At 70.3% G+C, this 57,236-nt stretch carries 54 protein-coding genes (2 of these 54 cut by a window edge); 34 read left to right on the top strand and 20 right to left on the bottom strand.

All coding sequences use genetic code 11. The annotated features are described in order from the left end of the window. The 15 genes from J2W45_RS04955 to J2W45_RS04885 form a co-directional block, all read left to right on the top strand. Positions 1-383: the 3' portion of a hypothetical protein gene (locus J2W45_RS04955; protein WP_310129500.1), read on the top strand. The gene continues 292 nt to the left of window position 1, outside the view; only the last 383 of its 675 coding nucleotides appear in the window; its start codon lies beyond the left edge, outside the window; its stop codon occupies positions 381-383. Continuing rightward, positions 373-1,425 (top strand): AAA family ATPase, encoded by a 1,053-nt coding sequence (locus J2W45_RS04950; protein WP_396427063.1) that lies wholly within the window; start codon positions 373-375, stop codon positions 1,423-1,425. Before J2W45_RS04955 ends, J2W45_RS04950 begins: the two co-directional genes overlap by 11 nt. Positions 1,426-1,447: 22 nt before the next feature. Then, the gene (locus tag J2W45_RS04945) at positions 1,448-2,812 is read left to right on the top strand and encodes a DUF58 domain-containing protein (RefSeq protein ID WP_310129497.1); all 1,365 of its coding nucleotides are present in this window, start codon (positions 1,448-1,450) and stop codon (positions 2,810-2,812) included. Then, positions 2,809-3,336, top strand: a complete 528-nt coding sequence (locus tag J2W45_RS04940) for a hypothetical protein (RefSeq protein WP_310129495.1) — start codon at positions 2,809-2,811, stop codon at positions 3,334-3,336. Before J2W45_RS04945 ends, J2W45_RS04940 begins: the two co-directional genes overlap by 4 nt. A gap of 223 nt (positions 3,337-3,559) precedes the next feature. Continuing rightward, a complete protein-coding gene (gene uvrA, locus J2W45_RS04935) occupies positions 3,560-6,430 on the top strand; it encodes an excinuclease ABC subunit UvrA (protein ID WP_310129493.1) in 2,871 nt (956 codons plus the stop codon). Between the two features lie 4 nt (positions 6,431-6,434). After that, positions 6,435-8,474 carry an excinuclease ABC subunit UvrC gene (uvrC, locus tag J2W45_RS04930; protein WP_310129492.1) on the top strand — a complete coding sequence of 680 codons (2,040 nt, stop codon included), beginning with the start codon at positions 6,435-6,437 and terminating at the stop codon, positions 8,472-8,474. Between the two features lie 37 nt (positions 8,475-8,511). Beyond that, positions 8,512-9,405: an RNase adapter RapZ gene (gene rapZ, locus J2W45_RS04925; protein ID WP_310129490.1), complete on the top strand. Its 894-nt coding sequence runs from the start codon at positions 8,512-8,514 to the stop codon at positions 9,403-9,405. A gap of 55 nt (positions 9,406-9,460) precedes the next feature. Then, positions 9,461-10,441, top strand: coding sequence for a DNA-binding protein WhiA (gene whiA / locus J2W45_RS04920; protein ID WP_310129487.1), 981 nt, complete (start codon positions 9,461-9,463; stop codon positions 10,439-10,441). A 104-nt stretch (positions 10,442-10,545) separates the two neighbouring features. Continuing rightward, complete coding sequence (locus J2W45_RS04915) at positions 10,546-11,172, top strand: superoxide dismutase (protein WP_121261116.1); 627 nt, start codon at positions 10,546-10,548, stop codon at positions 11,170-11,172. Positions 11,173-11,275: 103 nt separating this feature from the next. Then, entirely contained in the window at positions 11,276-12,280 is a 1,005-nt protein-coding gene (gap, locus tag J2W45_RS04910; RefSeq protein ID WP_309859882.1) for a type I glyceraldehyde-3-phosphate dehydrogenase, read from the top strand. 15 nt (positions 12,281-12,295) lie between these two features. Further along, the gene (locus J2W45_RS04905) at positions 12,296-13,513 is read left to right on the top strand and encodes a phosphoglycerate kinase (protein ID WP_310129483.1); all 1,218 of its coding nucleotides are present in this window, start codon (positions 12,296-12,298) and stop codon (positions 13,511-13,513) included. Next, positions 13,501-14,304, top strand: a complete 804-nt coding sequence (gene tpiA / locus J2W45_RS04900; protein WP_396427062.1) for a triose-phosphate isomerase — start codon at positions 13,501-13,503, stop codon at positions 14,302-14,304. The genes J2W45_RS04905 and tpiA overlap by 13 nt, the downstream gene beginning before the upstream one ends. 71 nt (positions 14,305-14,375) lie before the next feature. Beyond that, a complete protein-coding gene (gene secG, locus J2W45_RS04895; RefSeq protein WP_018191139.1) occupies positions 14,376-14,621 on the top strand; it encodes a preprotein translocase subunit SecG in 246 nt (81 codons plus the stop codon). Between the two features lie 26 nt (positions 14,622-14,647). Continuing rightward, the gene (locus tag J2W45_RS04890) at positions 14,648-15,013 is read left to right on the top strand and encodes an RNA polymerase-binding protein RbpA (RefSeq protein ID WP_310129478.1); all 366 of its coding nucleotides are present in this window, start codon (positions 14,648-14,650) and stop codon (positions 15,011-15,013) included. A 172-nt stretch (positions 15,014-15,185) separates the two neighbouring features. Then, positions 15,186-15,623, top strand: a complete 438-nt coding sequence (locus J2W45_RS04885) for a hypothetical protein (protein ID WP_310129476.1) — start codon at positions 15,186-15,188, stop codon at positions 15,621-15,623. A 102-nt stretch (positions 15,624-15,725) separates the two neighbouring features. Here J2W45_RS04885 and pgl read toward each other — a convergent pair whose 3' ends face one another. Genes pgl through tkt form a run of 6 tightly spaced genes read right to left on the bottom strand, consistent with a single transcriptional unit; the run spans position 15,726 to position 23,881 of the window. Beyond that, positions 15,726-16,496, bottom strand: coding sequence for a 6-phosphogluconolactonase (gene pgl / locus J2W45_RS04880; RefSeq protein ID WP_310129475.1), 771 nt, complete (start codon positions 16,494-16,496; stop codon positions 15,726-15,728). Beyond that, positions 16,493-17,458: a glucose-6-phosphate dehydrogenase assembly protein OpcA gene (locus J2W45_RS04875; RefSeq protein ID WP_310129474.1), complete on the bottom strand. Its 966-nt coding sequence runs from the start codon at positions 17,456-17,458 to the stop codon at positions 16,493-16,495. Before J2W45_RS04875 ends, pgl begins: the two co-directional genes overlap by 4 nt. Next, positions 17,455-18,996, bottom strand: coding sequence for a glucose-6-phosphate dehydrogenase (gene zwf, locus J2W45_RS04870; protein WP_310129472.1), 1,542 nt, complete (start codon positions 18,994-18,996; stop codon positions 17,455-17,457). The genes J2W45_RS04875 and zwf overlap by 4 nt, the downstream gene beginning before the upstream one ends. Before the next feature lie 24 nt (positions 18,997-19,020). After that, entirely contained in the window at positions 19,021-20,631 is a 1,611-nt protein-coding gene (locus J2W45_RS04865) for a glucose-6-phosphate isomerase (RefSeq protein ID WP_310129469.1), read from the bottom strand. Continuing rightward, positions 20,628-21,758, bottom strand: a complete 1,131-nt coding sequence (gene tal / locus J2W45_RS04860; RefSeq protein ID WP_310129468.1) for a transaldolase — start codon at positions 21,756-21,758, stop codon at positions 20,628-20,630. The genes J2W45_RS04865 and tal overlap by 4 nt, the downstream gene beginning before the upstream one ends. A 29-nt stretch (positions 21,759-21,787) precedes the next feature. Continuing rightward, a complete protein-coding gene (tkt, locus tag J2W45_RS04855; RefSeq protein WP_310129466.1) occupies positions 21,788-23,881 on the bottom strand; it encodes a transketolase in 2,094 nt (697 codons plus the stop codon). Positions 23,882-24,190: 309 nt separating this feature from the next. Here tkt and J2W45_RS04850 point away from each other — a divergent pair, with 309 nt between their 5' ends. After that, positions 24,191-25,111: a heme o synthase gene (locus J2W45_RS04850; protein ID WP_310129464.1), complete on the top strand. Its 921-nt coding sequence runs from the start codon at positions 24,191-24,193 to the stop codon at positions 25,109-25,111. A 54-nt stretch (positions 25,112-25,165) separates the two neighbouring features. Beyond that, positions 25,166-25,726, top strand: a complete 561-nt coding sequence (locus J2W45_RS04845; RefSeq protein ID WP_310129463.1) for a GNAT family N-acetyltransferase — start codon at positions 25,166-25,168, stop codon at positions 25,724-25,726. Here J2W45_RS04845 and J2W45_RS04840 read toward each other — a convergent pair. Then, a complete protein-coding gene (locus J2W45_RS04840) occupies positions 25,700-26,641 on the bottom strand; it encodes a COX15/CtaA family protein (RefSeq protein ID WP_310129461.1) in 942 nt (313 codons plus the stop codon). The genes J2W45_RS04845 and J2W45_RS04840 overlap by 27 nt on opposite strands. 328 nt (positions 26,642-26,969) lie before the next feature. Between J2W45_RS04840 and sufB the strand changes: the two genes are divergently transcribed. The 6 genes from sufB to abc-f all read left to right on the top strand — a co-directional run bounded on the left by sufB (position 26,970) and on the right by abc-f (position 32,784). Beyond that, positions 26,970-28,388 (top strand): Fe-S cluster assembly protein SufB, encoded by a 1,419-nt coding sequence (gene sufB / locus J2W45_RS04835; RefSeq protein ID WP_310129460.1) that lies wholly within the window; start codon positions 26,970-26,972, stop codon positions 28,386-28,388. Then, positions 28,385-29,605 carry a Fe-S cluster assembly protein SufD gene (sufD, locus tag J2W45_RS04830; protein ID WP_310129459.1) on the top strand — a complete coding sequence of 407 codons (1,221 nt, stop codon included), beginning with the start codon at positions 28,385-28,387 and terminating at the stop codon, positions 29,603-29,605. Before sufB ends, sufD begins: the two co-directional genes overlap by 4 nt. Then, on the top strand, positions 29,605-29,934 hold the full coding sequence (locus J2W45_RS04825) for a non-heme iron oxygenase ferredoxin subunit (RefSeq protein WP_310129457.1): 330 nt from the start codon (positions 29,605-29,607) through the stop codon (positions 29,932-29,934). Before sufD ends, J2W45_RS04825 begins: the two co-directional genes overlap by 1 nt. A gap of 2 nt (positions 29,935-29,936) precedes the next feature. Next, positions 29,937-30,731: a Fe-S cluster assembly ATPase SufC gene (gene sufC, locus J2W45_RS04820; RefSeq protein WP_310129455.1), complete on the top strand. Its 795-nt coding sequence runs from the start codon at positions 29,937-29,939 to the stop codon at positions 30,729-30,731. A 23-nt stretch (positions 30,732-30,754) separates the two neighbouring features. Beyond that, positions 30,755-31,084, top strand: a complete 330-nt coding sequence (locus J2W45_RS04815; protein ID WP_301208424.1) for a metal-sulfur cluster assembly factor — start codon at positions 30,755-30,757, stop codon at positions 31,082-31,084. A gap of 101 nt (positions 31,085-31,185) precedes the next feature. After that, entirely contained in the window at positions 31,186-32,784 is a 1,599-nt protein-coding gene (gene abc-f / locus J2W45_RS04810) for a ribosomal protection-like ABC-F family protein (RefSeq protein ID WP_310129453.1), read from the top strand. A 98-nt stretch (positions 32,785-32,882) separates the two neighbouring features. Here abc-f and J2W45_RS04805 read toward each other — a convergent pair whose 3' ends face one another. The 3 genes from J2W45_RS04805 to J2W45_RS04795 are packed head-to-tail and all read right to left on the bottom strand — an operon-like array spanning position 32,883 to position 34,275. Beyond that, the gene (locus tag J2W45_RS04805; protein ID WP_310129451.1) at positions 32,883-33,746 is read right to left on the bottom strand and encodes an SURF1 family cytochrome oxidase biogenesis protein; all 864 of its coding nucleotides are present in this window, start codon (positions 33,744-33,746) and stop codon (positions 32,883-32,885) included. Further along, positions 33,743-33,967, bottom strand: coding sequence for a hypothetical protein (locus tag J2W45_RS04800; RefSeq protein WP_310129450.1), 225 nt, complete (start codon positions 33,965-33,967; stop codon positions 33,743-33,745). The genes J2W45_RS04805 and J2W45_RS04800 overlap by 4 nt, the downstream gene beginning before the upstream one ends. After that, positions 33,964-34,275, bottom strand: coding sequence for a DUF3099 domain-containing protein (locus tag J2W45_RS04795; RefSeq protein WP_310129449.1), 312 nt, complete (start codon positions 34,273-34,275; stop codon positions 33,964-33,966). The genes J2W45_RS04800 and J2W45_RS04795 overlap by 4 nt, the downstream gene beginning before the upstream one ends. Positions 34,276-34,365: 90 nt before the next feature. On the opposite strand from J2W45_RS04795, the gene fabG reads away from it, so the two are divergent. Continuing rightward, positions 34,366-35,076, top strand: coding sequence for a 3-oxoacyl-ACP reductase FabG (fabG, locus tag J2W45_RS04790; RefSeq protein ID WP_310129447.1), 711 nt, complete (start codon positions 34,366-34,368; stop codon positions 35,074-35,076). Between the two features lie 28 nt (positions 35,077-35,104). On the opposite strand, the gene serB is transcribed toward fabG, so the two are convergent. Together serB and J2W45_RS04780 are read right to left on the bottom strand one after the other, a co-directional pair. Then, a complete protein-coding gene (gene serB / locus J2W45_RS04785) occupies positions 35,105-35,785 on the bottom strand; it encodes a phosphoserine phosphatase SerB (protein WP_310129444.1) in 681 nt (226 codons plus the stop codon). Then, positions 35,782-37,026, bottom strand: a complete 1,245-nt coding sequence (locus J2W45_RS04780; RefSeq protein WP_310129443.1) for a glucose-1-phosphate adenylyltransferase — start codon at positions 37,024-37,026, stop codon at positions 35,782-35,784. The genes serB and J2W45_RS04780 overlap by 4 nt, the downstream gene beginning before the upstream one ends. Positions 37,027-37,073: 47 nt before the next feature. Here J2W45_RS04780 and glgA point away from each other — a divergent pair, with 47 nt between their 5' ends. From glgA to J2W45_RS04765, 3 genes are all read left to right on the top strand, one after another. Next, positions 37,074-38,264, top strand: a complete 1,191-nt coding sequence (glgA, locus tag J2W45_RS04775) for a glycogen synthase (protein WP_310129442.1) — start codon at positions 37,074-37,076, stop codon at positions 38,262-38,264. A gap of 30 nt (positions 38,265-38,294) precedes the next feature. Further along, positions 38,295-39,095, top strand: coding sequence for an ABC transporter ATP-binding protein (locus J2W45_RS04770; RefSeq protein WP_310129440.1), 801 nt, complete (start codon positions 38,295-38,297; stop codon positions 39,093-39,095). Between the two features lie 153 nt (positions 39,096-39,248). After that, positions 39,249-39,500 carry a type B 50S ribosomal protein L31 gene (locus tag J2W45_RS04765; protein ID WP_115696813.1) on the top strand — a complete coding sequence of 84 codons (252 nt, stop codon included), beginning with the start codon at positions 39,249-39,251 and terminating at the stop codon, positions 39,498-39,500. A 587-nt stretch (positions 39,501-40,087) separates the two neighbouring features. Here J2W45_RS04765 and J2W45_RS04760 read toward each other — a convergent pair. The 3 genes from J2W45_RS04760 to treS form a co-directional block, all read right to left on the bottom strand. Beyond that, complete coding sequence (locus tag J2W45_RS04760) at positions 40,088-40,408, bottom strand: DUF4190 domain-containing protein (protein WP_310129439.1); 321 nt, start codon at positions 40,406-40,408, stop codon at positions 40,088-40,090. 81 nt (positions 40,409-40,489) lie between these two features. Further along, entirely contained in the window at positions 40,490-41,176 is a 687-nt protein-coding gene (locus J2W45_RS04755) for a 3'-5' exonuclease (RefSeq protein WP_310129438.1), read from the bottom strand. A gap of 151 nt (positions 41,177-41,327) precedes the next feature. Then, complete coding sequence (gene treS / locus J2W45_RS04750) at positions 41,328-43,037, bottom strand: maltose alpha-D-glucosyltransferase (RefSeq protein WP_310129437.1); 1,710 nt, start codon at positions 43,035-43,037, stop codon at positions 41,328-41,330. A 149-nt stretch (positions 43,038-43,186) separates the two neighbouring features. On the opposite strand from treS, the gene J2W45_RS04745 reads away from it, so the two are divergent. Both J2W45_RS04745 and J2W45_RS04740 read left to right on the top strand, forming a co-directional pair. After that, positions 43,187-44,113, top strand: a complete 927-nt coding sequence (locus tag J2W45_RS04745; RefSeq protein WP_310129436.1) for an alpha/beta fold hydrolase — start codon at positions 43,187-43,189, stop codon at positions 44,111-44,113. Next, positions 44,110-45,210: a glycosyltransferase family 4 protein gene (locus tag J2W45_RS04740; protein ID WP_310129434.1), complete on the top strand. Its 1,101-nt coding sequence runs from the start codon at positions 44,110-44,112 to the stop codon at positions 45,208-45,210. Before J2W45_RS04745 ends, J2W45_RS04740 begins: the two co-directional genes overlap by 4 nt. 43 nt (positions 45,211-45,253) lie before the next feature. Here the strand turns inward: J2W45_RS04740 and J2W45_RS04735 are convergent, their stop codons facing one another. Continuing rightward, positions 45,254-45,853: a histidine phosphatase family protein gene (locus tag J2W45_RS04735; protein WP_310129432.1), complete on the bottom strand. Its 600-nt coding sequence runs from the start codon at positions 45,851-45,853 to the stop codon at positions 45,254-45,256. A 91-nt stretch (positions 45,854-45,944) separates the two neighbouring features. Then, positions 45,945-46,790 (bottom strand): Sir2 family NAD-dependent protein deacetylase, encoded by an 846-nt coding sequence (locus J2W45_RS04730; RefSeq protein ID WP_396427061.1) that lies wholly within the window; start codon positions 46,788-46,790, stop codon positions 45,945-45,947. A gap of 119 nt (positions 46,791-46,909) precedes the next feature. Here J2W45_RS04730 and J2W45_RS04725 point away from each other — a divergent pair, with 119 nt between their 5' ends. Beyond that, positions 46,910-47,734: a TrmH family RNA methyltransferase gene (locus J2W45_RS04725; protein ID WP_310129430.1), complete on the top strand. Its 825-nt coding sequence runs from the start codon at positions 46,910-46,912 to the stop codon at positions 47,732-47,734. 19 nt (positions 47,735-47,753) lie between these two features. Next, entirely contained in the window at positions 47,754-49,010 is a 1,257-nt protein-coding gene (locus J2W45_RS04720; RefSeq protein ID WP_310129428.1) for a D-alanyl-D-alanine carboxypeptidase family protein, read from the top strand. Between the two features lie 33 nt (positions 49,011-49,043). Here the strand turns inward: J2W45_RS04720 and J2W45_RS04715 are convergent, their stop codons facing one another. Next, the gene (locus J2W45_RS04715; protein WP_310129426.1) at positions 49,044-49,832 is read right to left on the bottom strand and encodes an SGNH/GDSL hydrolase family protein; all 789 of its coding nucleotides are present in this window, start codon (positions 49,830-49,832) and stop codon (positions 49,044-49,046) included. 190 nt (positions 49,833-50,022) lie between these two features. Between J2W45_RS04715 and J2W45_RS04710 the strand changes: the two genes are divergently transcribed. The 3 genes from J2W45_RS04710 (at position 50,023) to J2W45_RS04700 (ending at position 53,523) form a co-directional block, all read left to right on the top strand. After that, the gene (locus tag J2W45_RS04710) at positions 50,023-51,798 is read left to right on the top strand and encodes a DEAD/DEAH box helicase (RefSeq protein WP_310134916.1); all 1,776 of its coding nucleotides are present in this window, start codon (positions 50,023-50,025) and stop codon (positions 51,796-51,798) included. 102 nt (positions 51,799-51,900) lie between these two features. After that, entirely contained in the window at positions 51,901-52,641 is a 741-nt protein-coding gene (locus tag J2W45_RS04705; protein WP_310129424.1) for a VIT1/CCC1 transporter family protein, read from the top strand. Positions 52,642-52,686: 45 nt separating this feature from the next. Next, a complete protein-coding gene (locus J2W45_RS04700; RefSeq protein ID WP_310129422.1) occupies positions 52,687-53,523 on the top strand; it encodes an AMP nucleosidase in 837 nt (278 codons plus the stop codon). 143 nt (positions 53,524-53,666) lie between these two features. Here the strand turns inward: J2W45_RS04700 and J2W45_RS04695 are convergent, their stop codons facing one another. Continuing rightward, positions 53,667-57,053 carry an error-prone DNA polymerase gene (locus tag J2W45_RS04695; protein WP_310129420.1) on the bottom strand — a complete coding sequence of 1,129 codons (3,387 nt, stop codon included), beginning with the start codon at positions 57,051-57,053 and terminating at the stop codon, positions 53,667-53,669. Further along, on the bottom strand, positions 57,053-57,236 hold the 3' portion of the coding sequence (locus tag J2W45_RS04690; RefSeq protein ID WP_310129418.1) for a DNA polymerase Y family protein. 1,394 nt of this gene lie beyond the right edge of the window; only the last 184 of its 1,578 coding nucleotides appear in the window; its start codon lies beyond the right edge, outside the window; it ends in the stop codon at positions 57,053-57,055. The genes J2W45_RS04695 and J2W45_RS04690 overlap by 1 nt, the downstream gene beginning before the upstream one ends.

Raw genomic sequence — 57,236 nt, 5'->3', positions numbered from 1 at the left:
GTGGTGGCCGCGCATCACCGGAGGGAGTGCGCCGGGTGCGCTCCGTCGCCGAGCGTGCGCTGTCCCTCCAGGGCCTCGACCTCGAGGACCGCACCGCCGACGAGCGGCTCGAGGGCCTGCTCGGCGCCGACGGCCTCCGGCTGCTGCGACGGGGGACCGGGGTCGCACCGCCGCGCACCGCCGAGGTCGCAGCGGTGCTCGCTCGCCTGGAGGCGCTGGCCGCCTCCGTCGACCCGCAGATCGCCGCCCCGCCGATCGCCGCCCCGCCGATCGCCGCCCCGCCGTCCGCCGCCCCGCCGTCCGCCGCCCCGCCGAACGCCCGACCCCGCGGCGCCTCCACGACACCCGCACCCACCCACAAGGAGCCGCACCGTGCCCGCTGACCCGAGCATCCCCGCCCCGAACTCCACCCCACCCGCCGACGCGGCCCCGGTCGCCGCTCTCCCCGTCCCCGAGGTCGCCCGGCTCGGCTCCGAGGTGCTCGACCGCGTGTCCACGGTGGTCGTCGGGATGCGCGACCCGCTCCGGATCGCCTTCGCGACCATCCTCGCCGGCGGGCACGTGCTCTTCGAGGACGTTCCCGGTCTCGGCAAGACGCTCGCCGCCCGCAGCATCGCCGCGGCCGTCGGCCTCGACTTCCGCCGGCTGCAGTGCACGCCCGACCTGCTGCCGTCCGACATCACCGGCTCGTTCGTGTACGTGCCGCGGACCTCTGAGTTCGAGTTCCGCCCGGGTCCCGTCTTCACGGGCCTCTTCCTCGCGGACGAGATCAACCGCACGTCGCCGAAGACGCAGTCCGCGCTGCTGGAGGCGATGGCGGAGGGCCAGGTCTCGGTGGAGGGCCGAAGCTTCCCGCTCCCCACGCCCTTCCACGTGGTGGCCACGGCCAACCCGATCGAGTCGGAGGGCACGTACGCATTGCCAGAGGCGCAGCTCGACCGCTTCATGGTCCGGCTGAGCGTCGGCTACCCGGATGAGGCGGGGGAGTCGCGCGTCCTGCTGGCCCGGGTGGCCCGGCGCCATGAGGTGGCGACGGTGGAGCCCGTGATCGACGCCGCCACGCTGTCCGCGATGCAGGCCGGGGTGGAGGCGGTGGATGTCGACCCGGACATCGCCGACTACTGCGTCCGGCTGGCCGCCGCGACCCGCCGCCACCGCTCGGTGGAGGTCGGCGCGTCCCCCCGCGGCTCGCAGGGCCTCCTCCTCGTCGCCCGCGCCCTGGCCGTGCTCGACGGCCGGGACTTCGTGCTCCCCGACGATGTGAAGGCCGTTGCCGTGCCCGTCCTCGCGCACCGGCTCACGCTGACGGTCCAGGCGTGGACCAGCGGCGTGGGCGCGGAGCAGGTGGTCATCGAGGTCGTCAACAGCGTGGCCGGACCGCCGGCGGTGGGCGCCGCGCAGCGCGCGGAGGCGGCGCGCGGATGACCGGCACCGGGGAGCCGCGCCGATGACCGACCGCGGCCCGACGCGTGGCGTCACTCGGACGACGACCGGATGGACGCTGAGCCCCGCCCTCGCCGGAGCCGTGATCGTCGGCGTGCTGGCCGTCGTGGCCTCGTTCGTCATGTCCCGGGTGGAGCCCGCGCTGGTGGGCGCCCCGCTGCTGCTGACCGCCGCTCTCGGCTGGGACCGGCGCCCGTCGCCGTCCGCGAAGGGGCGACCGGGCGAGGTGACCGTGAGCGCGGACATCACGGTCGACGAAACGGCCGTGGCCGGTGACCCCGGCCCCGCCGCCCCCGCCGCCGCCCCGCCGCAGGCGACCCTCCGCATCCACACGGACGCCACCCAGCGCCCCGACGCCCTGCAGCTCCGCCTCGCACTGGGCGGGAGCGCGCCGGTGGATGCGATCCTCACCCCGTCCGGCGCCGCCGACGCGTCGGGCACGGTGCCGCTCGTGCACTCCGGCCCGCAGCGGCTGGGCGCCGTTGGCGTCCGCGCGATCGGCCCCGACGCCGCGTGGGTGAGCGACCCGGGGGAGGAGGCGGCGGTCGAGCGGGTGATCCGCCCGCGGCGCGCGCCCGTCCGGACGTTGCCGCTGCCCGCCCGACTGCTCGGCCTCACCGGGCAGCACATCTCGACCCGGCCCGGGGACGGCGGCGAGTTCCGCGACATCGACCTGTTCCATCCGGGTGACCGGCTGCGCCGCATCGACTGGCGCGCCACCGCGCGCGCCGGCCGCGACGGCGAGTTGTATGTGCGCCGCACGACCGCGACCTCCGACGCCGCCGTCCACCTCGTGGTGGACGCCCGCGACGACCTGACGGGCGTGGTCGCGGACTGGTCGCGCGCCTATCCACGGCCCGCCGTCTCGTCACTCGACCTGGCGCGCGAGGCCGCGTCGTCGCTGGCGGCGGCGTACGCGGCGGCCGGTGACCGCGTCGGCTTCGACGACCTGGGGGAGTACGGGCGTGTGCTGCCGCCGCGCGCCGGCGCGCGCCACCGGGAGCGCGTGCTGCGCGCCATCGACCTCACCCGGGCGACCGGCACGGCGTTCCAGCGCGTCCGTTCGCCCCGTCTGTCGCCGGGCGCGCTGGTGTACGTCCTTGGGACGTTCCTCGACGACCAGCCCGCGACGCTGGCCCTCACCTGGCGCGCGGCCGGGCACCGGGTGATCGCGGTGGATGTGCTCCCGGCGCGCGATCCGGGCGACCTGGCCCCGCGCGACGTGCTGGCGCTGCGGACCATCGAGCTCGAGCGCCGGCTGCGGCTCGACCAGCTGCAGGGCGGAGGCGTCGAACTGCTGCGCTGGCAGGACCCGGCGGCGCGCGAGGCGGCCCTCCGCGCGCTGACCGCGGGACGGAGACGCCGATGAGCGCGGCGCGCGACCACGACGCCCTCTCGGGCACCGTCCCCGGCTGGTCGCTGCGCGCGCTCTTCGCGGCGATCGGGCTGGTGCTCGTCTTCGTCGGGGTTCCGGACGGCCCGTGGACCGCCATCGCCGCCCTCCTGATCGGCGTCGCGGTATGGCGGCCGCGCTGGCTGACGGCGTGGGTGGTCATCGGGGTGCTGATGCTGTCCGCCCTGGTGGAGCCCGGGACGTTCACCCCGCGGCTGCTCGGGCTCATCGCGGGCGTGCACGCGCTGCACCTCGTCGCCGCCTGGATGCTCGTCGTCCCGGCCGCCGCCCGGCTGCAGCCCGCCGTGCTGCTGCCGTCGCTGAGACGGTTCGTCCTCGTCCAGCTCCCGGTGCAGGCGGCGGCCGTGCTGCTCCTGCTGCCGGGCGCCCGAGCGTCCGTCCCCGCTCTGGCGATCCTCTCCGGGATCGCGCTGGCCGGGCTGGTCGGGATGTTCGTCCCGCCGCTGCTCCGGCGGCCGCGGAGGACGGACCAGCGATGAATGTCGGAGGTCGCGCTTAGACTCCGGCGTGCGGGAGAGCCGCATCCCGGGCAGGATAGAATCGAACAGACGTTCGACGGCTCGGGCGTGGTGCGCGGTGGGCGAACAGCCCCCGGAATCCCAGCATGGATGGCGGAGAATAGAGCGAGTGAGCAGCGGGCGAGTGAACAGCGAACGAGTCGGGGACGACCGCACCAGGGGCGAGGTGGGATCGATTAGCAGAGTGACGACGGGCTCGCACCTCAGCGTGCGCGGAGCACGGGTGCACAACCTCCACAACGTCGACCTGGAGATCCCGCGCGACTCCATGGTCGTCTTCACCGGCCTCTCGGGGTCGGGCAAGTCGTCGCTGGCGTTCGACACGATCTTCGCGGAGGGGCAGCGCCGCTACGTGGAGTCGCTGTCCGCCTACGCGCGGCAGTTCCTCGGCCAGGTCGACCGGCCGGACGTCGACTTCATCGAGGGCCTGAGCCCTGCGGTGTCGATCGACCAGAAGTCGACGAACCGCAACCCCCGTTCGACGGTCGGGACGATCACCGAGATCTACGACTACATGCGTCTGCTCTGGGCGCGCATCGGCGTACCGCACTGCCCGATCTGCGGTGAGCGCATCCAGCGCCAGACCGTGCAGCAGATCGCGGACCAGCTCATGGAGCTCGAGCCCGGCACGCGCTACATGGTCGTCAGCCCCGTCGTGTCGCAGAAGAAGGGCGAGTTCGTCGACCTCTTCAAGGAGCTCGCCGCGAGCGGCTACTCGCGTGCGCTGGTCGACGGCGAGCAGATCCAGCTCTCCGACCCGCCGACGCTGAAAAAGCAGTACAAGCACGACATCTCGGTCGTGGTCGACCGCCTCGTGGCCGGCCCCGACATCCTGGGCCGCCTCACCGACTCGCTCGAGACCGCGCTCCGCCTCACCGACGGTCTCGTGCAGGTCAACTACGTCGACCGCGAGGGCTCGGCCGCGTGGCAGAACTTCAGCGAGAAGCTGTCGTGCCCGAACGGCCACCCGATCCAGCTCACCGAGATCGAGCCGCGGACGTTCTCCTTCAACGCGCCGTTCGGCGCCTGCCCGGAGTGCTCCGGTCTCGGAACCCGCATGTCGGTCGATGACGAGCTGCTGCTCGGCGACGACGAGCTCAGCATCGCCGAGGGCGTCATCGTCCCGTGGACCACGCAGGGCAAGGGCCTCTTCAACTACTACGAGAAGCTGCTCGACGGTCTCGCCCGCGACCTCAAGTTCTCGCTCAAGACGCCGTGGAAGAAGCTCCCGGAGAATGTCCGCGACGCGGTGCTGCACGGCGACAACTTCGAGGTCAAGGTGCGGTGGAAGAACCGCTACGGCCGCGAGATGTCGTACACCTCGGGCTTCGAGGGCGTCGTGCCCTACATCGAGCGCCAGTACCTGCAGGCCGAGACCGACACGCAGCGCGCCCGCTGGGCCGAGTACCTGCGCGAGGTTCCGTGCCCCGTGTGCGGCGGCAAGCGACTCAAGCCCGAGGTGCTCGCGGTCCTCGTGCACGGCAAGAGCATCGCGGACGCGTCCCTGCTCAGCCTGAGCGACGCGCGCGCGTTCATGGAGAAGCTGCACCTGACCGAGCGCGAGCAGAAGATCGGCGCGCAGGTGCTGCGCGAGATCAAGATCCGCCTCGACTTCCTCATCCAGGTGGGCCTGAGCTACCTCGACCTGGCGCGCGCGGCGGGCACCCTCTCCGGTGGAGAGGCCCAGCGCATCCGCCTGGCGACGCAGATCGGTTCCGGCCTGACGGGGGTGCTCTACGTGCTCGACGAGCCGAGCATCGGCCTGCACCAGCGCGACAACCGACGCCTCATCGACACGCTGGTCGCCCTGCGCGACCTGGGCAACACCCTGATCGTGGTCGAGCACGACGAGGACACCATCCGGACCGCCGACTGGATCGTCGACATCGGCCCGGGCGCCGGCGTCAACGGCGGCCACGTCGTCCACTCCGGCTCGTACGACGACCTGCTCAAGAACACCGAATCGCTCACCGGCGACTACCTCGCCGGCCGCCGCGAGATCGCGATCCCGGCGAAGCGCCGCAAGATCGACAAGAAGCGGGTGATCCGGGTCGTGGATGCGGAGGCCAACAACCTGAAGAAGGTTACGGTCGACTTCCCGCTCGGCGCGTTCGTGGCGGTCACCGGCGTTTCGGGATCCGGCAAGTCCTCGCTGGTCAACGACATCCTGTACCGGGTGATGGCCAACAAGCTCAACGGCGCCCGTAAGGTGCCGGGCAAGCACCGCTCGGTGACCGGCCTCGAGAACCTCGACAAGGTCGTGCACGTCGACCAGGCGCCGATCGGCCGCACCCCGCGATCCAACCCGGCGACCTACACGGGCGTCTTCGACCGCATCCGGACGCTGTTCGCCGAGACGCCGGAGGCGAAGACCCGCGGCTACCTGCCCGGCCGGTTCAGCTTCAACGTCAAGGGCGGCCGCTGCGAGGCCTGCTCAGGCGACGGCACGATCAAGATCGAGATGAACTTCCTGCCCGATGTCTACGTCGCGTGCGAGGTGTGCGGGGGAGCGCGGTACAACCGCGACACGCTCTCCGTGCACTACAAGGGCAAGAACATCGCCGAGGTGCTCGACATGCCGATCAGCGAGGCGGCCGAGTTCTTCAAGCCGATCTCGGCCATCCACCGCTACCTGCAGACGCTCGTCGACGTCGGGCTCGGCTACGTCCGCCTCGGGCAGAGTGCGACCACGCTGTCGGGCGGCGAGGCGCAGCGTGTCAAGCTCGCGACCGAGCTGCAGCGCCGCTCCAACGGCCGCAGCGTGTACGTGCTCGACGAGCCGACCACGGGTCTGCACTTCGAGGACGTGCGGAAGCTCCTGCTGGTGCTGAACGGCCTGCTCGACAAGGGCAACACCGTCATCGTCATCGAGCACAACCTCGACGTGATCAAGTCGGCCGACTGGATCATCGACATGGGTCCCGAGGGCGGCGCGGGCGGCGGAGAGGTCATCGCGACCGGCACCCCGGAGCAGGTGGCCGAGGCGCCGGGCAGCCACACGGGCTTCTTCCTCAAGGAGATCCTGCAGGGCGAGTCGGCCCGGGGCGCCGCGTAGCACCGTGGCCGACACCGTCAGCTACCGGCCGAAGGCCGGCGAGATCCCGACCCAGCCGGGGGTGTACCGGTTCCGCGACAAGAACCGGCGCGTGCTCTACGTGGGCAAGGCGAAGAACCTGCGCGCGCGGCTGAGCAACTACTTCCAGCCGCTCCGCAGCCTCCACGAGCGCACGCGCCGCATGGTCACCACGGCGTCCAGCGTCGAGTGGACGGTCGTCGGCACCGAGTACGAGGCGCTCCAGCTCGAGTACACGTGGATCAAGGAGTTCAACCCGCCCTTCAACGTCAAGTTCCGCGACGACAAGACGTACCCGTACCTCGCCGTCACCCTCGGCGACCGTGTCCCGCGCGTGATGATCACCCGCAACCGCAACATCAAGGATGCGCGCTACTTCGGGCCGTACACGAAGGTCTGGGCCATCCGCGAGACGGTCGACCTGATGCTCAAGGCGTTCCCGATGCGCAGCTGCTCGGACGGCGTGTACCGCCGCGCCGAGCTGACGGGCCGGCCGTGCCTGCTCGGCGACATCGGCAAGTGCGCCGCGCCGTGCGTCGGCCGCATCACGCCGGAGGACCACAAGTCCCTCGCCATCGACTTCGCCTCCTTCATGGCGGGCAACGACAGCGGATACCTGCGCGACCTGACGGACAAGATGAAGCAGGCCGCCAGCACGATGGATTACGAGGCCGCCGCCCGGCACCGTGACGCCATCCAGGCGCTGGAGGGCGTGCTCGGCAAGAGCGCGGTCGTGCTCACCGAGAGCGTGGACGCGGACGTGTTCGGCATCGCCCACGACGAGCTGGCCGCGGCGGTCACCCAGTTCATCGTCCGCGGCGGCCGCGTGCGCGGTGTCCGCAGCTGGGTGGTCGACAAGGAGCTCGACGTCGGCCTGGGCGAGCTGGTCGAGACGGTCGTGCAGAACGCCTACGACGGGCCGGACGCGCCGCCGCGCGAGATCCTCGTCCCGGAGCTGCCGGAGGACACGGCCGAGCTGGAGCAGTGGCTCACCCAGCGCCGCCGCGAGACGCCCGATCCGTCGGCGCCCCGCGGCCGGCTGACCGGCCGCGTCGAGCTGCGCACCGCGCAGCGCGGCGAGAAGGCGGCCCTCGCGCAGACGGTCGAGATGAACGCGAAGAACGCGCTCGTGCTCTACAAGACCCGGCGCAGCTCCGACTTCGTCGCCCGCTCGCAAGCGCTCAACGACATCCAGGACGCCCTCGGCATGGCCGACGCCCCGCTCCGGATGGAGTGCTACGACGTCTCCCATCTCAGCGGCACGAACATCGTCGCCTCGATGGTGGTGTTCGAGGACGGGCTGCCGCGGAAGGACCAGTACCGGCGTTTCAGCATCCCCGAGTCGACCGACGACACCGAGTCGATCTACCAGGTGATCTCGCGCCGTCTGGCCTACCTCAAGGAGACGCCGGCACCTGCGGACCCGGCTGCCGACGCGCTCGACGAGGAGACCGCGCTCGACGCCGAGGGCGCGGCCGGTGCCGACGAGGTGGTGGATGCCGCCGAGCGCCGTCGCCGCAAGTTCTCGTATCCGCCGAACCTGCTGATCGTCGACGGTGGCCAGCCGCAGGTCGCGGCGGCCAAGCGCGCGCTCGACGAGTCGGGCGTGACGGGCATCCAGCTGGCCGGCATCGCGAAGCGGCTGGAGGAGATCTGGCTGCCCGACTCCGACTTCCCGGTCATCCTGCCGCGCAACAGCGACGCCCTGTTCCTCATCCAGCGCCTCCGCGACGAGGCGCACCGCTTCGCGATCACCTACCAGCGGGCGCGCCGCAAGCGCGACATCGGGACGGTGCTGGGGGAGATCCCCGGGCTCGGCCCGTCGCGGGTGAAGGAGCTGCTGAAGCACTTCGGCTCGGTCGCCCAGCTCCGGAAGGCGACGCCCGAGCAGATCGCGGAGGTGCGCGGCGTGGGCCCACGGCTCGCCGCGGCCGTCTACGAGCGGCTGACGGATACGGCGCGCAGCGACGACCAGGCGGCGGAGGCGCAGCCGGAAGGCGGGCGGGAGGCCGGCGTCAGTCGCTAGGCTGGGTGCACACAGGAGCAGCGGAGGAGACCGGTCGATGGCCACCGACGGCGACACAGTCGCAAGCGCCGAGCAGCAGGAAGTGCTCATCGTCACCGGGATGTCGGGCGCCGGGCGCTCGACCGTCGCGAACGCCCTGGAGGACCTCGACTGGTACGTCGTCGACAACCTCCCGCCACAGATGCTGCGCCCGCTGATCGAACTCGCCAACCGTGCGGAGTCGGGGCTTCCGCGCATCGCGGCGGTGGTCGACGTGCGCGGCCGCAACTTCTTCGTCGACCTGCGCGAGATGATCCAGAGCCTGCGCGAGGGCACCAAGGTGCGCGTCCTGTTCCTCGAGGCGTCCGACGCCGTGCTGGTGCGCCGCTTCGAGCAGGTGCGCCGCCCGCATCCGCTGCAGGGTGACGGCACGATCCTCGACGGCATCTCGGCCGAGCGGACGCGGCTCCGCGAGATCCGCGAGGCGAGCGACATCATCGTCGACACCTCCGACCTCAACATCCACCAGCTGGCGACGAACATCACGGACACCTTCGCCGCGGAGGACGCTGCCGGCGTGCAGGTGACCGTGATGAGCTTCGGGTTCAAGTACGGTCTGCCCGCCGACGCGGACCTCGTCGCCGACGCCCGGTTCCTCCCGAACCCGTTCTGGAACGCCGAACTGCGGCCGCACACCGGCCTCGAGGAGGTCGTCCGCGACTACGTCCTCACCCGCGACGGGGCCGAGGAGTTCATCTCCGGCTACGTCTCGGCGCTGCGCCCGATCATGGCGGGCTACCAGCGTGAGAACAAACGGCACGCGATGATCGCGATAGGCTGCACTGGCGGAAAACACCGGTCCGTCGCGATTGCGGAAGAGCTCGCGGCACGGTTGCGCAGTTTCCCCGGTCTCGCGGTGAACACCAAACACCGAGACCTCGGCCGTGAATGATCCCGGCCCATCCATCCACGGCACCACCCCCGCCTTGAGACAGTAAGGAATCCGATTGGCTCTCACCTCCGACGTCAAGGACGAGCTCACGAAGGTCGAGGTCAGCAAGACCACGGTCCGCGCTGCAGAACTGGCCACCATCCTCCGGTTCTCGGGCGGACTGCACCTGATCGGCGGGCGCATCGCGGTGGAGAGCGAGCTGGACACGCCCGAACTCGCCCGCCGGGTGCGCAAAGACCTCGCGGAGCTCTACGGGGTCCGCAGCGAGGTGTCCGTGATCTCCGCGTCCGGGGTGCGCCGCACCAGCCAGTACCTGGTGCGCGTGCTCGACGGCGGCGAGACGCTCGCCCGCCAGACGGGCCTGCTGGATGCGCGCCGCCGGCCGATCCGCGGCCTCCCGAACCGCCTGACCACGGGCTCCCGCGACGAGCTCGCCGCCGTCTGGCGCGGCGCGTTCCTCGCGAACGGCTCGCTGACCGATCCCGGCCGCTCCGCCGCGCTCGAGGTGACCTGCCCGGGCAACGAGGCCGCGATGGCGCTCGTCGGCGCCGCCGGCCGCCTCGGCATCGCCGCGAAGGCCCGCGAGGTGCGCGGCGTGCACCGCGTGGTCATCCGCGACGGCGAGGCCATCAGCGCGATGCTCGTCGCCATGGGCGCCGCGCAGACGGTCGCGAACTGGGAGGAGCTGCGGCAGCGCCGCGAGGTCCGCGCCAACGCGAACCGGCTCGTGAACTTCGACGATGCCAACCTGCGCCGGTCCGCGCAGGCCGCCGTCGCCGCCTGCGCCCGCGTCGAGCGCGCGCTCGAGATCCTCGGCCCGGAGGTGCCCGAGCACCTGCGCTACGCGGGCGAGCTGCGCCTCGCACATCGCGACGCCAGCCTCGACGAGCTCGGCCACCACGCCGACCCGCCGATGACCAAGGATGCGGTCGCCGGCCGCATCCGCCGCCTGCTGGCCATGGCCGACAAGCGGGCGAGCGACCTGGGCATCCCCGGCACCGAAGCGAGCCTCCCGGCCGATCTCGACGAGGTGTAACTTCGGGAGGGGACTTGGGGCCGCAGGAAGCATCCGCGGGCCGCTCGGGTTGCTGTAAACGACTCGACGAGTCGCTCGAATCACAACAACAGTGGAGATGAGTAATGGCTGACTACACGCTGCCGGACCTTCCGTACGACTACTCGGCCCTCGAGCCGAACATCAGCGGCCGGATCATGGAGCTGCACCACGACAAGCACCACAAGACCTACGTGGACGGCGCCAACACCGCGCTGGCGAAGCTCGCGGAGGCCCGCGACGCCGACGACCTGACCTACGTCAACAAGCTCGAGAAGGACCTGGCGTTCAACCTCGCCGGCCACGTCAACCACACCGTGTTCTGGAACAACCTCTCCCCGGACGGCGGCGACAAGCCGGTCGGCGAGCTGGCGGCCGCGATCGACGAGTTCTTCGGCTCGTTCGACAAGTTCCGCGCCCACTTCACGGCGTCGGCGCTCGGCATCCAGGGCTCCGGATGGTCGATCCTCGCCTGGGACTCGCTGGGCCAGAAGCTCATCATCGAGCAGCTGTACGACCACCAGGGCAACCTCGCCGCGGCCACCGTCCCGCTGCTCATGCTCGACATGTGGGAGCACGCCTTCTACCTCGACTACGTCAACGTGAAGGCCGACTACGTCAAGGCGTTCTGGAACATCACCAACTGGTCCGACGTCAACGACCGCTTCCTCCGGGCGCGCGAGAAGACCGCGGGTCTGCTGCTACTGTCGTAATCAGGCCGGCGTCCCGGGAGGATGCCTCCCGGGACGCCGTCGTCCGCAACAACCACCCACCACAGTGCGCCGTGCGGCGCCCATCGAGTAACTGGAGACATCTGTGTCCGTAAAGATCGGAATCAACGGGTTCGGTCGCATTGGTCGGAACTACCTGCGCGCGGCCCTCGCCAAGGGCAGCGACCTCGAGGTCGTCGCTGTGAACGACCTCACCGACAACAAGACGCTGGCGCACCTGCTGAAGTACGACTCCATCACGGGCCGGCTGGACGCCACCGTGGAGCTCGACGGCGACAACATCGTCGTCAACGGCAACCCGATCAAGGTCCTCGCGGAGCGCGACCCCGCCAACCTCGGCTGGGGCGACCTGGGCGTCGACATCGTGATCGAGTCGACCGGCCGCTTCACCAAGGCCGACGACGCGCGGAAGCACATCGAGGCCGGCGCCAAGAAGGTCATCATCTCGGCCCCCGCCACCGGCGAGGACGCCACCTTCGTCATGGGCGTGAACGAGCACCTGTACGACCCGGCGTCGCACAACATCATCTCCAACGCCTCCTGCACCACGAACTGCCTCGCGCCGCTCGCCAAGGTCTTCAACGACGAGTTCGGCATCGAGCGCGGACTCATGACCACGGTCCACGCGTACACCGCCGACCAGAACCTGCAGGACGGCCCGCACTCCGACCTGCGCCGCGCCCGCGCCGCCGCGATCAACATCGTCCCGACCTCCACCGGCGCCGCGAAGGCCATCGGCCTGGTGCTCCCGGAGCTGAAGGGCAAGCTCGACGGCTTCGCGCTCCGCGTCCCGGTCCCCACCGGCTCCATCACCGACCTCACCGTCACGGCCTCGCGCCCGGTCACGGTCGACGAGGTGAAGGCCGCCTACAAGAAGGCCGCCGAGGGTCCGCTCAAGGGCATCCTGAAGTACACCGAGGACGAGATCGTCTCCAGCGACATCGTCTCCGACCCGCACTCCTCGATCTTCGACTCGGGTCTGCTGCGCGTCATCGGCGACCAGGTCAAGCTGTCGAGCTGGTACGACAACGAGTGGGGCTACTCCAACCGTCTCGTCGACCTCACCGAGTACGTGGCCGAGCGCCTCTAAGCACAGGGAACCGACGTGACGCTCCGCACACTCGACGCACTCGGTTCGCTCGCCGGCAAGCGCGTCATCGTCCGCTGTGATCTGAACGTGCCTCTCGAGGGCACGAAGATCACGGACGATGGCCGTGTGCGAGCGTCGATTCCCACCCTCAACGCCCTGATCAACCAGGGCGCGAAGGTGATCGTCATCTCCCACCTGGGCCGCCCCGATGGCGCGCCCGACGCGAAGTACAGCCTGGCGCCGGTGGCCCAGCGGCTCTCCGAGCTGCTGGGTCAGCCGGTGACCTTCGCCCAGGACACGGTCGGCGGCGGCGCGCAGACGGCCGTCGACGGGCTGAAGGACGGCGACGTCGCCCTGCTCGAGAACCTCCGGTTCAACCCGGGGGAGACCGCGAAGGACGAGGGCGAGCGCCGTGCCTTCGCCGAGAAGCTGGCCGCTTTCGGCGACGCCTTCGTCTCGGACGGTTTCGGTGTCGTGCACCGCAAGCAGGCGAGCGTCTACGAGCTCGCCCAGCTGCTGCCGAGCGCCGCCGGGACGCTGATCCAGGCCGAGCTCGAGGTGCTCGACCGGCTGACCGAGAACCCGGAGCGTCCGTACGCGGTCGTGCTCGGCGGCTCGAAGGTCTCCGACAAGCTCGGCGTCATCGGCCACCTGCTGCCGAAGGTGAACTCGCTGCTCATCGGCGGCGGGATGCTGTTCACCTTCCTCGCGGCCAAGGGCCTCAAGGTCGGCTCCAGCCTCCTCGAAGCCGACCAGATCGACACCGTGAAGGGCTACCTGGCGAAGGCCGAGGAGCTCGGCGTCGAGCTGGCGCTCCCGCGCGACGTCGTCGTGGCCTCGAAGTTCGGCGCCGACGCGGAGCACGTGGTGCGCCCGGTCGACGCGATCGAGGACACCGACTGGGGCGAGAAGGGCCTCGGGCTCGACATCGGCCCGGAGACGGCGGAGCTGTTCTCCGAGTACGTGCGCGGTGCCAAGACGGTGTTCTGGAACGGCCCGATGGGCGTGTTCGAGCTCGCGCCGTTCGCAGCGGGTACCAAGGCGGTCGCCCAGGCGCTCACCGAGGTCGACGGCCTGAGCGTCGTCGGCGGCGGCGACTCGGCCGCGGCCGTGCGTGCGCTCGGCTTCCGCGACGACCAGTTCGGTCACATCTCGACGGGCGGAGGCGCGAGCCTCGAGTTCCTCGAGGGCAAGCGACTCCCCGGACTGGAGGTCCTCGGATGGCAGCAGTGAGCCCCACGGTGCGGCGCGTCCCGCTCATCGCCGGCAACTGGAAGATGAACCTGGACCACCTCCAGGCGATCGCCTTCGTGCAGAAGCTGGCGTGGACGCTGAAGGACGCGAACCACGACTTCTCCGCGGTGGAGGTGGCGGTCTTCCCGCCGTTCACCGACCTGCGCAGCGTGCAGACGCTGATCTCTGCGGACAAGCTGCCGCTCGCCTTCGGCGGGCAGGACGTCTCGGAGCACGAGTCCGGCGCGTACACCGGCGAGATCTCGGCCGCCTTCCTCGAGGCGCTCGAGACGCGCTACGTGATCATCGGCCACTCCGAGCGGCGCACGCTGCACGGCGAGACCGACGAGCAGGTGGCCGGCAAGGTGGCGGCGGCAGTGAAGCACAACATCGCGCCGATCATCTGCGTGGGCGAGACGGCGGAGGACCTCGAGGTGCACGGCGCGAGCGCCGTCCCCGTGGCCCAGCTCCGTGCCGCGCTCGCCCGGGTGGACTCCGCGGCCGACATCGTCGTGGCGTACGAGCCGGTCTGGGCCATCGGCTCCGGCCAGGCCGCCACGCCCGAGCAGGCGGAGCAGGTCGCCGCGGCGCTGCGCGGCGTGATCGCCGAGGTGCTCGGCCACGACGTCGCGGCCAAGACGCGCATCCTGTACGGCGGATCCGTGAAGTCCGGCAACATCGCGGGCTTCATGCGCGAGCCGAACGTCGACGGCGCACTCGTGGGCGGCGCCAGCCTCGACGTGAACGAGTTCGCGGCCATCGTCCGGTATCAGAAGCACGTCGGTCTCTGATTGGCGCCGCAGGTTATACTGAACGTTGGCTTTCCCCGGGCCCGGCCCGGTCGCTTCCCGAAAGGTTCCCCGTGCTCATTCTCCAGGTCGTCCTGCAGGTGCTGCTGGGCATCACCAGCCTGCTGCTGACGCTGCTCATCCTCCTGCACAAGGGTCGCGGTGGCGGTCTGTCCGACATGTTCGGCGGCGGCGTCACGTCCAACCTCGGTGCGTCCGGCGTCGCCGAGCGCAACCTCAACAGGATCACCGTCATCCTCGGGCTCATCTGGATCACCTGCATCGTCGTGCTGGGCCTGATCACCAAGTTCAGCGCGTAAGCGCGTCACTGTAGAAGGAGAACAGCATGGCTTCCGGAGGCAGTGCAATCCGCGGCTCGCGCGTCGGCGCGGGTCCCATGGGCGAGCAGGACCGCGGTTTCCACGCGGACCGCATCGCCGTGTCCTACTGGGATGCGCTCGGCAACGAGACCGTCCGGTACTTCGCGGCGAACCTGCCCGAAGAGGAGATCCCCGACGTCATCGACTCGCCGTCGACCGGTCTGCCGGCCGGGCGCGACAAGGAGAACCCGCCGTCGGTGGCGAAGACCGAGCCGTACAAGACGCACCTCGCGTACGTGAAGGAGCGCCGCAGCGAGGAGGAGGCCGAGCAGCTGCTCGAAGACGCCCTCAACCAGCTGCGCGCCCGACGGGGTCGCCCCACCAGCAACTGAGCGTTCGCGCCGGAAGGCCGTCCACCGCGAGGTGGGCGGCCTTCGTCGTTGCCCCCGCCCCCGTCTGCACGATTTGTGCCAAATCGTGGTTATCGCGCCGCCATAACCACGATTTGGCACAAATCTCCGAGCGCGGGGGCGGCTACACTGCGAGTCAAGCAGGAGGTGGGGGATGCGCGGAGCACGGGACGACCGGGCGGACACGCCGCGCGCCCTCGGCCACGAGGTCGGCCGGCTGAGCCTGCTGGCGCTGCTGGAGGAGGCCGTCACAGCCGCCGAGAGGGCCGACGTGCTCCTCGCCCGATGCGACGACATCGACGTGACGACGGCGGCGGATGCGCGGCTCGCCCTACGGCTGCGCGTCGCGTTCGCCGATCTGCAGCGCTGGGCGGACGACCTCGAGCTCGACGGCAGGGAGGCCGAGCTCCGGGACGAGGCGGCCCGGCTCTGTGCGTTCTACCTGCACCTGCTGACGCACGCGTTCGACCGGCGCATCGCCTCGGCCGGCCACGACCGCCGCACCATCCGCAGCCGCGGACCGCTGACCGGCGCGCCCTGCGCGCGGCTCGCGCTCCTGCGAGACCGCCTGCGCTCCCTCAGCGCCGACTGACCAACCCCGGATACGCGACTGCGGCCGCCCGTCACGTCTGCTGCGCGGCGCGCAGGCGCAGACGTGACGAACGACCGCAGTCAGTCCCCACAGGGGACGGGGTCAGTAGCTCGGCGCGATGAGGTTCTCGGGCACGTCGACCGCCGCTTCCTTGTCCACGAAGAACACGGTGCGCTTGCGGCCCTTGGCGCCCGCGACCGGCACCTCGGTGTAGCTGGCGCCGGCGAGGGCGAGGCCGAGGGCGCTCGCCTTGTCGCTGCCCGCCAGCACGAGCCAGATGCGGTCGGAGGAGTTGATCACCGGGCGGGTGAGGCTGAGCCGCTCGGGCGGAGGCTTCGGCGAGTTGCGCTCGGCGATCACCGACAGCTTCTCCTCGCGGATGCCCGCGCGGTCCGGGAACAGCGACGCGATGTGGCCGTCCGGGCCGACGCCGAGGAACGTGATGTCGAACTTCGGCACCGGCCAGCCCTCGGCTCCGAACGCCTCGAGCTCGGCCGCGTACACGCGGGCGGCCTCGTCGATGTCCGGGATCTCGTCCGACGACGGGAAGGGGTGCACGTTCTCCGGCGGCACCGCGATGTGGTCCAGCAGGGCCTCGCGGGCCTGGCGCTCGTTCCGGTCGGGGCTGTCCCGCGGCACGAACCGCTCGTCACCCCACCAGAAGTGCACCTTCGACCAGTCGATGGTGTCGCGGGCGGGGGAGGCGTTGACCGCCTCCAGCACCGCGATGCCCATCGTGCCGCCGGTCAGCGCGATGTTCGCGCGGCCGAGGTCGTCGAGGATGTCGATCGTCTTGGTGAGGAAACGCGCGGCCACCGATGCGGTCAGCGCCTCCTTGTCCGGGTGGACGAGCACCCGCCGTTCGTTCGTCATGCCCTGGCGCCTGCTCCTTCGTCGGAGGTCTCCAGCAGTGCGAGACCCTTCGTGATCACCTCGCCGTAGAGGTCGTCCGGGTCCAGCCTACGCAGTTCCTCAGCCAGGCAGTCACGCAGACTGCGGCGTGGCAGGGAGAGGTCGTGCGACGGCTGGCCCGGCTGCGACAGGCGGGCGACGTTCGGGATCTCGCGTTCCAGCTCGATGACGCCGCTGGCGCGCTCCATCTTGACGCCGTGGATGCCGCCGGAGCCGATCGCGCGCGACGCGAGGTCGTACTGCACCGGCACCTGCAGCTGCAGGCGCAGCCACGCGGCGAGCAGGAGGGTCGACGGGGAGTCGGCCGCGCCGGCCACATCCACGCCCGTAATGGGCTCGTACGGCGGCTGGTCGAGCACCGCGGCGAGCTGGGCGCGCCACAGCGTGAGCCGGGTCCACGCGAAGTCCGTGTCGCCCGGGGCGTAGGTCTCGCCGAGGTGGAACAGGAACTCCTGCGGGTTCGGCTGCGCCGACGCGTCGGTGATCCGCCGGGTCGCGATGCGGCCGAGCGGCGAGGTGGAGGCCTTCTCCGGCGCGATGCCGGGCCACCAGACCACGACGGGCGCGTCGGGGAGCAGCAGGCCGGTGACCAGCCCCTCCTCGTCGCTCGCCGTCTCGCCGTAGGCGCGCAGCACGATGACCTCGCTGGCGCCCGCGTCTCCGCCGACGCGGATCTGCGCGTCGAGGCGCGCGTCGCTCGCCTTGTGGTCGCGGTGCTCCTCGGTCGACACCACGATGACGCGCATCGGGTGCTCGCGGGAGGCGTCGTTGGCGGCCTCGATGGCCTCCTCCTCCTGCCCGAGGTGGGTGGCGATGATCAGGGTCAGCACGCGCCCGAGGGCGACGGCGCCGCCCTCCTCACGGATCTTGACCAGCGCCTTCGAGATGTTGCTGACGCTCGTCGCGGGAAGATCGACGATCATGGACGCCTCCAAACGCGGCCGTCACGGGCGAGGAGCTCGTCGGCCGACTTCGGGCCCCAGGTTCCGGGGCGGTACTGCTCGGGCTGGCCCTGCGTGGCCCAGAAGTCCTCGATCGGGTCGAGGATCTTCCAGGACAGCTCGACCTCCTCGTGCCGGGGGAACAGCGGCGGGTCGCCGAGCAGCACATCCAGGATGAGCCGCTCGTACGCCTCGGGGCTGGCCTCGGTGAAGGCGTGGCCGTAGCCGAAGTCCATGCTGACGTCGCGCACCTGCATGCCGGCGCCGGGGACCTTCGAGCCGAAGCGGATGGTCACACCCTCGTCGGGCTGCACGCGGATGACGAGCGCGTTCTGGCCGAGCGCGCTGGTCTGCGACTCCGCGAAGAGCTGCTGCGGGGCGCGCTTGAACACGACCGCGATCTCGGTGACGCGACGGCCCAGGCGCTTGCCCGCACGCAGGTAGAACGGCACGCCGGCCCAGCGGCGGGTCCCGATCTCCAGCTTGATGGCCGCGTAGGTCTCCGTGGTGGAGTGGGGGTTCATCCCGTCCTCCTCCAGGAAGCCGACGACCTTCTCGCCGCCCTGCCAGCCGCTGCCGTACTGGCCGCGGGCGGTCGAGGTCGCCAGGTCCTTCGGCAGCCGCACGGCGGCGAGCACCTTCTCCTTCTCGGCGCGAAGGTCCGCGGCGTTGAACGAGATGGGCTCCTCCATCGCGGTGAGCGCGAGGAGCTGCAGGAGGTGGTTCTGGATGACGTCGCGCGCCGCACCGATGCCGTCGTAGTACCCGGCCCGGCCGCCCACGCCGATGTCCTCGGCCATGGTGATCTGCACGTGGTCGACGTAGTTGGCGTTCCAGATCGGCTCGTACAGCTCGTTCGCGAAGCGCAGCGCCAGGATGTTCTGGACCGTCTCCTTGCCGAGGTAGTGGTCGATGCGGAACACCGAGTCCGGCGGGAACACCGTCTCGACGACCGCGTTCAGCTCGCGCGCCGACTGCAGGTCGTGCCCGAACGGCTTCTCGATCACGACCCGCCGCCAGCCCTCTCCGGACTGGTCGGCGAGCCCCGAGCGCTTCAGCTGCTCGGTGACGATCGGGAAGGCCTTCGGCGGGATGGACAGGTAGAACGCGTGGTTGCCCATGGTGCCGCGCTCCACGTCCAGCTGCTCGACGGTCTCCTTGAGGCGCTGGAACGCCTCGTCGTCGTCGAACTCTCCCGGGACGAACCGGATGCCCTGCGCCAGCTGCTGCCACACGTCGTCGTCGAACGGCGTGCGTGCGTACTGCTTGACCGCGTCGTAGACGACCTTCTCGAAGTCCTGGTCCTCCCAGTCGCGCCGGGCGAAGCCGACGAGGGAGAACCCGGGCGGCAGCAGGCCGCGGTTCGCGAGGTCGTACACCGCGGGCATCAGCTTCTTGCGGGACAGGTCGCCCGTCACGCCGAAGATGATGAGGCTGCTGGGCCCCGCGATGCGGTTGAGGCGGCGGTCGGAGGGCAACCGCAGCGGGTTGAACTCCGGGGTGATCTCCACCGGTGACAAGTGTTGGTCTCCTTTATCGATGGCTCAGTTGACGGCCTCGAACAGCGAGACGACATCCGCCTCGGGGTTCGTGAGCGTCAGAGTCAGCACCGGGCGCCCGTGCTCGCCGAGGACGCTCGCGTCGCCGGCGGCCTGAGCCTGGATGAGCTGCCCGAAGGTGAAGGGACGGCCCGGGATCTCGAGGTCCTCGGACGGCGTCGCCGTGATCTGCAGGAACACGCCGACCGCCGGTCCGCCCTTGTGGAACTGACCCGTGGAGTGCAGGAAGCGCGGGCCCCAGCCGAACGTGACGGGGCGTCCCGCCTTCGCCGCCAGCAGGTCGCGGATGCCCGCGAGCTGGGGGAGTGCGAGACGGTCGACGTAGGCCTGCACCGCGACGTAGCCGTCCGGTCCGAGCTGCGCGAGCAGCGCGTCCACGGCGGCGTCGAGGGTGCTCGCGTCGCCGAGGAAGGACCCGGTGGTGCGGACCTCGATGCCGCCGGCGGTGAACGCGGGGGAGACGGGCTCCGGCCGGTTGTCGAGCAGCGAGCGGGCGGCCACCTTGGCGGCCTCCACGTCCGGCTGGTCGAACGGGTTGATGCCGAGCAGGCGTCCGGCGACGGCCACCGCGTACTCCCACACGAGGAGCTGCGCGCCCAGGCTGCCCGAGACGAGGATCTCGCCCTCGTGGCGGTCGGCCGGGAACAGGTGGTGCGCCTCCGCGTTCGCGACGAGGCGGACGATCTGCAGGTCGGCCGGCTTCGACTCGAGCTCGGGGGCGAGCTTGTCGAGCACGACCGGCAGCAGGCCGGTGCCCTCCTTGCCGGTGGACTCGGCGATCAGCTGCTCGGCCCAGTCGGCGAACCCCACGATGTGGGTGCCGTCCGCGACGATGCCCAGCTTGTCCTTGAGCGGGCTGGTGCCGGCGATCGCGGCGCCCAGCACGAGGCCCGGGTTCTGCTCGTTGTCGACGGCGAGCTCGATGGACGTGGCGTCGGCCTCGTCGAGCAGCTCCTGGATGTCCACGCCGGCGAGACCGGACGGCACCAGGCCGAACGCGGTCAGCGCCGAGTAGCGGCCGCCGACGTTCGGGTCGGCGTTGAACACGCGGTAGCCGGCCTCACGGGCGGACTGGTCGAGCGGGGAACCGGGGTCGGTGACGACGACGATGCGCTCGCGCGGGTCGATGCCCGCATCCTGGAACCACTTCTCGTAGACGCGCTTCTGGCTGTCCGTCTCGAGGGTGGAGCCCGACTTGGACGAGATGACGACCGCGGTGGCCTCCAGCCGGTCGCGCAGCGCCGAGAGCACCTGGCCCGGGTCGGTCGAGTCGAGCACGGTGAGCTCGGCCTCGGCCGTCCGGGTGATGACCTCCGGCGCGAGCGAGGAGCCGCCCATGCCGCCGAGGACGATGTGGTTCACGCCTTTCGCGTGCAGCTCGTCGCGCAGCGCGACGATCTCCGGCACCAGCGGGCGCGAGATGGAGACCGCCTCGGTCCAGCCGAGGCGCTTGCTCGCCTCGGGCTCGGCGGCCGGGCCCCAGAGGGCCGGGTCCTGGGCGGTGATGCCGGACGCCACCTTGTCGGCGACGAGCTGCGGCACCACGGTGCGGACGGCCTCGGCCGCCGCACCGGTGACGTGGATGCGGAACGTCACTTGGCCGCTCCCTCGAGGGCGTTCTTCACGGTCTCGACGAGCTCGCCCCACGAGACGACGAACTTCTCGACACCCTCGCGCTCGAGCGTCTCGGTGACGTCGTCGTAGCTGATGCCGAGATCGGCGAGCTTGTTGAGCACGTCGTTCGACTCGGCGTAGGTGCCGGTGACGGTGTCGCCGGTGATGTTGCCGTGGTCGAAGGTGGCGTCGAGCGTCTTCTCCGGCATCGTGTTGACGACGTTCGGGGCGACGAGCGCCTCGACGTACAGCGTGTCGGGGAGGCTCGGGTCCTTGACGCCGGTGGAGGCCCACAGCGGGCGCTGCTCGTTGGCGCCGGCCTCGACCAGGCGCTTGGCGCGCTCGGTGGCGAACTCCTTCTCGTACACCTCGTAGGCGAGGCGCGCGTTGGCGATGCCGGCCTTGCTCTTGAGGCCCTCGGCCTCGTCGGTGCCGATCGCGGTGAGGCGCTTGTCCACCTCGGTGTCGACGCGCGAGACGAAGAACGAGGCGACCGAGTGGATGCCGGACAGGTCGATGCCCGCCTCCTGGGCCTTCTCGAGACCCGTGAGGTAGGCGTTGATGACCTCGCGGTAGCGCTCCAGGCTGAAGATCAGGGTCACGTTGACGCTGATGCCCGCGGCGATGGTCTCGGTGATGGCCTCGAGGCCCTCGACCGTTGCCGGGATCTTGATCATCACGTTCTGCTTCTGGATCTTGTCCGAGAGCTTCTTGGCGGCGGCGATGGTCGCCTGGGTGTCGTGCGCGAGCCCCGGGGCGACCTCGATCGACACGCGGCCGTCGACGCCGTTGGAGCGCTCGAAGACCTCGTGGAAGATGTCGCTGGCGTTCGCGACGTCGTCGGTGGTGATCTCGAAGATCGCGTCGTCGACGTCCACGCCGGCGGCCGCCAGCTGGCGGACCTGCTCGTCGTAGGACTCGCCCTTGGAGAGGGCGGCGGCGAAGATCGTCGGGTTGGTGGTCACGCCGACCACGTTCTTCTCGGCGATCAGCTTCTGCAGGCCGCCGCTGTTGATGCGCTCGCGCGACAGGTCGTCCAGCCAGATGCTGACGCCCGCGGCGGACAGGGCCGCCGTGGGGGACTGGGTGGTGGAGGTGGTGTCGGTCATCTTCTTCTTCTCTTCTCTTCTGCCCGCGCTCAGAGCGACGCGAGCGATTCCTTCGCGGCGGACACGGCGTGCTCGGTGGTCATGCCGAACTCGCGGAACAGCGTCTTGTAGTCGGCCGACGCACCGAAGTGCTCGATCGAGACGCTGCGTCCGTGGTCGCCGACGATCTTGTCCCAGGCGAGGGCCAGGCCGGCCTCGATGGAGACGCGGGCCTTGACCGCGGCGGGGAGCACCTTCTCCTGGTACTCGGCGGGCTGCTCGGCGAACCACTCGAGGCTCGGGGCCGAGACGACGCGGGCGTTGATGCCCTCTCCGCGCAGCTCCTCGCGGGCCTCGAGGGCGATCTGCACCTCGGAGCCGGTGGCGATGAAGATCACGTCCGGCGTGCCGCCCGGCGCCTCCGCCAGGATGTACGCGCCCTTGGCGACGTTCTTGGCCGAGGCCAGGGTGTCGCCCTCGGCGTCGCCCTCGCCGCGCTCGAACACCGGGATGTTCTGGCGGGTCAGCGCGATGCCGGCCGGGCCGTTGCGACGCTCCAGGATGGTCTTCCATGCCCAGGCGACCTCGTTGGCGTCGCCGGGGCGGACCACCGTGAAGTTGGGGATGGCGCGGAGCGTCGAGAGCTGCTCGATCGGCTGGTGGGTGGGGCCGTCCTCGCCGAGCGCCACGGAGTCGTGCGTCCAGACGAAGATCGACGGGATGTTCATCAGCGCGGACAGGCGGAGGGACGGCCGCTGGTAGTCGCTGAAGATCAGGAACGTGCCGCCGAACGGACGCGTCGGGCCGTGCAGCACGATGCCGTTCAGGATGGCCGCCATGGCGTGCTCGCGGATGCCGAAGTGCAGCACGCGCCCGTACGGGTTGCCGGTCCACTCGTGGGTGGAGCGGTCCGACGGGACGAAGGACGCGGCGCTCTCGATGGTCGTGTTGTTCGACTCCGCGAGGTCGGCCGAGCCGCCCCACAGCTCCGGCATGACCGGGGCGATCGCGTTGAGCACCTTGCCGCTCGCGGCGCGGGTGGAGACGTCCTTGCCCGGCTCGAACACGGGCAGCGCGCTCTCCAGCTCCTCCGGGGCGGCGCCGCTGAGCAGGCGGTCGAGCAGCTGCTTGCGCTCGGGGTTCGTCTCGGCCCAGGCGTCGAAGCCCTTCTGCCATTCGGCGCGCTCCTCGGCGCCGCGCTGGATCGCCTTGCGCGTGTGCTCGATGACCTCGTCGGCCACCTCGAAGGTCTGCTCGGGGTCGAAGCCGAGCACCTCCTTGACGGCGCGCAGCTCGTCGGCGCCCAGGGCGGAGCCGTGGATCTTGCCGGTGTTCTGCTTCTTGGGGGACGGCCAGCCGATGATCGTCTTGAGGATGATCAGCGACGGCTTGTCGGTGACGGCCTTCGCGTTCTCGATCGCCTGGTAGAGCTCCTCGACGTCCTCCTGGTAGACGCCGGTCTTCTTCCAGTCGACGACCTGCACGTCCCAGTGGTACGCCTCGTAGCGAGCCTTGACGTCCTCCGTGAAGGCGATGTCGGTGTCGTCCTCGATCGAGATCTGGTTGCTGTCGTAGATCGCGATCAGGTTGCCGAGCTCCTGGTGGCCGGCGAGCGACGAGGCCTCGGAGCTGACGCCCTCCTCCAGGTCGCCGTCGGACGCGATCACGTAGACGTGGTGGTCGAACGGGCTGGTGCCGGGGGCGGCGTCCGGATCGAACAGGCCGCGCTCGAACCGCTGGGCATAAGCGAAACCGACGGCGGAGGAGATGCCCTGACCGAGAGGTCCGGTGGTGATCTCCACGCCGTCGGTGTGTCCGTACTCGGGGTGGCCGGGGGTGAGGGAGCCCCACGTGCGCAGCTTCTTGAGGTCGTCGAGCTCGAGGCCGTAGCCGCCCAGATAGAGCTGGATGTACTGGGTCAGGGACGAGTGGCCCGCCGAGAGGATGAAGCGGTCGCGACCGAGCCAGTGCTGGTCGCGCGGGTCGCGGCGCATCACCTTCTGGAAGAGCAGGTAGGCCGCGGGGGCGAGGCTCATGGCGGTGCCGGGATGCCCGTTGCCCACCTTCTCCACCGCGTCGGCCGCGAGGACGCGAGCCGTGTCTACTGCCTTGTTGTCAATGGGATCCCACTGCAGTGCTGCCACGTGAAAACTGACCCTTCGTAGATGTGGTGAGGGTCGTCGTGGAACCCGCACCGGTTGAGGTAGTGCGCGCCGTGGACGTCATCGGCGCCGGGCTGCCCGTATCCGTCACGGTCCTACAAAAAGGGCCTGTGGGAAAGGGGTCCGGCTGGCGAGCATCTCCAAGTATAGGTAACACGCACGAAACGTGGGGTGTTCCCCCAGCCGGTTGTGCCAAAGGCGTACAGGGGGTAGCCCGGGATGCGCGACCTCTACGTGCCGTAGACTTGCCGAGGGCCGTCGCGCCCATCCGCCGACACATCACGAGGAGCAATGGACGTCGCTGTAGAGAGCCGTGTCGAACCGGGCCGCATCGGCGTCGCTCGCAAGGCGAAGGCGTACATCGCGCTGACCAAGCCGCGCGTCGTCGAGCTCCTGCTCGTGACGACCGTGCCCACGATGATCCTCGCGGCGAACGGCATCCCGAACCTGTGGCTCGTGCTGGCGACGGTCGTCGGCGGCTACATGAGCGCGGGCTCGGCGGGCGCGTTCAACTGCTACATCGACCGCGACATCGACCGCGTGATGCGCCGCACGAAGAACCGCCCCCTGGTGACCGGCGAGCTCTCCGACCGCGAGGCCCTCGTCTTCGCCTGGGCGCTGGGGATCGCCTCGGTGCTGGTGCTCGGCTTCTTCACCAACTGGCTCGCCGCCGCGCTCTCGGTCGCGGCCATCCTGCTCTACGTCGTCTTCTACACGCTGATCCTGAAGCGCCGCACTCCGCAGAACATCGTGTGGGGCGGCATCGCGGGCTGCATGCCGGTGCTGATCGGCTGGGCCGCCGTGACCGGTTCGCTCGACTGGGCCCCGTTCATCCTGTTCGGCATCATCTTCCTCTGGACGCCGCCGCACTACTGGCCGCTGTCGATGAAGTACCGCTCCGACTACCAGGAGGCCGGCGTGCCGATGCTGGCCGTCGTGCGGGGACGCGCCGTGGTCGGCCTGCAGGTCATCCTGTACGCGTGGGCGATGGTCGCGTGCTCGCTGCTGCTCATCCCGGTCGCGCACATGGGGCTGCTCTACACGGCGATCTCCCTGGTGACCGGCGGTTGGTTCCTCTACGAGTCGCACCGCCTCTACAACTTGGCCATCCGGCACGAGACGGTGTCCCCGATGCGGGTGTTCCACGGCTCGATCGCGTACCTGACGCTGATCTTCCTCGCGGTCGCGATCGACCCGCTGCTTCCCTTCTGAGGATTCTTCAGTCAACCCGTGCACTCCGGGGGTGACCGGCTCTAGCATGTGCGCATGAGCGCACCGTTGCTGGCGACACGTCTGCGGACGCCGCGCCTCGTGCTCGACACTCCGACGGACGACGACATCCCGGACGTGCTGGCCGCCTGCCTCGACGCCGAGACGCAGCGCTGGGTGCCGCTGCCCTCGCCGTACACCCGCGAGAGCGCGGAGTTCTTCGTCCGCAGCTACTGCCCGCACGGTCTCGCGAGCCGCCGCTACACCGTGTGGGCGCTGCACGAGCGCTCGGGCGGCCGGATGCTCGGCGCCCTGGAGGTGCGGCGGGACGAGCGTGCCGGGTCCGCCTCGCTCGGCTGCTGGTCCGGTCCGTGGGCGCGCGGCCGTGGCTTCATGCGCGAGGCTCTGAGCGCGGTGGCGCGCCACGCCCTGGATCCGGACGGTCTCGGCCTCACCAGCCTGAACTGGGAGTACGTGCCGGGCAACGACGCCAGCCGACGCCTCGCGGAGGCGGTCGGATTCGACTTCGGCGAGGGGATGCGCACCCTCGTCAGCCTGCACGGCGAGCCGCGCGAGGCGCGGGTCGGGACGCTACGCCGCGACGACGTCCGCCGCTGACGCCTCGCGGGCGTCCAGCGCGGCGACCGGAGCCTTGAGCGACAGGATCACCGCGGTCATCGCAGCGGCCAGCAGCGCCGCCAAGGTCATGTGCACGCCGACGAGGATGCCCGGCAGCCCGGTGTTCGCCTGGATGAGCCCGACCGCGATCTGGAGCACCTCGACCGCCAGCAGGTACTGCGTGAAGCGGTGGACCGCGGTCGCGCGGTAGCGCCACGAGCCGATCACCAGCACCAGGGTGAGCCCGAAGGTCACGTAGGCGGGGATCGCGTGCACGTGCTGCAGGATCTCGGGGTTGAGGCCGTTCCGCGGGGCGTTCGCGTCGCCGGCGTGCGGACCGCTGCCGGTGGTGAGGATGCCGACCAGGATGGTGACCGCGACGACCGCGCTGGTGACGTGCGCGACGGCGGCGAACCAGCCCGGCACGGCGCGGACGCGGGGACCGGGCACCGCGTAGACGCGGAAGACGAAGGCCGTGCAGGTCGCGACGAGGGCGATCGACACGACGAAGTGCAGCCCGACCACGTAGGGGTTGAGCCCGCTGAGCACGCTGAGGCCGCCGATGACCGCCTGAGCGGGGATGGCGAGGCCGGCGACGAGGGTCAGCCAGAACAGATCCGGGCGCTGCTTGCGCATCCGCAGGATGGCCACGAACGCGATGATCGCCATGATGGCGAGCAGCGCGCTGAGCACGCGGTTGCCGAACTCGATGAAGCCGTGGATGCCCATCTCGGGCGTGTTGACGATCGAGTCCGCCGTGCACTTCGGCCAGGTGGGGCAGCCGAGGCCGCTCGCTGTGAGCCGCACCAGTCCGCCGGTTCCGACCAGGACGACCTGGCCCACCAGGTAGGCCCACGCGATCACCTTCAGCCGCGTGTCCACACGGTCGGGCAGCCAGGCGATGATGCGCTTCATGGTTCGGGGGCTTCCTCGGGTCTCGGACGGTGATGCGGGTGCGGATACTCGGGCAATGCGCAGGCGCGCCTCTACTAATACCGTGCCGCACCTGTAGAATTGGTGGGTTCGAGGAACGCGCCATCCGGCGCGTGCGCGCGTCCGGTTTCTCCGGCCGTGGCCGGGGCATCGTGGCCCGTCTCCCCGAACAGTCTAGGTACGCACGTGGTACGCAGTCACCGCCACCCGCACAATCAGGACGCTCAGGAGCGACCGGCGTGAGCCGTGCGCTCCGAGGGGAATGAGCCGGACTGATATCCGGTTACGAGTGGAAGGAAACGAGGTAGATATGTCAGACATCCTGATCGATCGGCCCGAGCTCGCCTCTTTGGGGCAGTACGAGTTCGGCTGGGCCGATTCCGACGCCGCGGGATCCCTCGCACGTCGTGGTCTCTCGCCCGAGGTGGTGAAAGACATCTCGGCGCTCAAGAACGAGCCCGAGTGGATGCTGCAGCGCCGCCTCAAGGCCCTCCAGCTGTTCGAGCGCAAGCCCATGCCCACCTGGGGAGCCGACCTGTCGGAGATCGACTTCGACAACATCAAGTACTTCGTCCGCTCCACCGAGAAGCAGGCGCAGAGCTGGGAAGACCTGCCGGAGGACATCCGGAACACCTACGAGAAGCTCGGCATCCCGGAGGCGGAGCGCCAGCGCCTCGTCGCCGGCGTCGCGGCCCAGTACGAGTCCGAGGTGGTCTACCACCAGATCCGTGAGGACCTCGAGGCGCAGGGCGTCATCTTCATGGACACCGACACCGCGCTGCGCGAGCACCCCGAGTTCTTCGAGGAGTACTTCGGCACCGTGATCCCCGCCGGCGACAACAAGTTCGCCGCGCTGAACACCGCCGTGTGGTCGGGCGGCTCGTTCGTCTACGTGCCCAAGGGCGTGCAGGTCGAGATCCCGCTGCAGGCCTACTTCCGCATCAACACGGAGAACATGGGCCAGTTCGAGCGCACGCTGATCATCGCCGACGAGGGCAGCTACGTCCACTACATCGAGGGCTGCACCGCGCCGATCTACAAGTCCGACTCGCTGCACTCCGCGGTCGTCGAGATCATCGTGAAGAAGAACGCCCGCGTGCGCTACACGACGATCCAGAACTGGTCGAACAACGTCTACAACCTCGTCACCAAGCGGGCGACCGCGGGTGAGGGCGCGACGATGGAGTGGATCGACGGCAACATCGGCTCCAAGGTGACGATGAAGTACCCGTCGATCTACCTGATGGGGGAGCACGCCAAGGGCGAGACCCTGTCCGTCGCGTTCGCGGGCCCCGGCCAGCACCAGGACGCCGGCGCGAAGATGATCCACATGGCGCCGTACACGCAGTCGTCGATCGTCTCCAAGTCGATCGCCCGCGGCGGCGGTCGTGCCGGCTACCGCGGCGAGGTGCGGATGGATGCGAACGCGCACCACTCCGCCAACACCGTGCGCTGCGACGCCCTGCTCGTCGACACGATCTCGCGGTCGGACACGTACCCTGCCATCGACATCCGCGTCGACGACGTGCAGCTCGGCCACGAGGCGACGGTGTCGCGCGTAAGCGAGGAGCAGCTGTTCTACCTCATGTCGCGAGGGCTCCCGGAGGACGAGGCCATGGCGATGATCGTCCGCGGCTTCATCGAGCCGATCGCCCGCGAGCTCCCCATGGAGTACGCACTGGAACTCAACAAGCTCATCGAGATGGGCATGGAAGGCTCTGTCGGATGACGCAGATCGAGACGACGCAGACCACCGCGCCCGCCCCGACCCACATGCGAGCACCGGTTCCGGTGCAGAGCCGCGCCGAGCGGTTCACCTCCACCGAGGTCTCGGACTTCCCGGCCGTCACCGGCCGGGAGCCGATGTGGAAGTACACGCCCGTCGCGCGCATCCAGGAGCTCACCTCCGGTGACCTCGACGGCTCGCCCTACGTCTACGACGCCACGGCGGCACCCGGCGTGACGACCGCGTGGATCCCACGCGACGACGCCCGCATCGGCGCCGCCGGAACGCCGGAGGACCGCGCGTCCGCCAACGCCTGGACCGCCTTCGAGCAGGCGCTCCTCGTGAGCGTCGGCGCCGACCTCAGCGGCGACCGCCGCGAGGTCACGATCGCCCGCACCGCCCTCGGCGGCGCGCCCCGCGCGGCGCACACCGTCGTAGAGGTCGCGCCAGGCGCGGTCGCGACGCTGATCCTGCAGAACACCGGCTCGGCGCACCTGACCGAGAACGTCGAGTTCCTGCTCGGGAAGGACGCCGACCTCACCGTCGTGTCCCTCCAGGAGTGGGACGACGACGCGCTGCACGTCGCCGCGCACTTCGCCGAGCTCGGCGAGGGCGCGCGCATCAAGCACGTCGCGATCACCCTCGGCGGCGGCGTCGTGCGGCTGAACCCGTCGGCGCACCTCGCCGGCGCGCGAGCCGACGCCGAGCTGCTCGGCGCATACTTCGCGGACGCGACGCAGCACCTCGAGCAGCAGGTGTACGTCTACCACGACGGTCCCGAGACCCGCAGCCGCGTCAGCTACAAGGGCGCACTGCAGGGCGAGGGCGCACGCACGGTCTGGATCGGCGACGTGCTCATCGGCCCGAAGGCCGTCGGCACCGACACCTACGAGCAGAACCGCAACCTCGTGCTCACCGACGGCGCGCGCGCGGACTCGGTGCCGAACCTCGAGATCGAGACCGGCGACATCGTCGGCGCCGGCCATGCGAGCGCCACCGGCCGTTTCGACGACGAGCAGCTGTTCTACCTGCAGTCGCGAGGCATCCCGGAGGAGGAGGCGCGCCGCCTGGTCGTGCGCGGCTTCCTCGCCGAGATCGTCCAGCAGATCGGCTCGCCGGCGCTCCAGGAGCGCCTGCAGGCGAAGATCGAGGACGAGCTCGAGTCCTCGACGGTCACCGCGTCGGCGCCCTCCGCCCCGACCGCCGGGGCCGAGAACTGATGGCGGGCCAGCGCGTCGCAGCCGTCGCGGAGCTCGTCGAGAATCAGGCGACGCGCGTGGTGCTCGACGGCGTCCCGATCGCGGTCGTCAAGGACTCGTCCGGTACGGTGCACGCCATCGGCGACACCTGCACGCACGGCGAGATCTCGCTCTCCGAGGGCTTCGTCGAAGACGAGAGCCTGGAGTGCTGGGCCCACGGCTCGCAGTTCTCGCTCCTGACCGGCAAGCCCCTCAACCTCCCGGCCTACGAGCCGGTCCCCGTGTTTCCCGTCGAGATCATCGACGGAGACGTCTTCATCGACCCCAGCGCCCCGAAAGTGAACCAGTAACCATGTCAGTCCTCGAGATCCGCGACCTCCACGTCACCGTCGAGACGGACCAGGGCACCAAGCCCATCCTGAACGGCGTCGACCTCACCATCAACGAGGGTGAGATCCACGCGATCATGGGCCCGAACGGGTCCGGCAAGTCCACCTTGGCGTACACGATCGCCGGGCACCCCAAGTACACCGTCACCCAGGGCAGCATCACGCTGGACGGCGAGGACGTCCTCGCGATGACCGTCGACGAGCGCGCCCGCGCCGGGCTGTTCCTCGCCATGCAGTACCCGGTCGAGATCCCCGGTGTGACCAACACGAACTTCCTCCGCACCGCCAAGACCGCGATCGCGGGCGAGGCGCCGTCCATCCGCACTTGGGTCAAGGACGTTCGCGAGTCGATGAACGCGCTGCGCATGGACTCCTCGTTCGCCGAGCGCAACGTCAACGAGGGCTTCTCGGGCGGCGAGAAGAAGCGCAACGAGATCCTCCAGCTCGAACTGCTGAAGCCCCGCTTCGCGGTGCTCGACGAGACCGACTCGGGCCTCGACGTGGATGCGCTGAAGATCGTCTCCGAGGGTGTCAACCGCGCCAAGGCGAACACCGGCCTCGGCATCCTGCTGATCACCCACTACACGCGCATCCTGCGCTACATCAAGCCGGACTTCGTGCACGTCTTCGTCGCCGGCCGCGTCGCCGAGCAGGGCGGCCCGGAGCTCGCCGACCGCCTGGAGGAGGAGGGCTACGACCGCTACGTCGACGCCCCCGAGCCCGCGTCGGCCTCCGCGGCCGAGCTGGCCGGCTCCTGAGGCCCGAGAGGTAGAATCCACACATGCCCGCCACGCTGAGCCCAGCGCTCTTCGACCAGGTCGAAGAGGCGCTGAAGAACGTCATGGATCCCGAGCTCGGGATCAATGTCGTCGACCTGGGCCTCATCTACGACCTCGCCTGGGACGACGAGAACAACGCCCTCATCATCTCGATGACGCTCACGAGCGCCGGCTGCCCGCTGACCGACGTGCTCGAGGAGCAGACCGCCGAGGCACTCGACGGCATCGTCGAGGCGTTCCGCATCAACTGGGTGTGGATGCCGCCGTGGGGTCCCGAGCGGATCACCGATGACGGGCGCGACATGATGCGCGCCCTCGGCTTCGCCATCTGACAACTCTCCCCAGCCATCCGTTCCTCAGTTTCTCCGCTGCACGCTCGGCGTGTACCCGGACTAACTGAGGAACGGATGGCTGCTGAACGAATGGAATCACTGTGCTTGCCGTGCAGGGCCTCGAACTGCGCGTAGGCGCACGCCTCCTGATGGAGGACGTGAGCTTCCGCGTCGCCGACGGCGACAAGATCGGCCTCGTCGGGCGCAACGGCGCCGGCAAGACGACGCTGACCAAGGTGCTCGCGGGCGATCTGCTGCCCACCGCGGGCAAGGTCGACCGCTCGGGCGAACTCGGCTACCTGCCGCAGGACCCGCGGTCCGGCAACCTCGACGACCTCGCGCGCACGCGCATCCTGGACGCTCGTGGCCTGGGGTCCATCGTGCTCGGGATGCAGCAGGCGACGCTCGACATGGCGAGCAGCGACTCCGGGGTATCCGAGGCCGCGATGAAGAAGTACGGCCGGCTGGAGGAGCGCTTCCACCTCCTCGGCGGGTACGCGGCCGAGGCGGAGGCGGCGTCCATCGCGTCCAACCTGAACCTGCCCGACCGCATCCTGGACCAGCCGCTGAAGACCCTCTCGGGAGGTCAGCGCCGCCGCATCGAGCTGGCGCGCATCCTGTTCTCGGACGCCCGCACGATGATCCTCGACGAGCCGACGAACCACCTGGATGCCGACTCGGTCATCTGGCTGCGCGACTTCCTCAAGAACTACAGCGGCGGCTTCATCGTGATCTCGCACGACGTCGAGCTCGTGGGTGAGACGGTCAACCGCGTCTTCTACCTGGATGCGAACCGCCAGGTCATCGACATCTACAACATGGGCTGGAAGAACTACCAGCGCCAGCGCGCCGCCGACGAGGAGCGCCGCAAGAAGGAGCGCGCGAACGCCGAGAAGAAGGCCGGTGCGCTCCAGCTCCAGGCCGCGAAGTTCGGTGCGAAGGCCACGAAGGCCGCCGCCGCCCACCAGATGGTGGCGCGTGCGGAGAAGCTGCTCGCCGGGCTCGAAGACGTGCGCCAGGTCGACCGTGTCGCGAAGCTGCGCTTCCCGACGCCCGCGCCGTGCGGCCGCACGCCGCTGCAGGCCAGCGACCTGTCGAAGAGCTACGGTTCGCTGGAGATCTTCACGGCCGTCGATCTCGCGATCGACCGCGGATCGAAGGTCGTCGTGCTGGGTCTCAACGGCGCCGGCAAGACGACGCTGCTGCGGATGCTCGCCGGCGTGGATGCGCCGGACACCGGTCAGGTGGAGCCCGGGCACGGCCTCCGCATCGGGTACTACGCGCAGGAGCACGAGACGATCGACGTCGAGCGCACGGTGCTGCAGAACATGGTGTCGTCGTCACCCTCGCTGACCGAGACCGAGGCGCGGAAGGTGCTGGGCTCGTTCCTGTTCACCGGCGATGACGCGCACAAGCCCGCCGGGGTGCTCTCCGGTGGTGAGAAGACACGGCTGGCACTGGCGATGATCGTCGTGTCGGGTGCGAACGTCCTTCTGCTCGACGAGCCGACGAACAACCTCGACCCGGCCAGCCGCGAGGAGATCCTGGATGCGCTCGCGCACTACGAGGGCGCGGTCGTGCTGGTCAGCCACGACGAGGGCGCCGTCGAGGCGCTCAACCCCGAGCGCGTACTCATCCTCCCCGACGGCACCGAGGACCACTGGTCGCCCGACTACCTCGACCTCATCTCCCTCGCCTGAGCGATTCCGCCCCCGTCGAGTACACGAAAAGTGCACGCCCCAAGCCTCTGGGCCGTGCACTTTTCGTGTACTCGACGGTGGGGGCGCGGACGAGAGCGTCAGCGGGTGGCGTCGAGGAGCTCGTCCTCGACGTCGGCGTCGGTGCGCTTCGCGCGACGGCGGCGCTCCCGCTCGGCGGCCCGCGCGCGCTCGGCGGGGTCGTCGGAGTTGCGGCGCCGGTACTCGGTGACGAGGGCGTAGCCGAGGCCGAAGAAGCCGATCAGCGCGAAGATGATCCACTGGATCATGTACGACCAGTGAAGCCCCTCATCCTGCGTCGGGGGAGCGGTCACCGTGGGCGTCGGGGCCGTCGCGGGCGCCGGGTCCTCGCTGTCGAGCAGTCCGTAGGCGGACGTGTACATGTCCGCGCCGTCGAGCTTCTGCTTCACGACCGAGAGCTGGATGGTCCCCACCTGATCGCCGACCGCCGTCCGCCCGGCGATGGCCGGCTCGCTCGCCTTCAGCCGCGCCACCACGGTCACCGTGCCGGACGGCGCGGCGGGGACGTGGTCGGGGGAGTCGGTGCGGTTGCCGGTCGGCACCCATCCGCGGTCGACGATGAACAGCGAGCCGTCCGCAGTCCGCAGCGGGGTGAGCACCTCGAAGCCGGGGCTGCCGTTGAACGGCCGGTTGCGCACGAGCAGCTGCTTGTCGCGCTCGTACGTCCCGGTGACCGTCACGCGCGTCCACTCCTGCTTCGGCGAGTAGGCGCCGAGCGACGGGAGTTCCTGGGTGAGCGGCACCGGCCGCGAGTCGAAGTTCGCCGTGATCAGCGCATTCGCTGCCGCAGCCTCCTTGCTGCGCGACAGCTGCCAGTTGGAGAGGAACCCGCAGGCGATGGCGAACGCGATCGCGAACGCCAGGTAGCCCAGCCAACGGCGCGAGAAGGCGAACCGCCAGCCGGCGGTCTTCTGCTCGCTCACGCCGACGTCCTGGTGTCGTCGGCCGCGACCACCCGCAGCGGGAAGTCGCGCGCGGCGAGGAACTCACGCAGGAAGTCCACGTGCTCCGGGCACGCGAGCCACACCTTGACGCGGTCCTCCGAGTGGATGCGCGGGTTGCGCCACTCGATGCGCCACTCGGCGGTCTCACGGCAGCCGGCGCGCGAACAGGTCAGCGGCTCCGGCTCGCCGATCCCGATCACTGGCCCTCCCGAGGCTCTTCTCCGGGCGCCCGAGGTGGTGGTGGCGCCACAGGAACGATACTGCCTGGACGCTGAACGTCGACTCGACCCTGCTCCACCGACACGTTCGCGATGACCACTGCGAAGTAGGGGAGGAAGATCGCGAGGACCAGAGGGATGGCAGCCCACCATCCCGGCACGATGACCGCCGCGATCAGGCAGAGCACGCGCACGCCCATGGCGACCGAATACTTGATCATCCGGTGCCGTCGCTCCTCGTCGGGAGAGAGGGGGAGACTCGTGATCGACGGTGCTGAGGACTTTTTCATGTGCGTTGCCTTTAGCGTACGTCCATAAACTGGGGTTGGGTCCCGCTCGGGACGAATCCGCAGGAAGCATCATTTCCAGAAGGGAAGCGCATGACCACGCCACGCACCGTCCTCGTCACCGGAGGCAACCGGGGGATCGGCTACGCCATCGCAGAGGAGTTCGTCGCGCAGGGTCACCGCGTCGCCGTCACGGCGCGTTCGGGCGAGGGACCGCCCGGCGCGCTGACCGTGCGGGCGGATGTGACGGACACGGCCTCCGTGGACGCGGCGTTCGCCGAGGTCGAGGAGAAGCTGGGCCCGGTGGAGGTCGTGGTCGCGAACGCGGGAATCACCAAGGACACACTGCTCATGCGGATGACGGACGAGGAGTTCGACTCCGTCGTCGAGACGAACCTGGGCGGCGCCTTCCGCGTCGTCAAGCGGGCGAACAAGGGGATGCTGAAGGCCCGCTTCGGCCGCATCGTCCTGATCTCGAGCGTCGTCGGCCTGTTCGGCGGGGCAGGGCAGGTCAACTACGCGTCGTCCAAGGCGGGGCTCATCGGCATGGCCCGCTCCATCACGCGCGAGCTCGGCGCCCGCGGCATCACGGCGAACGTCGTGGCGCCCGGCTTCATCGAGACGGACATGACGGCGGCTCTGCCGGAGGCGCAGCAGGCCGAGTACAAGAAGAGCATCCCCGCGGGCCGGTTCGCCTCGGCCGGCGAGGTGGCGAAGGTCGTCACGTGGATCGCGGGCGACGACGCAGGCTACATCTCCGGAGCGGTCATCCCGGTCGACGGCGGTCTCGGGATGGGGCACTAGCCCGAAGCGGGAGCGGCCGACGCCCCCGTCAGCCGCGCAGGCCGAGCAGGGGCAGCACCTGGGAGAGGTCGGTGCGGTCGACGACGACGTCGGCCTCCGCCCGCACCTTCGGCTTGGCGTTGAACGCGACGGCGAGTCCTGCCTCCGCCATCATCCGGAGGTCGTTCGCCCCGTCGCCGATGGCCACGGTCTGGCGCAGATGCACGCCCGCGGCGGCGGCCCAGAAGAGCAGCGCCTGCGCCTTGGCGGCGGCATCCACCACCGGACCGTCGACCTCGCCGGTAAGCACTCCGTTGCGCACCACCAGGCGGTTGGCCCGCCAGTGGTCGAGGCCGAGCCGTTCGCCGATCGGGTCGAGCAGCTCGTGGAACCCGCCGGAGACGACGCCGACGACACCGCCGGCCTGCTGGACGCCCGCGATCAGCTCCGGCACGCCGTCGGTGACGCGGATGCGCTCGCCCACGTGCTGGAAGACGGAGGCCGGCAGCCCCTTGAGGGTGCGGACGCGCTCACGCAGGCTGCGCTCGAAGTCGAGTTCGCCGCGCATGGCACGCTCGGTGATGTCCGCGACCTCGGTGCGTGATCCCGCCTCCTCGGCGAGCAGCTCGATGACCTCGTCCTGGAGCAGCGTGGAGTCGGCGTCGAGCACGACGAGCAGCGAAGCGGTTCGGCGGTGTTCGGTTGTGGTGGATGGCGTGGCTGGCGTCATGGAACGACGTGCACTCCCTTGCCGACCACGGTGATGCCCGAGTCGGTCACGGTGAAGCCGCGCGCGCGGTCGCGCTCCGGGTCGACGCCGATCTGCGCGCCCTCGGCGACCACCACATCCTTGTCGAGGATGGCGCGGCCCACGAACGCGTTCGGCTCGATGATCGCGCGCTCGAAGACGACCGAATCGATCACCTTCGCGCCCGAGTCCACCTTCGCCCATGGGCCCAGCACGCTGCGCTCGAGGTGGGCGCCGGAGATCACCGACCCCAGGGAGACGATCGAGTCGATGGTCGTGCCGAGCGCGCCGCGCCCGTCCCGCACGATCTTCGCCGGCGGCGAGTTGAGCACCTGGCTGAAGATCGGCCAGCTGTTGTTGTAGAGGTTGAAGACAGGAAGCGCCGAGATCAGGTCCTGGTGCGCCTCGAAGAACGAGTCGATCGTCCCGACATCCCGCCAGTAGTAGCGGTCGCGGTCCGTCGACCCCGGCACGTCGTTGTTGTTGAAGTCGTAGACGGCCGCCTCGTTGCGAGACACGAAGTCGGGGATGATGTCGCCGCCCATGTCGTGGTTGGAGTCGGGCCGGTCGCCGTCCCGGATGACGGCGTCGATGAGGGCGTCCGCGTCGAAGACGTAGTTGCCCATCGAGGCGAGCACCTCGTTCGGCGAGTCGGGCAGGCCGATCGGGTCGCGCGGCTTCTCGCGGAACGCGCCGATGCGCGTGGGCCGCTCGGGCTCCACCTCGATGACGCCGAACTGGTCGGCGAGCCCGATGGGCTGACGGATGGCGGCGACGGTCGCCGGGGCGCCGGAGTCGATGTGCGCCTGGATCATCTGACCGAAGTCCATCCGGTACACGTGGTCGGCGCCGACGACGACCACGATGTCGGGCTTCTCGTCGCGGAGCAGGTTGAGGCTCTGCAGGATGGCGTCCGCCGACCCGCTGAACCAGCGCTTTCCGAGGCGCTGCTGCGCCGGGACGGACGCGATGTAGGAGTTCGTGATGCCGTCGAGCCGCCAGGTCTGCGACACGTGGCGGTCGAGGCTGTGGGACTTGTACTGGGTGAGCACGACGATCTGGCGCAGCTGCGAGTTGATCAGGTTCGACAGGGCGAAGTCGATGAGGCGGTACTGGCCGCCGAACGGGACAGCGGGCTTGGCCCGGTCCGCGGTCAACGGCATCAGCCGCTTGCCCTCTCCGCCCGCGAGGACGATGCCGAAGATCTTCTTGCCTGCTGCCATGTCCTCCACAGTAGAGGCGAAGTGTTCGCTGTACTAGCGTTTTGGTCATGCGCGTCGATCTTCTGACCAGGGAGTACCCACCGGACATCTACGGGGGTGCCGGGGTCCACGTGACGGAGCTCGTGCGGGCGCTCCGGAACGACACCGAGGTGATCGTGCGCGCCTTCGGCGAGCCGCGCGACGAGCCGGATACCGCGTCGTACCGCGTGCCCGCGGAGCTCGCCGACGCCAACGGCGCGATCGCCACGCTCGGCGTCGACCTGCAGATGGCGCAGGACTGCGGGGGAGCGGATGTCGTCCACTCGCACACCTGGTATGCGAACGCCGGCGGTCACCTGGCGAAGCTGCTGCACGGTGTCCCGCACGTCGTCACGGCGCACAGCCTGGAGCCGCTGCGGCCGTGGAAGGCCGAGCAGCTCGGCGGCGGATACCGCGTCTCCAGCTGGATCGAGAAGACCGCGTTCGAGGCCGCCGACACCGTCATCGCCGTGAGCGACGGGATGCGCCGCGACATCCTCGCCGCGTACCCCGCCCTCGACCCGACCAAGGTCATCACGATTTACAACGGCATCGACCTGGAGCGCTGGCAGCCCCTCCGCGACGACGACCGCGCCCGCGCGCTCGGGATCGACCCGGACCGTCCCGCCGTCATCTTCGTCGGGCGCATCACCCGCCAGAAGGGCCTCCCGTACCTGCTGCGCGCGGCGCGCGCGCTGCCGAAGGACGTGCAGGTCATCCTCTGCGCCGGCGCGCCGGACACGCCCGAGATCCTCGCCGAGGTGACCGGACTGGTCGAGCAGCTGCAGGCCGAGCGCGACGGCGTCGTGTGGATCGACCGCCTGCTGCCGAACGACGAACTGCGGATCGCCCTCACCGCATCCACCGTCTTCGTCTGCCCGTCGATCTACGAGCCACTAGGCATCGTCAACCTGGAGGCCATGGCCTGCGGGCTCCCGGTGGTCGGCACGGCCACCGGCGGCATCCCCGAGGTGATCGTGGACGGCGTCACGGGACGGCTGGTGCCCATCCAGCAGCTGCAGGACGGCACCGGCACGCCGACCGACCCGGAGCGCTTCGTGAACGACCTCGCGGCAGCGCTCACGGAGGTCGTCAGCGACCCGGCCCGGGCGGCCGAGATGGGCCGCGCGGGGCGCGAGCGGGCGCAGACGTCGTTCAGCTGGGCGACCATCGCCGAGCAGACCCGCGACGTGTACCGCTCGCTGGCCGGTCGTCACTGATCGCCGCGCTGCGCAGGTAGGCTGGAAGGCATGGCCGACAGCGTTCTCCGACTTACCGACGTGTCCGTTGTACGGGACGGCAACCCCGTCCTGAAGGGTATCGACTGGGCGGTCGAGCCGGACGAACGGTGGGTCATCCTGGGCCGAAACGGCGCCGGCAAGACGACGCTGCTGCAGGTCGCCGCCGCGGCGCTGCACCCGTCCTCGGGCGAGGCGGTCGTGCTCGGCGAGTCGGTCGGCCACACCGACCTGGCGGAGCTCCGTCCGCTGCTCGGCTTCGCCTCGAGCGCGCTGGCCCGGCGCATCCCGCGCACCGAGCGCGTGCTCGACGTCGTGATGACCGCCGCTTATGCGGTCACCGGACGCTGGAACGAGCTCTACGAGGAGATCGACGAGCGGCGCGCCCACCGCGTGCTCGCCGAGTGGCACCTCGACCACCTGGCCGAGCGCGCCTTCGGCAGCCTCTCCGACGGCGAGCAGAAGCGCGTGCAGATCGCCCGCTCGGTGATGACCGACCCCGAGATACTGCTGCTGGACGAGCCGGCGGCGAGCCTCGACCTCGGCGGCCGCGAGGAGCTGCTGCAGCTGCTCGGCGGCTACGCCAGCGACCCGAAGTCGCCCGCGATCGTCATGGTCACCCACCACGTGGAGGAGATCCCGCAGGCGTTCAACCGCGCGCTGCTGCTCAAGGACGGCGAGATCATGGCCAAGGGCCCGATCGCCGAGGTGCTGACGAGCGAGAACCTCAGCGCGACGTTCGACATCGACGTCGAGATCGCCGAGTCCGACGGCCGCTACACCGCCCGGGCGCGCCAGGCCGTCGCGGACTGAGCCACGCGGCCTGATCTGCTAGACTCGATAGCTGGCCCCCGAACCGATCATGCCGTCACGGCGACGTTCGTTTCATCGGGTCTGAAGCTTCCCGTCCACGCGGTCTGCGCGGACACGACCGAACCGACTACTAGCTGCAACAAGGAAGTCCTGATGAAGACTGGCATCCACCCCGACTACGCCCCGGTGGTTTTCCGCGACCTGGCCTCGGGTGCGACGTTCCTCACCCGCTCCACCGTCTCGAGCGACAAGACGATCGAGTGGGAGGACGGCAACACCTACCCGGTGATCGACGTCGAGATCTCGTCCGAGTCGCACCCGTTCTACACCGGCAAGCAGCGCATCCTCGACTCCGCCGGCCGCGTCGAGAAGTTCAACTCGCGCTACAAGAACTTCGGCAAGTAAGCCGCAGCGCCCCGGGCGCGCACGAAGGCCCCCGTCCAGCGGACGGGGGCCTTCGTCGTGTGCTGGGTGCGTGGGGGTGTGTGGTTCGGCGCGGCACGTCGGAGATCCGCGCGTGTGCGTCGGCGATCCGGCCAGATCGGGCCCCGGTCTCCGTACCGTCGGAGATTCGCAACCGTACGTCGGAGATCCGGCCGGATCGGGTCCGGATCTCCATCCGCAGAGCGTTGCGTCGGAGATTTGAGACCCGTTCTCCGACGCAAGCAGGTTGGCGTCCGGGGCCGCGGCGCCCGCGCCGGCGGCCTCAGTTGCCAGTAGGTAGGAGATGCGGCCGGACCGGGCCCAGGTCTCCGTACCGTCGGAGATTCTCGACCGTGTGTCGGAGACCCGGCCGATTTCGACCCAGGGCTCCGTACCGTCGGAGATTCGCAACCGTACGTCGGAGATCCGGCCGGATCGGGCTCGCATCTCCGTCCGCAGAGCGTTGCGTCGGAGATTTCGGACCCGTTCTCCGACGCAAGCCTGCGCTCGGGCCAGCACGCACGAAGGCCCCCGTCGAGCCGACGGGGGCCTTCGCGGTCTGTCGGAGGTCAGGAGCCCTGGTAGGTCACGTTCGGGTTGGCGGCGATGGCGGCCACGATGATGATCGTGAAGATGATGCCGAGGGCGAGCGCGATGAAGCCGATGATGATGGCCGCGAGGGCGAGGCCGCGGCCCTGCTCCCCGGTGCGCTTGATCTGCGACAGGGCGACGAAGCCCAGGATGATGCCGAGGATGCTGATGAAGAAGGTCGCGACGAAGGCGACGATCGACATCGTGTTCCAGCCCGGCTGTGCGCCGCCGTAGGGCTGCTGGGCGTACTGGGGCTGCTGGGGCGGGAGGGGCTGCGGGTTCAGATTCGAGTCGCTCATGCCGCAGACACTATCGGTCCCGGTAGACGCAGGAGTAGCCCCCAGGTGAGGGAGAAGCGGAGCGCGGGTGCCGGGCGGGCCTCAGCGGATCGGCCAGGCGCCCGAGGTGGTGAACTCCGGGTCGCGCTCGCGACGCATGTACTCCTGGAAGTCGGCGGCCTGCTCGCGGCACCAGTCCACCTGGCGGCGGTGCAGCTCGGCGGCTTCGAGGGCCAGGGCCTCCGCGTGGATGCGTGCGAGCGCCTGGGCGACACGGCCGGCGGCGATCGCGTCGGCGCCCGCGTCGTGAGCGGCCAGCAGGTCGACGCCGTAGTGCGTCGCGGTGACGGTGAGGGTGCGCTTGCCGCGGCGGTACTTGTCGACGGCCCTGTCGATCACGAGCGGGTCGATGATCGGGCCGGGGGAGACGAGGGGCTCGACCTGATGGCGGCGGGCCTCCCGGTCGAGCAGGGTGAAGTCGTAGGGGGCGTTGTAGGCGACCACGGGGATGCCGCGGTCGAACAGGCTGCGCAGCTGCGCGACGATCGCGGCCACGCCGCGGGCCGCATCCATGCCGTGCTCCCGGGCCTGCTCCGTGGTGATGCCGTGCACCGCGGTGGCCTCGGACGGAATCTCGACCTGCGGGTCGAGCAGCCAGTCCCGGCGGTGCAGCACTTCGCCGGACTCGTCGAGGAGCCCGACGTGGCCGGTGACGATCCGGGCCGATTCGACGTCGATTCCGGTGGTCTCGAGGTCGAAGACCCCGAGACGCTGGTGCCACGTGCTCATGCCTTCACGCTAAGCGGACCCACCGTCATCCCCGGGGAACGGCACGCCGAGGTGCACGTACTTGCGCTCGACACGCCGCGGAAGTGCACAACAAGGTGCACTTCGGCGAAGAGGCGAACGAGTGGACGGGCTCGGCGAGGGGCGGAGCCCCTCAGTCGCGGCGCGGCTCGATGTGCAGCCAGTAGAAGTTCTGGGTGCCGAGCGTGAGGGTGAAGCGGCCGTCCTCGGCGACGGTCGGGAACTCCGCGCCGCCGAACAGGTCGTACAGCGCCCGGCCCGCGAGGTCCGGGGCCTCCAGTGTGACCGACACCGGATTGTGCGCGAACGAGAACACGCACAGCACGTCCTCCGGCTGGTCGCCGAAGTGCGTGCCGCTCCCGCCGTACGAGCGAACGAAGGCCAGCACCGACTCATGGTCGGTCGGCAGCACGCGGATGTCGCCCAGGCCGAACACGGGATGCGCCTTGCGCACGTGGATGACGTTGCGGATCCAGTGCAGCAGCGAGCGCGACTGCGCGAGCTGCGCCTCCACGTTCACCTGGTTGTAGTGGTAGACCAGCGACTGCACGACCGGCAGGTAGAGCTTGCCCGGGTCGGCGCTCGAGAAGCCGGCGTTGCGGTCCGGGGTCCACTGCATCGGCGTCCGGGAGCTGTCGCGGTCCGGCAGCCAGATGTTGTCGCCCATCCCGATCTCGTCGCCGTAGTAGAGGAACGGGCTGCCGGGCAGGGAGAAGAGCAGCGCGTGCGCCAGCTCGAGCTCGGCGCGGGAGTTGTCGAGCAGTGGCGCGAGGCGGCGGCGGATGCCGATGTTGGCGCGCATCCGCGGGTCGTAGGCGTACCAGCCGTACATCGCCTGCCGGTACTCCTCGCTCACCATCTCGAGCGTGAGCTCGTCGTGGTTGCGCAGGAAGACGCCCCAGGCCGCGCCCTCGGGCACGTCGGTGGTCTCGGAGAGGACGCGGACCAGCTCGCCGGCCTGCTGCGACCGCAGCGCGTAGAAGATGCGCGGCATGACCGGGAAGTCGAACGCCATGTGGCACTCCGGCTCCTCCTCGGTGCCGAAGAAGGCCGCGACCTCGCGGGGCCACTGGTTCGCTTCGGCGATCATCACGCGTCCGGGGTACTCGCGGTCGACCCATTCGCGCAGCTTGATGATGAACTCGTGGGTCTTCGGCTCGCCCTCGCCGTTGCCCTCGTCGGACTCGTAGAGGTACGGGATGGCGTCGAGTCGGAAGCCGTCGACGCCGAGGTCGAGCCAGAACTTGACGATGTCGTACATCGCCTCGTGCACCGCGGGGTTCTCGAAGTTGAGGTCGGGCTGGTGCGAGAAGAAGCGGTGGAAGTAGAACTGCCGGCGCGCCTCGTCGAAGGCCCAGTTGGAGTCCTCGGTGTCGACGAAGATGATCCGGATGTCCGGCCACTTGTCGTCCGTGTCGTTCCACACGTAGAAGTCGCCGTACGGGCCCTCGGGGTCGGAGCGGGACTGCTGGAACCAGTCGTGCTGGTCGGAGGTGTGGTTGATCGGCAGGTCGATGATGATGCGCATGTTGCGCTCGTGCGCCTTGGTGACCAGCTCGCGGAACTCGTCGATGGTGCCGAACTCGGGGAGGATCGCCTTGAAGTCGGAGACGTCGTAGCCGCCGTCGCGCAGCGGCGACTTGAAGAACGGCGGGAGCCAGAGCGCGTCGATGCCGAGCCACTGCAGGTAGTCGAGCTTGGAGGTGAGCCCGGAGATGTCGCCGGAGCCGTCGCCGTTGCTGTCGACGAACGAGCGGACCATGACCTCGTAGAAGACCGACCGGCGGTACCACTGGGGATCGAGGGCGAGCCCGGGCAGCGTGATGGGCGCGGTGAAACTCACGGTTCTCCTTGGGGGGCGGAGCGGCGGCGGGGGACTGCGGGGGTGGGGACTGCGGGGTGGTGCAAGCGATTGCAACCAGTGAAGTCTAGGGCGTGGCGACCCCGGCCTGTCCAGTCCTCTTCCCGCCACGCCGCCTAGACTGTCTGGCGATGCCCGTCTCGTCCCCCTATGCCGCCGCTCTGGAGCGCGTCCCCGTCCGCGAGGGGGAGGTCCGCCTCCTCGGTTCGTCGACCCGGTACTGGGACTACGGCGATCCGGATGCGGCCACCACGCTCGTCCTCGTCCACGGGTTCCGCGGCGACCACCACGGCCTGGAGCCGGTGGTCGCGCAGCTCGACGGCGTGCGGATGGTGTCGCCCGACCTGCCCGGTTTCGGGGCGTCCACGCCGATGACGGAGGCGGCCCACGACATCGGCGGGTACGGCCGCTGGCTGACGGAGTTCGTCGCCGCGCTCGGTATCCCCGCCGACGCTCGCCTGGTGCTGCTCGGACACTCGTTCGGTTCGATCGTGGTGTCGGGATCGCTCGCGGCGTCCGGCGCCGGCTCGGCGGACGACCGCCGCCCCGACGACGTGGTGCTGGTGAACCCGATCGGGCAGCCGGCGCTGGCAGGTCCCCGCGGCATCCTGACCCGGCTCGCGATCTTCTACTACTGGCTCGCCGCCGTGCTTCCGGAGCGGCTCGGGTTCGCCCTGCTGCGCAACCGCCTGATCGTGCGCGTCATGAGCGTCGCGATGGCGAAGACGAAGGATGCGGCCCTGCGCCGCTGGATCCACGACCAGCACGACCGCTACTTCTCCGCGTTCAGCGACCGCCGTGTGGTGCTGGAGGCGTTCCGCGCCTCGGTCTCGCACGACGTGAGCGAGTACGCCGCGCGCGTTCCGGAGCGCACGCTGCTGGTCGCCGCCGAGAAGGACGACATCACCCCGGTCGCGGCCGAGTACCGGCTGCAGACGCTGTTCCCGTCGGCCGAGCTGGTCGTCATCCCGGAGGTCGGGCACCTCATCCACTACGAGACCCCGGCGGCCGCGGCCGACGCCATCCGCCGGTTCCTGGACGAGGGGACGGCGGCGTGAGGATCCTGTTCGACTGCCGCTACACGCGCACCGGGCGGCACGACGGCATCAGCCGGTACACGGCCGAGCTGGTCGGGGCTCTGGCGAAGCTGCATCCCGTCACGATGCTGATCAACGACCACCGCCAGCTGGAGATGCTGCCCGACCTGCCGTGGGAGCTCATCCCGTCGCCGACGTCGGCCGGAGAGCCGTGGGTCGCGCGCAGCGTCAACAAGCTGAACCCGGACATCGTGTTCACCCCGATGCAGACCATGGGCGGTTTCGGCCGCCGCTACAAGCTCGTGCTCACCGTGCACGACCTGATCTACTACCGCCACCCGACGCCGCCGCGCGACCTGCCGGCCTTCGTGCGTGGCCTGTGGCGGCTCTACCACCTGGCCTGGTGGCCGCAGCGGATGCTGCTGAACCGGTCGGACGCGGTGGTCACCGTGTCCGAGACGACCAAGGCGCTCATCGCCGAGCACCACCTGACGAAGCGGCCGGTCTCGGTCATCTCGAACGCGGCGCAGATGCCGGAGCTCGCCCCCGGGCGCCGGGAGCGCACGGCGCCGGAGACGAAGAGCCTCGTCTACATGGGCTCGTTCATGCCGTACAAGAACGTGGACACGCTGGTGCGCGCCGCCGCCCTGCTGCCGGACTACACGCTCCACCTGATGAGCCGGGTGACGGATGCGGAGCGCGCGCGTCTGACCGAGCTGGCCCCGGGCGCTTCACTGGTGTTCCACAACGGCGCCAGCGACGAGGAGTACGCCGAGACGCTCGCCGCCGCGACGGCCTTCGCGTCGGCCTCCCATGACGAGGGATTCGGCATCCCGCTACTCGAGGCGATGACGGTGGGGACGCCCGTGCTGGCCAGCGACATCCCGATCTTCCGCGAGATCGGCGGGAATGCGGCGCTGTACTTCGAGCCGGACTCGGCCGAGCAGGTCGCCGCGAACGTGCGGCGGCTGGAGCAGGGCGACGAGTGGGCCGCGCGCTCGGCCGCCGGCCGCGCCCAGGCCGCGCGGTACACGTGGGACGAGTCGGCGCGGCGGCTGCTCGCGGTGCTGACGGACACCGTGGCGGGTGCGGACGCCGAGGCCGTTCGCCGCCGCTGAGCCGGCGCGGCACCGCTGATGCGCGCCAGCGGGCGCCGTCGCGTCACATGACGGAGGCGGTGAACAGGTCGCGGTCCTCCGGGCCGAGGTTGAAGCGGTCGAGGGTGAGCGCGCCGTCCTCGTAGATGAACCGGTGCACGGAGCCGTTGGGAATCAGCTCGCCGGGACCCGGCAGCGCGTGGTCGGTGACGTGCCGGACCAGCGACGAAATCACGCCGCCGTGGCTCACCACGATGACGTTCTCATCGGGATGCCGCTCCCCGAGGTCGCGCAGCGCAGGCAGGGCGCGGGCCACGACCTCGTCCCGCGTCTCCCGTCCGGGCACCGGGGTGCCCTCGGGCCAGCGCGCGAGGATCTGCTCGCCGGTCATCCCCTCGGCCTCGCCGTAGTTGCGCTCGGCGACCGCCGCGAGGGCCTCCGGGCGGCCGAGGCCGACGTGCCCGGAGATGATCCGGGCCGTCTCCATCGCGCGGGAGAGCGGGCTGGCGTAGATCGCGTCGAACCGGCCGCCAGCGAGCGCCCGTCCCGTCGTCTCGGCCTGCTCGCGGCCGGTCGCGTTGAGCGGGATGTCGCTCGAGCCCTGGATGCGCTTGGCGAGATTCCAGTCGGTCTGTCCGTGCCGCACGAGGGAGATGAAGGTCACACGCGTCCTTTCGCTGCGGGACGCGGTGCCTCGCGCCGTCCCGGTCGCCGTCCCCGGTCGCCGACCTCGGTCGCCGGACCGGGACCCCGGCTCAGGGGAGCCGCTTGGCCAGCTCGACCAGCGTCTCCGTCGTCCCGCCGTCCAGCTTAATGGTCGCGCGCGCGTCGCCCTTGGTCTGGCCGCGGTTGACGATGACGATCGGGAGACGGCGACGCCGTGCCTCCTCGAGCAGGCGGATGCCGGAGTTGACGACCAGCGACGACCCGGCGATGAGCAGCGCATCCGCCGACCGGACGAGAGCGCTCGCCTCGCGGTACTTCTCGGCCGGGACGAACTCGCCGAAGAAGACGACGTCGGGCTTCAGGTGCCCGCCGCACACCGTGCAGTCGGGCACGACGAACGCGTCGATGTCGGTGACGACGGCGTCGCCGTCCGGCGCGATCTCGACCGCGCCCTCGGTGTCGAGCCACGGGTTGGCGGCGTCGATGCGCGCGGTGATCGCCTCGCGCGCGAAGATCTGGCCGCAGACCAGGCAGAGCACCCGGTCCATCGCGCCGTGCAGGTCCACAACTCGGCGGGAGCCGGCCTGCTTGTGCAGCCCGTCCACGTTCTGGGTGATGACGCCGTTGGCGGCACCCGACTCCTCCAGCCGCGCCAGCGCGCGGTGCCCTTCGTTCGGATGCGCCGCGGCGAACCGGCGGTAGCCGAGGTGGCTGCCCGCCCAGTAGCGCTTGCGGTAGCGGTCGTCGGAGAGGAACTGCTGGAAGGTCATCGGCGTGCGCTTGGGCGCGCCCTCGCCGCGATAGTCCGGGATGCCGGAGTCCGTCGACACGCCGGCGCCCGTCAGCACCGCGAAGCGACGGCCGGCGAGCATGTCGACGGTCTGGTCGATGCCGCGCGCGAGCTCCGGCGGGAGCGCGGTCGTCAGGGTGGTCACAGGCACCTCCAGGTTGTCCCTGAGTCTAAACACCCCAGTTTTCCGTTTTGTTTCGGGCGGCTGGATGTCGCGGCCCGCATGCGTCCTCCGCGCCCTTCGCGGACTGGCAGGCTGGAGGCATGCAGCTGCACCGCATCCACGATCTCGACGCCGACGGACTCGCCGACTATTCCCGCCTCACCGACGTCGCCCTGCGCCGCGTCAGCGAGCCGGCCGGCGGCCTCTACATCGCCGAGTCGACGAAGGTGATCACGCGCGCTCTCGCCGCCGGGCACATCCCGCGCTCGGTGCTGCTGCAGGAGCAGTGGCTGCCCGACGTGGAGCACCTGCTCGCCGGTTTCCCTGACGTGCCCGTCTTCGTCGGCGACGCCGCGCTTCTCGAGCAGCTGACCGGCTACCACCTCCACCGCGGCGCACTGGCGGCGATGCACCGGCCGGAGCTGCCGGACCCGGCCGAGCTGCTCCGCGACGCGCGCCGCGTCGTGGTGCTGGAGGACATCGTCGACCACACGAACGTCGGGGCGATCTTCCGGGCGGTCGCCGGGCTCGGCGCGGACGCCGTGCTCGTCACTCCGCGCTGCGCCGACCCGCTGTACCGCCGCAGCGTGCGGGTGAGCATGGGCACCGTGCTGCAGGTGCCGTGGACGCGGCTGCCGGAGTGGGATGCGGCCCTGCCGCTTCTGCACGGGGCCGGGTTCGACATCGCCGCGCTGGCGTTAGCCGACGACGCGGTGACGCTCGACGCGTACGCGGCCGCGCCGCCGGAACGGATCGCAATGGTGTTCGGGGCCGAGGGCGACGGCCTGAGCCGGCGTGCCCTCGCGGCGGCGGACACGGTCGTCACCATCCCGATGCTGCACGGGGTGGACTCGCTCAACGTCGCGTCCGCCTCCGCCGTCGCGTTGTGGGCGCTGCGCGCGCGTTCTCAGGCGTCGCATCGGTAGCGCCCGCTAAAATCCGACCGTGCCCCAGCAAGTCCTCGCCGATCCGCCGCGCCGTGTCTCACGCAAGGTGTACCGCCGCCGGCGCATCGTGGTCTTCGGGCTGCTGACGGCCATCCTCGTCGCGTTCGTCTACGTCGTCGGTTCGCTCGTCGCGCCGATCCCGGCGACCGCCGCGGTGACCGCGCACGACAAGACGATCGCCCAGCCCGCGGTGCAGCTCGCCTGGCCCGGGTACGGGGCGTCCGCGATCGTCGCACCCGACTATCCCGGCGCTTCGGCGTCGCACGGCACCGAGGCGAGCGTGCCCATCGCGAGCATCACGAAGACCATCACCGCCCTGGTCGTGCTGGAGAAGAAGCCGCTCAACGGCAATGATCAGGGCCCGGACATCGCGTTCACCCAGCGGGATGTCGACATCTGGAACCAGGTGATCGGCGCGGGTGGCTCGTGGGCGCCGGTGGTCGCGGGCACGTCGATGACAGAGAAGCAGGCGTTCGAGGCGATGCTGCTGCCCTCCGCCAACAACTACGCCATCTCGCTGGCGAACTGGGCGTACGGATCGACGGACGCGTTCGTGAAGGCGGCGAACGCGTGGCTGGCGCAGAAGGGCTTCACCGGAACGAAGATCGTCACGCCCGACGGCCTCGACCCGGGCAACGTCAGCACCACGAAAGACCTGATCGGGATCGGCAAGCTGGTGCTGGCATCCCCGGCCCTCTCGTCCATCGTCTCCCAGAAGAACGCGACGCTTCCGGGCGCCGGGTCGCAGGACAACACCAACACTCTGCTCGGCTTCGAGGGAATGGACGGCATCAAGACCGGCAACACCGACGAGGCCGGCAACTGCCTGCTGTTCTCGGCGCAGGTGCCTGTCGGGTCGACCAAGGTGCGGGTGCTCGGCGTGGTGCTCGGCGCGCCGACCCACGACGACCTGTGGGCGGGCGTGCAGGCGCTCCTGACGAGCGTGAAGGCGGGCTTCCACGAGGTGACGCCGGTGCAGAAGGGCCAGGTGTTCGGCACCTACACCACGGCGTGGGGCGCGTCGTCGAAGCTCATCGCCACCGAGTCGAAGTCGTTCGTCGTGTGGTCGGACACGCCCATCCAGGTGGACCTCCAGACGCGTCCGCTCTCGTCCGGGTTCACCGGCGACATCCTGGGACAGGGGACGTTCACGCTCAACGGGAAGACGACGACCGTGCCACTGGCGCTCGCGAAGGACGTGCCGGATCCCGGATTCGGCTGGCGCCTGGCGCACCCGGGCGGGCTCGGGAGCTGAGTTCGGGGCTCGGTCGCGCGTCCGGGCGGGCGCTCAGTCGCGGGTCAGCAGGAACGGTCCCGCGTCCGGGCGCTTCGGCGTGACGTGATCGCCGGACGACTGGTGCCGGATGCGGCGAAGCACCCACGGCACGAGGTACTCCCGTGCCCACGAGAGGTCCTCGGACCGCGCCTGGCGCCAGGTGCGCGCGGGGAGCGGCTCCGGCTGCAGCGGCTGCAGGTCGTTCTCGACGTTGAGCGCCGCGAGCACCATCCGGGCGACGGTGTGGTGGCCGAGCGGCGCGAGGTGCAGGCGGTCGGGCGCCCACATCCGCTGGTCCTGGATCTCGGTCAGCGCCCACTGGTCGGCCACGATGCAGTCGTAGCGGGCGGCGATCGCGCGGACGTTCTCGTTGTAGATCGCCACCTTGCCGCGGATGCCGCGGAACACGGGGGAGAAGCCGACGTCGACGCCGGTGAAGACGACCACAGTCGCGCCGTCCGCGCTGAGGCGGGCGACCGCCTGGTCGAAGAGGGCGGCGATCTGGTCGGGGTCGGTGCCGGGGCGGATCACGTCGTTGCCGCCCGCCGAGATGGTGATGAGGTCAGGCCGGAGCGCGACCGCGGCATCCACCTGCTCGTCGAGGATCTGCTTGATCAGCTTGCCGCGCACGGCCAGGTTGGCGTAGGCGAAGTCGTCGGTCTTGCTGCTGAGCACCTCGGCCACCCGGTCCGCCCAGCCGCGATGGCCGCCCGGGCTGCCCGGCTCCGGGTCGCCGATGCCTTCGGTGAACGAGTCGCCGAGGGCGACGTAGCGGGACCAGGGATGCTGTGCTTCGGCCATTGCTCCATTCTGCATCGGACGGCGGTGTCGGTGCTCTCGGGTAGATTTGATCCAAGTGGAGACGACAGAACAACCCGAGCCGATCACGTCCGCCGGAGACGGTGAGCGGGCCGGCGGCGAGCGGGCCGGCGGTGAGGGAAACGGCGGCGAGGGGAACGGCGGCGAGGGGAACGGCGGCGAGCGGCCCGGTGTGCACGCCGGCAGCTTCGCCGCGGAGCATCTTTCGCCTTCCTTCCCGGAGCGTGCGGCCTGGGGCACGGCGAACAAGCTGCGCGCCTGGCAGGCGGAGGCCCTCGACGCGTACTTCGTCCACGAGCCGCGCGACTTCCTCGCCGCGGCGACCCCCGGCGCCGGTAAGACGACCTTCGCGCTGCGTCTCGCGACCGAGCTGCTGTCCCGGCGCGTGGTCGAGCGCGTCACCGTGGTCGCGCCCACCGAGCACCTGAAGCGGCAGTGGGCAGAGGCGGCCGCGCGCGTCGGGCTGCACCTCGATCCGGAGTTCAAGAACTCCGACGGCCGGTACGCCCGCCACTACCGCGGCGTCGCCGTGACCTACGCGCAGGTCGCGATGCGTCCCTCGCTGCACAAGGACATCACCGAGGCGCACAAGACGCTGGTCATCCTCGACGAGGTGCACCACGGCGGCGACGCGCTCAGCTGGGGCGACGGCATCCGGGACGCATTCGAGCGGGCCACCCGGCGGCTGTCGCTGACGGGTACGCCGTTCCGCTCCGACACCGCGCCGATCCCGTTCGTCACCTATCTGCCTGACCGTCAGGGCATCCGTACCTCCGTCACCGACTACAACTACGGCTACGGGCGCGCGCTCGAAGACGGCGTGGTCCGTCCCGTCATCTTCATGGTCTACGCCGGCCACATGCGCTGGCGCACCAAGACCGGCGACGAGATGGAGGCGCGGCTCGGCGAGGGCAACACGAAGGACATCACCTCGCAGGCCTGGCGCACGGCGCTCGACCCGCGCGGCGAGTGGATCCCGGCGGTGCTGTCGGCCGCGGACAGGCGGCTCACCGAGGTGCGCAACTCCATCCCGGACGCCGGCGGGCTCGTCATCGCGACCGACCACTACGCCGCCCGCGCGTACGCGGACCTGCTCCAGCAGATCAGCGGCGAGCCTGTGACGGTCGTGCTCTCGGACGAGAAGGAGGCGAGCGACCGGATCGAGCAGTTCTCGAAGGGCGACTCGCGGTGGATGGTGGCCGTGCGGATGGTGTCGGAGGGCGTGGACGTGCCCCGGCTGGCGGTCGGCGTGTACGCGACCAGCGCATCCACCCCGCTGTTCTTCGCGCAGGCCATCGGACGCTTCGTGCGCGCCCGCCGTCGCGGCGAGACGGCCTCGGTGTTCCTGCCGAACGTTCCGACCCTGATGGCGCTGGCGAACGCCATGGAGCTCGAGCGGGACCACGCGCTCGACAAGGTGACGGACGAGAACGCCGAGGGCGACCTGTGGAACCCCGAGGACGCGATGGTCGCCGAGGCGAACCGCGAGGAGCGGGCGTCGGAGGCGCTGACCGAGGAGTTCGCGTTCGAGGCGCTGGGGTCGGAGGCGAACTTCGACCGCGTCCTCTACGACGGCAAGGAGTTCGGGAGCTTCGCGGTGCCCGGCACGGACGAGGAGCACGACTTCATCGGCCTGCCCGGCATCCTCGAACCCGAGCAGGTGCACGAGCTGCTGCTGCAGCGGCAGCAGCGCCAGGCCCGGCGGCACTCGTCGCGTTCGCCCGCGGCGGAGGGGCATCCGCCGGCGCCGCTGCACCGGACGCTCAAGGAGCAGCGGCAGCTGCTCAACAGCCTGGTCGGCCTGTACGCGAAGAACACGGGGGAGGCGCACGGGCTCATCCACGCCGAGCTGCGGCGCGTGTGCGGCGGGCCGGCGGTCGCGCAGGCGAGCGTGACGCAGCTGCAGGCGCGGATCGACTACCTGCGCAAGCGGCTGGGGTCGCACTAGGGCGGCTCGGCGCGCTTGAGCGTGGCTCGGGGTGCTTCTCGGGCGCGTTAGGGTCGCCGAACCTTCCTGGCGGAGGTGCGCGCGGGTTCCTAGGCTGGGCGCATGGCCGACAGCATGGGAAGCGCAGCATCCGCCCCGGAGCAGCACCCGGACGAACCGCACCGCGGCGGCCTCGCCCAACGGCTCAACTGGCTGCGCGCCGGCGTGCTCGGCGCCAACGATGGCATCGTGTCGGTGGCCGCGGTGGTGGTCGGCGTCGCCGGAGCGACGACGTCCGTCCCCGCGATCGTCACGGCCGGCCTTGCCGCGCTCGTCGGCGGTGCGATCTCGATGGCGCTCGGGGAGTACGTGTCGGTGAGCAGCCAGCGCGACAGCGAGCGCGCCCTGATCGCCAAGGAGCGCCGGGAGCTGGCGGAGATGCCCGAGGAGGAGCTCGAGGAGCTGACCGGGCTGTACGAGCAGCGCGGGCTCTCGCCCGAGACGGCGCGGCAGGTCGCGATCGAGCTCACCGAGCACGACGCCCTCGCGGCGCACCTCTCGGCGGAGCTCGGGATCGACCAGGACGACGTGGTCAGCCCGTGGCACGCGGCGCTCGCGTCGGCGGTCGCGTTCACGTGCGGCGCGATCCTTCCGATGCTGACCATCCTGCTGCCGCCGGAGCTGCGCATCCCGGTGACGTTCGTCGCGGTACTCATCGCGCTGGCGCTCACCGGCTACGTCGCGGCGTGGATCGGCGGCAGCTCGCGGGGACGTGCGATGATCCGTGTGGTCATCGGCGGGGCGCTCGCCTTGGCGGCGACGTTCGCGATCGGCTCGCTGCTGGGCACGACGGTCGCCGGGTAGCCGGACCTGCTCGCTGCGGCTGCTGAGGAACGAGAGGGACGACAGATGGTGGATGCGGAGAACACGGTCGACACGGCGGCGGTCGCGCCGCCGGCGTCGACGATGAAGGACAAGGCCGCCATCGTCCGCGACTGGCTGCCGCGCTACACGGGGACGCCGCTGGAGGAGTTCGGCGAGTACGTGCTGCTCACCAACTTCGGCGACTACGTGGAGCGGTTCGCCGAGTGGTACGGCGCGGAGGTCCGCGGCCGTGACCGGTCCATGCCCAACGCCACGGCCGACGGCATCACGATGATCGACTTCGGGATGGGCAGCCCGAACGCCGCGACGGTAATGGACCTGCTCTCGGCGGTGTGCCCGAAGGCGGCGCTGTTCCTGGGCAAGTGCGGGGGAGTGAAGAGCAAGAGCCGGGTCGGCGACCTGGTGCTGCCGATCGCGGCCATCCGCGGCGAGGGCACCTCGAACGACTACCTGCCGCCGGAAGTCCCGGCGCTGCCCGCGTTCCAGCTGCAGCGGGCGGTCTCGTCGAGCATCCGCGACGTCAAGCAGGACTACTGGACCGGCACCGTCTACACGACGAACCGCCGGGTGTGGGAGCACGACGACACGTTCAAGGAGTACCTGCGGCGCACGCGTTGCATGGCGGTCGACATGGAGACGGCGACGGTGTTCGCCGCGGGCTTCGCCAACCGCATCCCGAGCGGCGCCCTGCTGCTGGTCTCGGACCAGCCGATGACGCCCGAGGGCGTGAAGACGGCGCAGAGCGACCTCGGGGTGACGCGCGACTTCGTGGAGCGGCACATCCGCATCGGCGTGGAGGCGCTGCGGCTGGTGCGCCGCAACGGCCGCAGCGTGCGGCACCTCCGCTTCGAGGACGACTGACGCGGCGCCTGCGTCGTCGCACCCCCTGCGCGGGGCACGATTTGTGCCAAATCGTGGTTATGGCGGCCCGATAACCACGATTTGGCACAAATCGTGAGGGGAACGTAAAGGCGGCGCCGGCCAGGGCGGCGGCGGCGCGCGGGTCAGCGGAAGTCGCGGGAGACGGTGCGGATGCCCGTGTCGAGGGCTTCGAGGCGGTCGGCGACCACGTTGACCACGCCCTCCTCGCTGCGCTCCAGGATGCCGCGGACGATCATCGCGGGAGCCTGCCGGGCGACGCGGCGGTAGCGGTTCCACACGCCGACCGGGCACACGACGTTGATCATCCCGGTCTCGTCCTCGATGTTGAGGAACGTCACCCCCGCCGCGGTCGCGGGGCGCTGTCGGTGCGTGACCACACCGCCGATCTCGATGCGGCGGCCGGACTCGCTCGACGCCAGCGTGTCGGCCCTGCGCACGCCGCGCGCGGCGAGCGCAGGGCGGAGGAACCGGATGGGGTGGTCGTCGGTCGAGATCCCGGTCGACCACAGGTCGCTGGCGAGCTGCTCGGCGGGGGAGAGCAGCGGCAGGAGCGGCGGCTGGACCGTGATCGCGGTGCCCGCCAGGAACTCGGGACGCTCCTGGGCGGCGTTGCCGGCCTCCCAGATCGCCTGCCGCCTGCTCAGGTCGAAGCCCTCGAAGGCTCCGGCCGCGGCGAGCGCCTCCAGCTGGCCGGTGTTGAGGCCGGTGCGGCGGGCGAGGTCGGCGAGGTCGCGGTACGGCCCGTCCGCCTCCCGCTCGGCGACGATCCGCTCGGCGACCTTCTCGCCGATGGAGGTGACGGCCGCGAGCCCGAGGCGGACCGCATGGCCGGCGTCGCGCCGGTGCGCCGCGAAGTCGAGCGGCACGGCCGGGTCGAACCGCTCGATCGGCGGCTGGTCGGGTTCCCGGCACGCGTCGGCGCCGCTCGGGCCGGGCTGCGCCGCATCCAGCGGCTCGAGCAGCGGGAAGACGCCGGAGCGCTGGATGTCGGGCCGGTGCACGATCACGCCGTGGCGGCGGGCGTCGGCGGTGAGCGTGCGCGGCGAGTAGAAGCCCATCGGCTGCGCACGCAGCAGGCCGGCGAGGAACGCGCCGGGGTAGTGCAGCTTCATCCACGAGCTCACGTAGACCAGCAGGGCGAAGCTGATCGCGTGGCTCTCGGCGAAGCCGAAGTTGGCGAACGCCTCGATCTTCTCGTAGATCGCGTCGGCGTCGGCTCCGGTGATGCCGTTGTGCGCCATCCCCGCGTACAGCTTCGCCTTGAGCGCGTCGATCTTCTCGACCCCGCGCTTCGATCCCATCGCACGGCGAAGCTGGTCGGCGTCCTCCGCCGTGCAGTCGCCGACCGCGACCGCCATCTGCATCAGCTGCTCCTGGAACAGGGGCACCCCCAGCGTCCGCTCCAGCACCGGAACCAGCGACGGGTGCAGGTAGGTGACCGGCTCCTTGCCGAGCTTGCGGCGGATGTACGGGTGCACCGCGCCGCCCTGGATGGGGCCGGGGCGGATCAGGGCGATCTCGATCACCAGGTCGTAGAAGCTGCGCGGCTGGAGGCGCGGCAGCGTCCCGATCTGGGCGCGGCTCTCCACCTGGAACACGCCGATGGAGTCGGCCCGGCAGAGCATGTCGTAGACGCCCGCCTCTTCTTTGGGGATGGTCTCGAGCGTCCACTTCTCGCCCAGCGACGCTTCGATGGTGCGCATCGAGTAGTCGAGCGCGGAGAGCATCCCGAGCCCCAGCAGGTCGAACTTGACCAGACCCATCCACGCGCAGTCGTCCTTGTCCCACTGCAGCACCGTGCGCCCCTCCATGCGGGCGTGCTCGATCGGGCACACCTCGCCGACGGGACGATCGGTGAGCACCATCCCGCCCGAGTGGATGCCGAGGTGCCGCGGGAACTTGAGCACCTGCTGGGCCATCCCCACCACGTCGTCCGGGATGTCGTGGTCGTCGCTGGTCTGGACGCTTCCCCAGGCGTCGATCTGCTTGCTCCAGGCGTCCTGCTGACCGGTGGAGTAGCCGAGCGCCTTCGCCATGTCGCGCACGGCGTTCTTCGGGCGGTACGTGATGACGTTGGCGACCTGTGCGGCGTTGTGCCGGCCGTACTTGGCGTAGACGTACTGGATGACCTCCTCGCGCCGGTCGGAGTCGAAGTCGACGTCGATGTCGGGCTCCTCCTCCCGCATGCTGGAGAGGAACCGCTCGAACGGCAGGTCGTACTTGATCGAGTCGACGGCGGTGATGCCCAGGAGGTAGACGACGGCCGAGTTCGCGGCCGACCCGCGACCCTGGCAGAGGATGCCGCGGCTGCGGGCGAAGCGCACGATGTCGTGGACGATGAGGAAGTAGCCGGGGAAGTCCTTCGCCTCGATCACGTCGAGCTCGCGCTCGATCCGCTCCCGCTTCGCCGGGTTGCGGTCGAGGTCGGGGTAGCGCTCCGCGGCCCCGCGCCAGGTGAGCTCGCGCAGCCAGCTCATCGGGGTGTGGCCGTCGGGGACGTCCTGCTTCGGCAGCCGCGGACGTGCGCTCCGGAGACGGAACGCGAGGTCGTCGGCGATGTCGACCGTCCGCTCGACCGCGCCGGGGTAGCGGGCGAAGCGGCGGGCCATCTCCGCGCCGCTGCGCAGGTGCGCAGCCCCGGCGGCCGGAAGCCAGCCGTCGAGCTCGTCGAGGCTGCGGCGGGCGCGCACGGCGGAGACGGCGGTCGCGAGCGGGTACTGCGCGGGGCTCGCGTAGTGGACGTTGTTGGTCGCGACCGTGGGCAGGCCCAGCCGCCCGGCGATGCGGGCCAGGATGTCGTTCTCGGTGGAGTCGCGCGGGCCGCCCTGGTCGATCAGCTCGACGAGCACGTTGTCGCGCCCGAACAGCTCGGTCAGGCGCGCGACCTCGCGCTCGGCGGCGCGTTCGCCCCCGCCGGCGAGCGCCAGCCGCACGTCGCCCTTCCGGCAGCCGGTCAGCACCATCCACTCGCCGGCGGACTGCTGGGCCAGCTCGTCGAGGCGGTACACCGGGCGGCCCTTCTCGTCGCCGGCGAGCTGACCGGCGGTGATCGCGGCGGCGAGCCGGTGGTAGCCCTCCTGCTGCCGGGCGAGCACGACGAGGTGGCTGCCCTCGGGGTCGGGCTCGCCGTTCTGCGGCTTGGAGAGCGAGAGTGAGAGCTCGGCGCCGAACACGGTCTTCACCCGGTCGTACGCCTCGGCGGCCTCGGCCAGGTGCACGACGCCGTAGAGCCCGTCGTGGTCGGTGAGCGCGAGCGCGTGCAGGTTCAGCCGTGTCGCCTCCTCCAACAGCTCCTCCGGGGAGGAGGCGCCGTCGAGGAAGCTGAAGTTGCTGTGCGCGTGCAGCTCCGCGTACCGGACGGCCTCCTCCGGTGCCTTCGGGATGGGCTGCGGGACGTACTTCTGCCGCTTGCGCGACGACGGCCGCTCGTCGGCCTGCTGACCGGTGCGCCGTCCGGAGAGCCGGCGCTCGAACTCGGCCCACGGGATGGGCGGGTTGTCGAATCCCATCAGTCGTACCGCGCTTCCGCGAACCAGCCGGAGCCGGCGAGGGAGAGCAGCCACGCCGTACCGTCGGCGTCCACCAGCTGGAACCGGTGCATCGCCCGCGCGAGCGACGCATCCCACCACCGTTCGCGCACCGGCCACGGGCCTGCCCAGGAGTCGACGGGCCGCGCATCCCGCGGCGTGCCG

Source organism: Leifsonia shinshuensis (genome assembly GCF_031456835.1).
GTDB classification, from domain to species: domain Bacteria; phylum Actinomycetota; class Actinomycetes; order Actinomycetales; family Microbacteriaceae; genus Leifsonia; species Leifsonia shinshuensis_C.
Note: the sequence above shows the minus strand (reverse complement) of the source record. Positions and strands in the feature narration are given on the sequence as shown.

Coding starts and splice junctions, on each gene's coding strand:
- J2W45_RS04945 (WP_310129497.1), top strand. CDS start 1,448: ATGACCGACCGCGGCCCGACGCGTGGCGTCACTCGGACGACGACCGGA.
- J2W45_RS04940 (WP_310129495.1), top strand. CDS start 2,809: ATGAGCGCGGCGCGCGACCACGACGCCCTCTCGGGCACCGTCCCCGGC.
- rapZ (WP_310129490.1), top strand. CDS start 8,512: ATGGCCACCGACGGCGACACAGTCGCAAGCGCCGAGCAGCAGGAAGTG.
- J2W45_RS04915 (WP_121261116.1), top strand. CDS start 10,546: ATGGCTGACTACACGCTGCCGGACCTTCCGTACGACTACTCGGCCCTC.
- tpiA (WP_396427062.1), top strand. CDS start 13,501: ATGGCAGCAGTGAGCCCCACGGTGCGGCGCGTCCCGCTCATCGCCGGC.
- J2W45_RS04890 (WP_310129478.1), top strand. CDS start 14,648: ATGGCTTCCGGAGGCAGTGCAATCCGCGGCTCGCGCGTCGGCGCGGGT.
- J2W45_RS04885 (WP_310129476.1), top strand. CDS start 15,186: ATGCGCGGAGCACGGGACGACCGGGCGGACACGCCGCGCGCCCTCGGC.
- pgl (WP_310129475.1), bottom strand. CDS start 16,496: ATGACGAACGAACGGCGGGTGCTCGTCCACCCGGACAAGGAGGCGCTG.
- J2W45_RS04875 (WP_310129474.1), bottom strand. CDS start 17,458: ATGATCGTCGATCTTCCCGCGACGAGCGTCAGCAACATCTCGAAGGCG.
- tal (WP_310129468.1), bottom strand. CDS start 21,758: ATGACCGACACCACCTCCACCACCCAGTCCCCCACGGCGGCCCTGTCC.
- J2W45_RS04850 (WP_310129464.1), top strand. CDS start 24,191: ATGGACGTCGCTGTAGAGAGCCGTGTCGAACCGGGCCGCATCGGCGTC.
- J2W45_RS04845 (WP_310129463.1), top strand. CDS start 25,166: ATGAGCGCACCGTTGCTGGCGACACGTCTGCGGACGCCGCGCCTCGTG.
- J2W45_RS04840 (WP_310129461.1), bottom strand. CDS start 26,641: ATGAAGCGCATCATCGCCTGGCTGCCCGACCGTGTGGACACGCGGCTG.
- sufB (WP_310129460.1), top strand. CDS start 26,970: ATGTCAGACATCCTGATCGATCGGCCCGAGCTCGCCTCTTTGGGGCAG.
- sufD (WP_310129459.1), top strand. CDS start 28,385: ATGACGCAGATCGAGACGACGCAGACCACCGCGCCCGCCCCGACCCAC.
- J2W45_RS04825 (WP_310129457.1), top strand. CDS start 29,605: ATGGCGGGCCAGCGCGTCGCAGCCGTCGCGGAGCTCGTCGAGAATCAG.
- sufC (WP_310129455.1), top strand. CDS start 29,937: ATGTCAGTCCTCGAGATCCGCGACCTCCACGTCACCGTCGAGACGGAC.
- J2W45_RS04815 (WP_301208424.1), top strand. CDS start 30,755: ATGCCCGCCACGCTGAGCCCAGCGCTCTTCGACCAGGTCGAAGAGGCG.
- J2W45_RS04795 (WP_310129449.1), bottom strand. CDS start 34,275: ATGAAAAAGTCCTCAGCACCGTCGATCACGAGTCTCCCCCTCTCTCCC.
- fabG (WP_310129447.1), top strand. CDS start 34,366: ATGACCACGCCACGCACCGTCCTCGTCACCGGAGGCAACCGGGGGATC.
- serB (WP_310129444.1), bottom strand. CDS start 35,785: ATGACGCCAGCCACGCCATCCACCACAACCGAACACCGCCGAACCGCT.
- J2W45_RS04780 (WP_310129443.1), bottom strand. CDS start 37,026: ATGGCAGCAGGCAAGAAGATCTTCGGCATCGTCCTCGCGGGCGGAGAG.
- glgA (WP_310129442.1), top strand. CDS start 37,074: ATGCGCGTCGATCTTCTGACCAGGGAGTACCCACCGGACATCTACGGG.
- J2W45_RS04770 (WP_310129440.1), top strand. CDS start 38,295: ATGGCCGACAGCGTTCTCCGACTTACCGACGTGTCCGTTGTACGGGAC.
- J2W45_RS04765 (WP_115696813.1), top strand. CDS start 39,249: ATGAAGACTGGCATCCACCCCGACTACGCCCCGGTGGTTTTCCGCGAC.
- J2W45_RS04760 (WP_310129439.1), bottom strand. CDS start 40,408: ATGAGCGACTCGAATCTGAACCCGCAGCCCCTCCCGCCCCAGCAGCCC.
- J2W45_RS04755 (WP_310129438.1), bottom strand. CDS start 41,176: ATGAGCACGTGGCACCAGCGTCTCGGGGTCTTCGACCTCGAGACCACC.
- J2W45_RS04745 (WP_310129436.1), top strand. CDS start 43,187: ATGCCCGTCTCGTCCCCCTATGCCGCCGCTCTGGAGCGCGTCCCCGTC.
- J2W45_RS04725 (WP_310129430.1), top strand. CDS start 46,910: ATGCAGCTGCACCGCATCCACGATCTCGACGCCGACGGACTCGCCGAC.
- J2W45_RS04715 (WP_310129426.1), bottom strand. CDS start 49,832: ATGGCCGAAGCACAGCATCCCTGGTCCCGCTACGTCGCCCTCGGCGAC.
- J2W45_RS04705 (WP_310129424.1), top strand. CDS start 51,901: ATGGCCGACAGCATGGGAAGCGCAGCATCCGCCCCGGAGCAGCACCCG.
- J2W45_RS04700 (WP_310129422.1), top strand. CDS start 52,687: ATGGTGGATGCGGAGAACACGGTCGACACGGCGGCGGTCGCGCCGCCG.
- J2W45_RS04695 (WP_310129420.1), bottom strand. CDS start 57,053: ATGGGATTCGACAACCCGCCCATCCCGTGGGCCGAGTTCGAGCGCCGG.